Here is a 57164-nt window from a genome sequence, read left to right as displayed (position 1 = left end):
CAGGATCGCCGGCCGCCCGGCGCAGCCAAGCTCGGCGACCGTCGAGGCACCGGCGCGGGCGATGACGAGATGCGCCAGCGACAGCCTTGTCGCCATGTCGCCGAAGAAGGGCGAGAGCTCGGCGGGCACGCCGGCCTCGCGATAGGCGGTCTCGACCCGCGGCAGATCCTCCGCGCGCGTCTGCTGCGTCACCACCAGCCGCCCGCGCAGCCCTTCGGGCAGCAGCGCCACGGCAGCAGGCACGACATCGGCGAAGACCCGCGCGCCGAGGCTGCCGCCCAGCACCAGCAGCCGCACCACGCCCTCCGGCGTCGGCGCGGCGTAATCCTGCCCGGCGAGTGCGGCCAGCGCCGGGCGCACCGGGTTGCCCACCAGCTCCACCACGGCACCCGAGGGCACGCGCGCCGTCTCCGGCACCGAGAGCGCGAGCAGATCCACCCCGCGCGCCAGCATCCGGTTGGCCCGGCCCAGCACGGCGTTCTGCTCATGCAGCGCGGTGGCCGGGCGCGTCGCGGCGGGCATCATCCGCGCGGCGAGCAGCGGCGGCACCGAAGGATAGCCGCCGAAGCCGATCACCGCCGCGGCGTCGAGCCGCCCCAGCAGCCGCCGCGCCGTGATGGTGCCGGAGGCCAGGGCGATCGCGCCCGAGATCGCCTGCTTCACCCCGCGCCCGGCGAGGCCGGCGCCGCGCAGCACGAAGCGCTCGGCATTGGCGAAGGCCGGGCTCTCGAAGGCGGCGGAACGCGCATCGGTCATCAGCGCGATCCGTTCGCCGCGCGCGATCAGCTCCGCCGCCAGGGCCTCGGCGGGGAAGAGATGCCCGCCGGTGCCGCCGGCGGCGATGACGATGGGGCGCACGCTCGGGCCTCTCATCGCGCTTCCTCGGCACGCGAGAGCCGTCGGCGCGTAAGCGCGAGCAGCATCCCCATGCCGAGCGCGATGGCCAGCACGGAACTGCCGCCATAGCTGACGAAGGGCAGCGTCATGCCCTTGGTCGGGATGAGGGCCAGCGTGGAGGCCATGTTGACGAAGGCCTGCACGCCGAACTGGGTCAGCAGTCCGGTGGCGGCAAGCACCGTGAACAGGTCGTTCTCACCCATCAGGCGCACCATGCCGCGCAGCACGATGAAGGCGAACAGCGCGAGGATCACCAGGCAGACGACAAGGCCGAATTCCTCGCCGGCCACGGCGAAGACGAAATCGGCATGGGCATCCGGCAGCACGTTCTTGATGCGCCCCTCACCGGGGCCGCGACCGAGCAGCCCGCCATGACCGAAGGCTTCCATCGCCGTGCAGATCTGGAAGTTCTCCCGGTCGTTGCAGACCGGGTTGAAGAATGCCGCGACGCGGTCCTGCACATGCGGGCGCGTGATGTAGATCACGGCGGCAGCGCCGACGCCCAGCGCGCCTGCGGCGCCGATCACGAACAGGTTGATGCCGGCGGTGAAGATCTGCGCGAACAGCACGACGGAGACGACGAACAGCATCCCGATGTCCGGCTGGAACTTCAGCAGGCCGGCGATCACCGCGAATATGGCGATGGCGAGCACCGTCGCACCATGCCGGCGCGCGATCTTGCCCTCGGCGATGAGCCACGCCGCGACCACGGCGAAGCAGGGCTTGAGGAATTCCGAAGGCTGGAGCGAGCCGATGCCCGGCACGCTCAGCCAGCGTCGCGCACCCTTGATCTCCACGCCCACCAGCAGCGTCGCCGCCACCAGGGTCACCGCGCCGATCAGGCCGAGCCAGGCGAGGAGACGCACCTGCTTCGCACTGAGCATCGAGACGACGACCATGATCATCGCCGCCATCGCCAGATAGGCGATCTGCTTGATGAAGAACATGTTGCGCGAGGAGGCGCCGATGCGCTCCGCCACGGCCGGCGAGGCCGCGAGCATCATGATGTAGCCGAAGCCGATCAGCGTCAGCAGCGCGCCGAGCGTCCAGCGGTCGATGGTCCACCACCAGCGGCCCAGCGTGGAATTGTCGGCGCGTGAGACGGCGATCATGCGGCCCTCCCGACATCGCAAAGCGCCTGGACGAGCGCCCGGAAGCGATCGCCGCGCGCGTCGAACCCGCTGAACTGGTCGAAGGAGGCACAGGCCGGCGAGAGCAGCACCACCGGCGCCTCGCCCCCGGCGGCGGCTTCCGCCACGGCGTTCTCCAGCGTGCCGACCACGGCATGGGGCACGCCAGCGGCGGCGAGTGTCGCGGCCAGGATCGGCGCGTCGCGGCCGATCAGCAGCGCGCGGGCGATGCGCGGGAAGAAGGGGGCGAGGGGCTCGATGCCGCCTTCCTTGGCCATGCCGCCCGCGATCCAGACCACGCGGTCATAGCTGGCCAGCGCGCGCGCCGTGCTGTCGGCGTTGGTGGCCTTGCTGTCATTGACGAAGGCCACGCCCCGGAGGCTGCCGACATGCTCCTGGCGGTGCGGCAGGCCGGCGAAATCGGCGATGCCGGCGGCGATCTCGGCCCGGCTCAGCCCGCAGGCGAGGGCGATCGCCGTGGCGGCGGCGGCGTTCTGGGCATTGTGGCTGCCGGGCAGGGCGCGCGCGCTGCGCAGATCGGCGATCTCGCCCGCTGCGTCGCGCAGGCTGCGCCCCTCCGCCCAGATGCCACCCGGCACCGGCTTCAGGCCCGAAATCGGCACCAGCTTCGCCGTGATGGCGCCGGCCATGCCTGTGGACAAATCATCGTCCTGACCCAGCACCGCGACGTCACCCGACACCTGCCGCGCGAAGATATTCGTCTTCGCAGCAGCATAGCCGGCCATGCTTCCATGGCGGTCGAGGTGATCGGGGCTCAGGTTCAACATCACCCCGATGTTGAAGCCGACCGTCGCGATTCGCTCCAAGCTGTAGGACGACATTTCGAGGGTGTAGGACCCCTCGACCCCCAACATGTTGAGACCCAGCGCCGCCGGCCCGAGGTTGCCGCCGACCTCCGAGACGCGCCCCGCGCGGGTCAGCAGATGGTGCGTCAGCGCCGTGGTGGTGGACTTCCCGTTGGTGCCGGTGATGCCGATGAAGCGCGCGGCACTGCCCGCCGCGCGCACGGCGCGGAACAGGAATTCCACGTCGCAGAGGATCGGCACGCCGGCCTCCTGGGCGCGCGCGGCGATCGGGTGCGGCGCGGGGTAGGTGTGGGGGATGCCCGGGGAGAGCAGCAGGGCGTCGAAGCGGAAATCGCCGGCCCGGAGGTCGCGCAGCGCCAGCCCGGCCTGTTCGGCCGCCGCGCGCTGGGCCGCGCCATCATCCCAGCTCGTGACCTCCGCCCCCCAGGCGGCCAGGCGCTGCGCGGCCGGCAGCCCGGCGCGGCCGAGGCCCACCACGGCGATGCGCTGGCCCGAGAAGGGGGTGAAGGCGTTCACCGGATCTTCAACGTGCTGAGGCCGATCAGCGCCAGCACCATCGCGATGATCCAGAAGCGGATCACGATGGTGGGCTCGGCCCAGCCCTTCTTCTCGAAGTGATGGTGCAGCGGCGCCATCAGGAACACGCGCTGCCCCGTGCGCTTGAACCAGAAGACCTGGATGATGACGGAGAGCGTCTCCACCACGAAGAGCCCGCCGACGATGGCGAGCACGATCTCATGCTTCGTCGCCACCGCCACCGCGCCCAGCGCGCCGCCCAGCGCGAGCGAGCCCGTGTCGCCCATGAACACCGCCGCCGGCGGGGCGTTGAACCACAGGAAGCCCAGCGAGGCACCGATCAGCGCCGAGCAGAAGACCGCCAACTCGCCCGCGCCGGGCACGGCGTGCAGTTGCAGGTAGTCCGCGAAGATTCGGTTGCCGACCAGGTAGGCGATCAGCGCGAAGACACCCGCGGCGATCATCACCGGCACGATGGCGAGGCCATCGAGACCATCGGTCAGGTTCACCGCGTTGGAGGAACCCATCATCACGAACATCGCCAGCAGCGGGAACAGGAAGCCGAAGGGGATCAGCACCTCCTTGAAGACCGGCAGCGCCAGCTTGTCGTCCAGCGCATCGGGCATCAGCCAGGTGATCCAGATCGCGGCGAGCAGGCCGATGCTGGCCTGCGCGATCAGCTTGTGCCGGCCGGACACACCCTTGGTGTTGCGCTTGGTCACCTTCAGCCAGTCATCGGCGAAGCCGAGCGCGCCATAGCCCAGCGTCACCAGCAGCACCGCCCAGACATAGCCGTTGCGCAGATCCGCCCAGAGCAGGGTCGAGACGCTGAGCGAGAGCAGGATCAGCACGCCCCCCATGGTCGGCGTGCCCTTCTTGGTCAGCAGGTGGCTCTGCGGGCCGTCCTCGCGGATCGGCTGGCCGCCATTCTGCGTGGCGCGCAGGTAGCGGATGATGGTCGGGCCAAGGAACAGCGCCACGAACAGCGCCGTCATGCAGGCGGCGCCGGCGCGGAAGGTGGTGTAGCGCACCAGGTTGAAGAGGAAGAATTCCTCCGCCAGCGGTGCGAGGAGATTGTAGATCATGAAAGGGAACTTCCGGAACGGCTGGCGGTCAGCGCCTGCACCACGGTCTTCATCCCCGTGGCCAGGCTGCCCTTGACGAGAACGGCATCGCCATCGCGCAGCGCGGCCACGACGAGGGGGGCGAGGGCGGCGGAATTCTCCGCCCAGGCGCCGATGCGCGCGGCCGGCAGGGCCTCCAGCGCATGGCGCATCAGCGGCCCGCAGGCGAAGACGAGGTCGGCGGATTGCGCGATGTGCGGCGCGAGGGCCGCATGTTCGTCGATGGCGAAATCGCCGAGTTCGCCCATCTGGCCGAGCACCGCCACGCGCCGGCGCGCCGGCAGCAGCCTGAGCAGCGCGAGGGCGGCCCGCATCGAGGGCGGCTGGCCGTTATAGGCCTCATCCAGCAGCAGCGCCGTGCCGCCATCGGCGGTGGCGATCTCTCGCCGGTCGCCGCGGCCGGGCAGGGCGCGGAACTGAGCGAGTTGCCCGGCCACGCGCGCGACATCCGCGCCCAACGCCTGCACCGCGGCCAGCGCGGCCAGCGCATTGCGCGCCATGTGCAGGCCGGGCGTGCCGAGCCGGAACGCGATCTCGCGCCCGGCGATGCGCGCGGTGATGTCGCTGCCCTCGGCATCGGCCTCGATGCGCGTGGCCGCCACATCGCCGCCCGCGCCGAAGGTCAGCACGCGCGCCGCGCCCGCGGCCGCCCGCAGGATCGGCAGGAAGGGGCTCTCCGCCGGCAGCACGGCCACGCCGCCGGGCAGCAGCCCGGTGAGGATGTCGGCCTTCTCGCGCGCGATGGCCTCCAGGCTGCCCATATGCCCGATATGCGCGGCCTCGATGGCGGTGATGATCGCCACATGCGGCGCGGCCATGCGCGCCAGCGGCGCGATCTCGCCCGGATGATTCATGCCGATCTCGATCACGGCATGGGTCGCCTCGCGCGGCATGCGCGCGAGCGTCAGCGGCACGCCCCAATGATTGTTGTAGCTCGCCACCGCCGCATGGGTCGGCCCGAGGGCGCCGAGCAGGGCGCGCAGCATCTCCTTCGTCGTCGTCTTGCCGACGCTGCCCGTCACCCCCACCACCCGCGCCGCGCTGCGGGCCCGCCCGGCCACGCCGAGCGCGCCGAGCCCGGCCAGCGTATCGCCCACCCGCAGCAGCGGCCCCGCCGGCAGGTCGCGATCCACCAGGGCGCAGGCCGCCCCGGCGGCGAGCGCGGCGGCGACGAAATCATGCCCGTCGCGCTGGTCGCGCAAGGCCACGAACAGGTCGCCCGGCGCCACCGAGCGGCTGTCGATCGACACGCCGGTGACCGCCACGCCATCCGGCACCGTCCCGCCCGTCGCGGCACGCAGCTCAGCCGAGGTCCAGAGCACGCTCACGCCAGGCTGTCCTCGCTCTGCGCGCCCTCGACCAGCGCGCGCACCACGGCGACGTCGTCGAAGGGCAGGGTCTCATTGCCGATGGTCTGGCCGCTCTCATGCCCCTTGCCGGCCACGGCCAGCACGTCGCCGGGGCCGAGGTCATCGAGCGCGGCGGCGATCGCGGCCTCGCGCACCCCGCCATCCCGCCCGGACTTGCCGCCCTGGGGGCAGCCGGCCAGCACGGCGGCGCGGATCGCGGCGGGGTTCTCGCTGCGCGGATTGTCGTCCGTCACCCACACAAGGTCGGCATGGCGCGCGGCGGCCGCGCCCATCAGCGGGCGCTTGCCCGGGTCGCGGTCGCCCCCCGCGCCGAACAGCACCACCAGCCGCGCCCCCGGCGCGACATGCGGGCGCAGGGCCAGCAGCAGGCGTTCCAGCGCATCGGGCGTATGCGCGTAGTCGACATAGACGGCCGCGCCATTGGGCAGCACCGCCGCGCGCTCCATCCGCCCGCGCACGCCGGCCAGCTGCGGCAGGGCGGCGAGCACGCGCGCCTCGGGCAGGCCGGTGACGATGCCGAGTGCCGCGGCCATCAGCACATTATCCGCCTGGAAGCGGCCGGGCAGGCGCAGGCGGATCTGCTGGCGCGCACCGAAGAGCATCACCTCCAGCTCCTGGCCCTCGGCGCGCGGCGTCTGGGCGATCAGGCGCACCTCCTCGCCGGCCTCGCCCACGCTGACCAGGCGCAGGCCGCGGCTGGCGATGCCGCGCAGCGCCTCCAGCGTGGCGGCCTCCATGTCCGCATTGACCACGGCGGTGCCGCCGGGCGGCAGCAGCGTGTCGAAGAGCCGCAGCTTGGCGGCGCGATAGGCCTCGAGGCTGCCATGGTAGTCGAGGTGGTCGCGGGTGAGGTTGGTGAAGCCCGCCGCCGTCAGGCGCAGACCCTCCAGCCGCCGCTGGTCGAGCCCGTGGGAGGAGGCCTCCAGCGCCACGGCGGTGATCCCGCCCCGCGCCAGGGCGGCAAGCTGCGCATGCAGCGCGACCGGATCGGGCGTGGTCAGCGAGGCGCCGGGCGGGAAGCCTTCCGCCACCAGGCCCAGCGTGCCGAGCGAGGCGGCGCGAACCCCGGCCAGCGACCACATCTGGCGCAGGAAATCGACCGTGCTGGTCTTGCCGTTGGTGCCCGTGACCGCCACGGCGACGGCGGGCTGCGCGCCATGGAAGGCGGCGGCGAGGCGGGCGAGGGTGGCTCGCGGATCGGCGGCCTCGATCAGCGGCACGCGCTTCGTGCCTTCGGGCCAGACGGTGCTCTGGGGGGCGAGGACGGCGACCGCGCCCTTGCCCACGGCCTCCGTGATGAAGGCGCGGCCATCGGCGCGCGTGCCGGGCAGGGCGGCGAAAAGGAAGCCGGGGCGCACGGCCCGGCTGTCGGCGGTCAGGCCGGTGACGAGCCCCGCACCACCCGCATCCGCGGGCGGGGGCAGGTCGGGCAGGGCGTGGAGAAGGTCGGCCAGGCGCTGCATCGGGGGCTGCTCATCGCGGGGCAAGGCTCGCCTCCCGCTGCGCGGCGGGCGAGAGCGCCTGCGCGGGGCGGGCCGGCGTGGGCGCCTGCGTTCCGGGGGCGGGTGCTGCGGTCGGCACGCCGCGCGCAGGCGGGGTGGCGGGCGGGCGCGCCGGGCGGGAAGGCTGCATCGGGATGGCGATGGAAGCCTGGATCTCGGCCATCCGCTCGGTCTCGGGCGCCATGCCGAGGATGGGGGCGACATGGCGCACCACCATCCCCGCCGCCGGCGCGGCCACCCATCCGGCCGTGGCGTAGCCCTGGCTGCGGGCATTCGGCTTGGGCTCGTCCACCATCACATACATCGCGTAGCGCGGCGCGTTCATCGGGAAGGCGCCGACGAAGGCGGCGATGCGCTTGTTCTCCAGGTAGCCGCCGCGCGGGCCGGTCTTCTGCGCCGTGCCGGTCTTGCCGCCGACGAAATAGCCCGGCACGTCCGCCCCGCGCCCGGAGCCGTCGGTGACGACGAGGCGCATCATCCGGCGCATGGTGGCGGAGGTCTGCTCGCTGATCACGCGCGTGCCTTCCACCGTCTCGCCCGGCGCGCGGGCGAGCAGCGTGGGATCGCGCAGGATGCCGCCATTGACCAGCGCCGCCACGCCATTGGCCACATGCAGCGGCGTGACCGAGATGCCGTGGCCGAAGCCGACCGTCAGCGTGTTGATCTCGCGCCAATCCTGCGCGCGGGGGATCAGCGGCAGGGCGGTCTCGGGCAGTTCGATGGCCAGCCGCGAGCCCATGTTCAGGCGCACCATGAATTCGCGGTGCCGCTGCGGCCCGACCGCCGCGGCCATGTGCGCCGAGGCGATGTTGGAGGAATGCGCCAGGATCTCGGGCATCGCCAGCCAGCGGTTGCGGCCGCGGAAATCATTGATCGTGAAACGGCCGATGCGGATGGGCCGCGAGGCGTCGTAGCCGCTCCAGATATTCGCCGTGCCGAGTTCCAGCGCCATCGCCGCGGTGAACAGCTTGAAGGTCGAGCCGGGTTCGTAGACGCCCACCGTGGCGCGGTTGAAGCGCGGGTTGTTGCCCTGCTCCTCGCGCGACAGGGGGCGGTCGTCGCGGCGGACGGGTTCGGCGAGGTCGAAATCGGGCAGGCTCACCATGCCCACCACCTCGCCGGTCTGCACATCCATCAGGATGCCCGCGCCGCCGATGCCGTTGAACTCGGCGATGGCGCGCGTCACCGCATCGCGCAGCGCGAGTTGCACGCGCACATCGATGGCGATGCGCAGCGCATCGCCGCGGCGCAGGCGCAGGCGCTCATCGTAGTAGCGCTCGAGCCCCGCCGTGCCGTTGCCGTCGACATCGACGCCGCCCAGCAGATGCGCCGCCGCGCGGCCCTGCGGATAGACCCGCCGCTCGGCCTGCTGGAAATAGAGGCCCGGAATGCCGAGCGAATTCACCGCCTGCTGCTCGCGCGGGGTCAGCGCGCGGGCGATGTAGGCGAATTGCCGCTCGCCGGTCAGGCGCGCCGTCACGCGCTCGATGTCCAGTTGCGGCAGCACGCCATGCAGGCGCCGCGCGGCACCGGCCGGGTCCTGGATCTCGGAGGGATTCGCGAACAGCGCGGTGACCGGCAGGGTGACGGCCAGCACCTCCCCGTTGCGGTCCACGATCGGCCCGCGCGCCGGCAGGTGCTCGGCAGCCGGGCCGGTGCTGCGCGTCATGGCTGCCAGGCGGCGCGGCTCGGCCGGGGAGATCAGCGTGGCATGGGCAAGGCGCAGCGCGACGGCGCCGAAGAGCACGCCGAAGCCGGCGGCGGCGATGACCAGCCGCGTGCGGGTGCGCGCCAGCACGGCGCGGCGCGCCACTTCGGGCTGGGTGACGCGCATGACCTGACCGGGCGGGGCGGAGAAGCCCAGCGGCCGACCGGCCGGCGCGGCGTCCGGGGCGGGCGGGTCGAGGCTCATCGGCCCGACCCGGCAGGTGTTGCGGCCTGGGCCGCCGAGAAGGGCACGGGCGGGGCCAGCATCGGCCGGCCGAGGCTGCTCGTGGACATGCCAAGGGCGGAGGTGACCTGGGCAGAGGCCACGTTGGCCGGGGGGCTCGGCGCGCGCGCGGTCATGACCGGCGGCTCTGCGGCCGGGGCGGGGCGGCTTCGCACCGGCTGCGGCGGCGGCGCCGGGGCAGGCTGCGGCGCGGGCGGGGCGGTGCGCGCGACGGCGGGTTCGGGCCGCGGCGCGTCACGCAGCGGGGCCGGGCGGGCCGGCATGGCGGGCAACGGATTGGCCGGGCGCCCGGCGCGCTGCTCGGCCACCGCGGCGGCGAGGGCCTGCGGCGCCGGTGCCTCGGGCGCGCGCGGGTCGGGCGGGGTGCGCGCGGCCGTGGCGGCAGGGGCCGTGCTGCCCGGGGCGGTGCGACCGGCGGCGCTGGCCGGGGGCGTGGCCGGGGCGGGCACCTGAGCGGCGGCCAGCATGGTGGGCGCCGCGCCACGGGGCGGGTCCAGCGGTGCCAGGATGTTGGGTGCGCCGGCGAAGGCCACGGCGGCGGGCAGGCGGCGTTCCATCTCGGCCAGCCTGGTGAAGTGCTGCGGCTGCATCGGCTCCAGCGGCAGGTGGCGGGTGGCGACCTGGCGCAGGCGGTCGGGCTCGTTCAGCAGCGCCCATTCGGCGCGCAGGATGGCGGTGCGGTCGCGCGCCTGCTCGGTCTGGCGACGGATCTCGCGCAGCTCGCGGTCATAGGTCGAGACCTGGTGCTTCACCTGGTAGAGCCAGGCGCCGGCGATGGCGGCGCCGAGGAAGCAGATGGTGGGGAAGGGGCGGATCATGCGGCCGCTCCCATCTGCGCGCCGGGGTCGAGGCGCATCATCGCGCGCAGCCGGGCGGAGCGGGCGCGGGGGTTGGCGGCGGTCTCGGCCTCGCCCGGGCGCAGCGCGCGGGTGGTCAGCAGCGCGAAATCGGGCGTGGCGCGCGGCATCAGCGAGGCCGGGTCGTGGCGCGAGGCCGCGCCGGCGCGCCCGCTGGCCGCCGCCATGTGGCGCTTCACGATCCGGTCCTCCAGCGAGTGGAAGGACACGACCACGAGCCGACCGCCCGGGGCGAGCAGCGCCTGCGCGGCGGCAAGGCCGCGCTCGATCTCGCCCAGCTCGTCGTTCACCGCGATGCGCAGGCCCTGGAAGCTGCGCGTCGCGCCATCGATGCCCGAAGGGTCGCGCGGCACGGCCGAGCGGATGATGGAGGCGAGCCGCCCGGTGGTGGTGATGGGAGCCACGGCGCGCTCGCGCAGGATGGCGCGGGCGACACGGCGGGCGTGCCGTTCCTCGCCGAAATCGGCCAGGATCCGGGCCAGCTCGCCCTCCGGCAGCGTGTTCACGAGATCGGCGGCGGAGGGGCCTTCGCGGCCCATGCGCATGTCGAGCGGGCCCTCGGTACGGAAGGAGAAGCCGCGCTCCGCCTGGTCGATCTGGAAGGAGGAGACGCCGAGATCCATCACCACGCCGTCGAGCGCGCTGACCCCGTGCTGGCCGAGCACTTCGAGCATGTCGCCGAAACAGGCCTGGAGCAGGTGCAGACGGCCGGGATGGGCTGCCGCGAGTGCGGCGCCCCGCGCGATCGCATCCGGGTCGCGGTCGAGCGCCCAGAGCGTGCAATCGGCCGCGGCCAGGATGGCGGCCGCATAGCCGCCACCGCCGAAGGTGGCGTCGAGGTAGACCGCACCGGGGCGTGGCTGCAGCGTCGCCAGCACTTCCTCCAGCATGACGGGGATGTGACCGCTCATGCCACGCCGCTCGGATTCGGCACCACCGGCAGCGTCAGGCCGCGTTCGCGCACGCTCTTGCGCACGGCGGCGCGCTGCGCGTCCCAGGCGGTGCGGGCCCAGATCTCGAAGCGGTCGCCCTTGCCGACCAGGGCGAGTTCGGTGCCGGGGGCGAAGCCGGCCTCGCGCATCATCTCGGGCGGCAGGATGACGCGGCTCTCGGCGTCGGGGCGGATGAGGTGGGTCTCGGCGATGATGGCGCTTTCCATCTCGTCGCGCTCCTCGGAGAGCAGCGGCATGCGGGCGATGGCGGCGCGGAGCTGGTCGAAGGCGGCGCGGGACTGCGCCTCGATGCAGGGGCGCTGGTAGGACAGGCGGAAGGCGATCTGCTCGGCGGCGCCGCGGCCTTCGGGGCGGAAATCGGCCGGAATCAGGATGCGGTTCTTGCTGTCGACCTTCCCGGGAATTGTGCCGACGAACTCGCTCATCCCTGCCGCCGACGCCCCCTGCCACCTGTTCGTCGTTGCCCGGGATCAGCGGTCGACGAGGCCCCCCGACCCCGCCGACCAGCCCGACCACCCCGTGCCCGGACCCGATGAAAGCTCCCCTGAGCTGGGTCCCGGCTGGGATGAAATGGGAATACCTGGGCTGGAGTGGGAAATCAAGGGGAATCCTGCGGGAGAACAAGCAGGGGGTGGTTTTGAACGTTAATCTTTACAACAGGATAGGACTCCCTCTTTAGACGCCCGCTCGCCCGTTTCGCCAGTGCGAAGTGGGGCTGAAGCCCCGCAAAACCGGCTCGGCTACGCCGGCAGCACGCCCTTTCGGGCCGCAAACGCGGCCCCGCGCACAGCCGAACCCATTCGCCGGCACCACGGCGCGTCGGCGCGCAAGGCAAGCGCGCGGAGCGCGCGCCCGCCGCCTGAGGGCAAAAAGATATCGGGTGGCCTGTAAGCCGGGTTCTGTCCCAGCCCGAAGGCTGTGTGCGACCATTCCTCTGGAGCCTGTGTCGCCACAGGCTTCTCGCGGCCAACCCGGGCGGCGGGGCGGGAATGCCCCTGCGTCCGCCTGCCTTGCGGCAGGTTTCGCCGGCCGCCCCTATTCGGCCTTGCTCCCGGTGGGGTTTGCCCTGCCGCCCCTGTCGCCAGGGGCGCGGTGGGCTCTTACCCCACCGTTTCACCCTTGCCGCGGGAGGGGTCGCCCCCTGCCATGGCGGTTTGTTTTCTGTGGCACTTTCCCTGGGCTCTCGCCCGCCGGCCGTTAGCCGGCACCGTACTCCCGTGGAGCCCGGACTTTCCTCCAGCGCGATGTTGCCACCCCGCCAGCGGTCGCCCAGCCACCCGATACCGCACCCCTCTTCGGCCGATCGGGCGCGTGGGTCAACTCAGCCCAGGCAGGCGAAGGCCACGGCGCCCAACCGCGCGAGGGTTTCCTCATCCGCCACGCCATCCACCCGCCCCGGCCGCCAGCGCCGCTGGAAGGCGGTCAGCAGCACGGGCAGCGGCAGATCGGTGCGGTAGCCGATGGCCCCCAGCAGCCCCAGCGCATCGCCCGCCGCGCGTGGCGCGTCCCCGGGCGGGTAGAGCCCGACGCCATTGGCGGCGAGTCCCGGCCAGTCGAACAACTCGCCCGGATCCTCCTTGCGGTCGGGGGCGATGTCCGAATGCGCCACCACGTCGCGCGGCGCGATGCCATGGCGGGCGATGAGGCCCAGGCAGAGGTCGCACACGGCCGCCATCTGCAGCGCGGGGAAGGGGCGGTAGCCCCATTCATGGCCCGGATTGACGATCTCGATGCCGATGCTGCGCCCGTTCAGCAGGGTGTTGCCGCGCCAGGAAGACACACCGGCATGCCAGGCGCGCCGCGCCTCCGGCACCAGGCGGAACACCGCCCCGTCCTCTTCCACCACATAATGGGCGGAGACGCGCGCGGCCGGGTCGCGCAGCCGGGCGATGGCGGCCTCGCCCGATTGCATCCCCGTATAGTGCAGCACGAGCGTGTCGATCGGCATGCCCGGCGGGCGCTCATCGTGGTTGGGGCTCGGGGCCTCGATGATCCGCACCGTCCTAGAGCCCGCGCTGGCGCTTGATCTTGTCCCAGGCGGCGTTGATTTCCGCCACCTTGCGCGTCGCGCGATCGACGAATTCCGCCGGCACGCCGCGCGCGGCCAGGCCATCGGGGTGGTTGTCGCGCATCAGCTTGCGCCAGGCGAGGCGCACTTCCTCATCCGACGCGCTGGGCATCACGCCGAGCACGGCATAGGCGTCGTTCTGCTCCACCTGGCGTTGCGCGGCACTGCCCTGCTGGCCACCGCCCTTCGCACGTTCCCAGGCCGCGGAATCGAGGCCGAAGCGCAGATGGATGCCCTGCAGCACCGGCAATTCGCCGCGCGTGATCGGGCCATCGGCGCGCGCGATGTAGAACAGCGCGGCCAGCACGTCCTCCAGCATCGCGCGGTTGTCGGCGAAGGCCTCGCCCAGGCGCGCGGCGAAGGGCTCCCACCCCTCCGCGTCCTTGCGGGCCTCGTCGAACATCTGCGCCACTTCCTTGAGGTTCTCGGGCGGGATGCGGAACATCGCCTTGAAGGCGTCGATCTCCTCGCGCTTCACGATGCCGTCGGATTTCGCGAGCTTGGCCGAGAGCACGATGACCGAGATGGCGAACAGCGTCTCGCGGTTGCCGAGCAGGGCGGCCATGTCGGCGGCACCCGGGCCGATACGGCCCGGCATGGCGCCGGAATCTGCCGCATGGCCGAGTGCGGCGCCCACCACCGCGCCGAGCGGCCCGCCGGTGAGGAAGCCCCCCACCCCGCCCAAAATCTTGCCCCAGACGCTCAAGAGGGATCCTGCTCCGCTGACCGGGCGCTGATACCACGCCCGGGCCGGGCGCTACAGAGTCGCCCGGAGAGGGCGCCAAAGCGTCGCCCGGAGAGGGCGCTAAGCGGTCGCCCGGAGAGGGCGCTAGAGAGTGGCCGCGGCCCGCGCCGCCTGGTCGTAGAAGCCCGAGAGCGTGCGCAGCAGCTGCGCGAGGTCGGAGAGCTGCGCCTCCGCCGGCCCGGCATCGCGCAGCGGCCGGGCCAGCAGCTGCTCGCGCACCGCGGCATAGCGGGCGCAGAGCGCCGCCCCTTCCTCGGTGGCGGAAACCAGCTTCTCCTTGCCCGCGCGCCCGGTGCTGACCAGCCCGGCCTCCTCCAGCTTGCGGATGGCGTAGGTGGCGATGTGCGAATCCTCGATGTCGAGCACCAGCAGGATATCGGCGAGCCGCTTCGGCCGGTCGCGATGGCGCACCGTGTGCAGGATGAGGATCTCGGTGGGCGAGAGGCCCGGCCGCCCGGCGGCGGCCATGCAGCGGCCCATCCAGCGCGCGAAGCCGTGCCCGGCGAGGATCAGGCCGAACTCGACCTCCGACAGGCCCGGCGAGGCGCCGGCGGCGAGATGGGCGGAGGAGACGACGGGTTGGCTCATGTGGCGACGTTGACAATTTACCGATAAATTGTCAATGAAACCACGCAACGCGGAGGGCACCACCATGGGCGGCTGGCAATTCTGGATCGATCGCGGCGGCACCTTCACCGACATCGTCGCCCGCGACCCGGCCGGTCGGCTCTCCACCCACAAGCTGCTCTCCGAGAATCCCGAGCGCTACCGCGACGCCGCCGTGGCGGGCATCCGCGCCTGCCTCGGCCTCGCCCCGGATGCCCCGATCCCGCCCGGCACGATCGAGGCGGTGAAGATGGGCACCACGGTCGCCACCAACGCGCTGCTCGAGCGCAAGGGCGAGCGCGTGCTGATGCTGGTCAATCGCGGCTTCGCCGACATGGCGCGGATCGGCAACCAGGCGCGCCCGCGGCTGTTCGACCTGCAGGTGAAGCTGCCCGAATTGCTGCATGAGCGCGTGGTCGAGATCGGCGGGCGCGTGGCCGTGGACGGCACGGAGATCGAGCCCCTGGACGAGGCCGCCGCGCGCGCCGCGCTCGCCGAGGCGCATCAGGTCGGCATCCGCGCGGTCGCCATCGTGCTGATGCATGCCTGGGCGCATCCGGCGCAGGAGATCCGCCTCGGTGAACTCGCGCGGGCCGCCGGCTTCACGCAGGTCTCGCTGAGCCATCAGGCGAGCCCGCTGCCGCGCATCGTCCCGCGTGGCGACACCACCGTGGTCGACGCCTATCTCTCGCCGATCCTCTCCCGCTACGTGCGGCAGGTGGCCGCCGAACTGCCCGGCGTGCGGCTCTACTTCATGCAGTCCAGCGGCGGCCTGGCGGAAGCGAGCAGCTTCCAGGGCAAGGATGCCATCCTCTCCGGCCCCGCGGGCGGCATCGTCGGCGCCGCGCGCACCGCCGGCATGGCGGGACTCGAGAAGATCATCGGCTTCGACATGGGCGGCACCTCCACCGATGTCGCGCTCTATGCCGGGGAGTTCGAGCGCGCCTTCGAGACGCAGGTGGCGGGCATCCGCATGCGCGCGCCGATGATGGCGATCAACACGGTGGCCGCCGGCGGTGGTTCCATCCTGTTCTTCGATGGCGCGCGCTTCCGCGTCGGGCCCGAGAGTGCCGGCGCGGTGCCCGGCCCCGCCTGCTATCGCCGCGGCGGGCCGCTGACCGTGACGGATGCGAATGTCATGGTCGGCAAGATCCAGCCGGCGCAATTCCCGGCCATCTTCGGCCCCCATGGCGACCAGCCGCTCGATGCCGAGGTCGTGCGCGAGAAGTTCGCCGAGCTCGCCGCGCGCATCGAAGCGGCGACCGGGCTGAAGCAGGATCCGCGCGCGGTGGCCGAGGGCTTCCTGCGCGTGGCCGTCGCCAACATGGCGAACGCCATCAAGCAGGTCTCGATCCAGAAGGGCCATGATGTCACGCGCCACGCCCTGCAATGCTTCGGCGGCGCGGGCGGGCAGCATGCCTGCCTCGTGGCCGATGAGCTGGGCATGGAGACGGTGTTCATCCACCCCTTCGCCGGCGTGCTCAGCGCCTATGGCATGGGCCTCGCCGACCAGAGCGTGATCCGCGAGGCGGCGATCGAGGCGCCGCTGACGCAAGAGAGCATCGCCACGCTCGCGCAGAAGCTCGACGCGCTGGTCGAGGCCGGGCAGGCCGAGCTGCGCCGCCAGGGGGCGCAGGGTGATTTGCTCGCCGCGCGGCGGCTGCATCTGCGCTATGCCGGCACGGACAGCTTCCTGCCCGTGCCCTTCAGCGATTTCGCCACGGCGCTGGAAGCCTTCACCGCTGCGCACCGCGCCCGCTTCGGCTTCGCCACCCCCGAGCGCCAGGTGATCGTCGAGGCTTGCGTCGCCGAAGTCACCGCGCCGGGCGAGCGCGTGGAGGAAGCGGCGCTGGCGGCGCGCGCGCCGGGCGAGGCCATCCCGCGCCTCGCCGAGGTGGCGCTCTTCACCGGCGGCGCCGAGCACACGGCCCCGGTGCTGGACCGCGCGGCGCTGCGCGCGGGCGACCGCATCGCCGGCCCCGCCTTGGTGCGCGAGGCCATCGCCACCACGGTGATCGAGCCCGGCTGGACCGCCGAGGTCACGGCGCGCAACCACATGATCCTGCGCCGCACCACCCCGCGCGAGGCCGCGCGCGTGGCAAGCGGGACCCGCGTCGATCCCGTGATGCTCGAGCTGTTCAACAACCTCTTCATGTCCATCGCCGAGCAGACGGGCGCGGTGCTGCAGAACACCTCGCTCTCCGTGAACATCAAGGAGCGGCTGGATTTCTCCTGCGCGATCTTCGATGCGGCGGGGCGGCTTGTGGCGAACGCGCCGCATGTGCCCGTGCATCTGGGCGCGATGGGGGAGAGCGTGCGCACCGTGATCCGCTCGCGCGGGGCCACGCTCAAGCCCGGCGACGTGGTGGCGCTGAACAACCCCTACAACGGCGGCACGCATCTGCCCGACGTCACCGTCATCACCCCGGTCTTCGATGCGGCGGGGCGCGAGATCCTGTTCTTCGTGGGCAGTCGCGGGCACCACGCCGATATCGGCGGCCTCACCCCCGGCTCCACGCCGCCCGGCTCCGCCACGCTGGAGGAAGAGGGCGTGGTGATCGACGACTTCCTGCTCGTCGATGGCGGCGTGTTCCGCGAAGCCGAGTTCCGCGCGCTGCTCGCGGGCGCGCGCTATCCCGCGCGCAGCCCGGATGTGAACGTCGCCGACATCAAGGCGCAGGTCGCGGCGAATGAGAAAGGCGTGCAGGAATTGCAGCGCGCCGTGCGCGAACAGGGGCTCGACACCGTGCGCGCCTATATGCGCCACGTGATGGACAATGCCGAGGAGAGCGTGCGCCGCGTGCTCGACCGGCTCGGCGATGGCAGTTTCGAGACCACGATCGATGACGGCACGCCGCTGCGCGTCGCGGTGCGGGTGGACCGCGCGAATCGCCGCGCGGTGATCGACTTCACCGGCACGGGGCCCCAGCGCCCGGACAATTTCAACGCCCCCGCCGCGGTCTGCCGGGCCGTGGTGCTCTACTGCTTCCGCTGCCTGGTGGGGGAGGCGATTCCGCTCAACGATGGCTGCCTCGTGCCGCTCGAGATCATCGTGCCCGAGGGCACCTTCCTGAGCCCCCGCCCCGGTGCGGCGGTGGTCGCCGGCAATACCGAGGTCAGCCAGATGACCTGCAATGCCCTGCTCGCCGCGCTGAATGCCTGTGCCTCCGCGCAGGCGACGATGAACAACCTGCTTTTCGGCGACGCGGTTTACCAATACTACGAGACCGTCTGCGGCGGCACCGGCGCCGGCCCCGGCTTCGCGGGGACCTCGGCGGTGCAGACGCACATGACCAACACGCGCATGACGGACCCCGAGATCCTGGAACTCCGCTACCCTGTCCGGCTTGAGGAATTCTCGATCCGTCGCGGATCGGGGGGCGCGGGGCAATGGGCGGGCGGCGATGGCAGCCGCCGGCGCATCCGCTTCCTCCGCCCGATGGAGGCCGTGATCGTCGCCTCGCGCCGCACCGTCGCCCCGCATGGCATGGCCGGTGGTGCGCCAGGTGCTGCGGGGCGGCAATGGGTGGAACGCGCCGATGGCACGATCACGCCGCTGAAGGGCCAGGACCGCGCGGCGCTCGCACCCGGTGACGTGCTGGCGCTGGAGACGCCCGGCGGCGGCGGCTGGGGGCAGCCATCCGTGGCATGAGGCGTCTCCTGGCCGGGCTTGGCCTGCTCGTCCTGCTGCTCGGGGCGGGGGCCTGGCTCGGGCCGCGATTCATCGATTGGGAGCCCTGGCGCGGCCGGCTGGAAAGCTTCGCCAGCGATCGGCTCGGCCGGTCCGTGACGCTCGAGGGCGCGATCGAGCTCACCCTGCTGCCGCGCCCGCTGCTGCAGGCCACAGGCGTCGCCATCGGCGAGGCCGGGGCCGAATACGCCTTCACCGCCCGCAGCCTGCGCGTCGAGCTTGACCTGCCGAGCTTCCTCGGCGGGCGCTGGGAGCCGCGCGAGGTCACCCTCGTCGGCCCCGAGATGGCGCTGCCCTGGCCGCCCGGCCCGCTGCTCGCGCTGCGCCCGCCCTCCTGGATCACCGAGCTCGATGCGCGGATCGAGGATGGGCGGCTGCGCATCGGCGATACGCTGCTGGAAGGGGTCGCCGCGCGGCTGTCCTCGGGCGGCATCGCCCAGGCGCTGGCGATCGAGGGCGGCTTCACCTGGGCCGGCCGGCCGGCGCGCTTCACGGCCACTCTCGGCCGGCCGGGCTGGGATGGCATCGCCACCCTCGAACTCGCGCTGGTGCTGCCGCAGGCCGAGGGGCGCCTGCGCGGCGTGCTCACCCCCGGCCAGGGCTTCGACGGCACGATGGAGGTGCGCGGCCCCGACCTCGCCGCCCTGCTGCCGAGCCCGCCCGGCGCCTTCCGCGCCGCCGGGCGCCTGACCGCCACGGCGGAGCTGATCGCCGCCGACGACCTGACCATCGAGATGGCCGGCGCGCCGGCCCGCGGTGCGGTGGCGCTGCGCCTCGCGCCCTCGCCGCGGCTCGACATCGCGCTGATCGCCAGCCGGCTCGACCTCGATGGCTGGGCGCTCGCGCTGCGCGGCGGGCCGGCGCGGCCCTGGCCCGTGGCCATCGACCTCTCGGCCGAGGCCGCCAGCTTCCGCGGCCAGACGCTGCGCCGGCTGCGTGGCGCGGCCTTCCTGGAAGAAGGCCGGCTCACCCTCTCGGACGTGTCGGTGCTGCTGCCGGGCGAGACGCGGCTGGATTTCGGCGGCGCGACGGTGGGCGGGCGGCTGGAATTGCAGGCGCGCTTCGCCGGTGCGGATCTGCGCGGCACCGCGCTCGCCCTCGGCCTCCCGGTGGAGGAGGTGGACCCCGGCCTGCTCCGGCGCGGTGAGGGCCGCTTCCGCCTGGTGCTGGAAGAGGCCCAGGCCGCCATTCCCGAGCTCGCCGTGACGCTGGAGGGGCTGCGCCTGTCGGGGGCGGCGGTGCTGCGGCACGGCCCGCGCCCAGCACTTGGGCTCGGGCTGACCGTCGACCATCTGGACCTCGCGCGCTGGCTGCCCCAGGGGCTGGACCCGGCGGCGGCGGCGCGCGCCCTGGCGGGCATCGATCTCAATCTGCGCCTCGCCGCGGACCGCGCCGTGCTCGGCCCCGCGGTGCTGGAGCGGGCATCGGTGGATGCGGCGCTGGAGGGCGGGCGGCTGACGCTGCGGCGCCTGGCGGGGCGGCTGGCGGAGGCTGATGTCTCGGCCTCCTTCGTGCTGATGACCGCGCCCCAGCTGCGCCTGCAGGACCTGACGCTGGAGGCCTCCGGCCCCGCGGCGCGCGGCCTGCTGGCGCTGATCCCGGGCGATTGGCCGGACCGTTCGGCGCTGGCCGCCATGCCCCTCGGGCTGCGCCTGACCGGGGGCGGCACGCCCGAGGCGCTGGCGCTGCGTGGCGGGGCGGAGATCGGCGAATTGCGGCTGGAGGCCCAGGCGCAGCTCGACCTGCCGGCCCGGCGCGGCACGGGCGGGCTGACGCTGCGCCACCCCGGCGCGCCGCGCCTGCTGGCGGAGGGCTTCGGCAGTGCGGCCGGCGCCTGGCTGGGCGATGGTTCCTTCTCCCTGGTCGCCACGCTGGCCGGCGGGCCGCAGGCGCTGACGGCGGAGAGCTTCGAACTGGTGGCCGGCGCGCTGCGCGCGCGCGGCGCGATGACGCTGGCGCAGGGCGCGCGGCCGCGGCTGACGGGCCGGCTGCAGGCCGAGCGCCTGCCCTTGCCCCTGCCGGGCCTGCGCAGCGCCGAGCCCCTCGGCTTCGCGGCGCTCGGCCTGCTGGACGCGGAACTCGCCCTCGAGGCCACGCGCGTGGAGATCGCCGGCGCGGTGGCGGAGGAGGTCTCGGCGACGCTGCGGCTCAGCGAAGGGCGGGGGCGGCTCGAGGATCTGCGCGCGCGCCTCGCCGGGGGCAGCTTCGCGGGTGTGCTCGGGGCCGAGCTTGCCGGCGCGGCGCCGCCGCGCCTGACGCTGGAGGGCCGGCTGGCCGATGCCACCCTGGCCGCACCGCTGCTGGGCCTGCCCTATGACCTGACGGCGGGGCGGGGCGAGGTGAACCTCGCGCTTGCCGCCAGCGGGCATTCGCCGGCGGCGCTGCTGGGTGCCCTGTCCGGGGAGGTGAAGGTGGCCCTGCGCGATGGCGTGCTGCGCGGCTTCGACCTCGCGGCCGCCACCACCGCCAGCACCGGCGCCGATGCCCTGGCCGCCGAGGCCGCGATGCGCCGCGCCCTGATGGGGGGCGCCACCGCCTTCGAGCGGCTGGACCTCTCCGCCAGGCTCGCCGCCGGGCGGATGCGCCTGGTCGAGGCACGCCTGACCACCGAGGCGGGGGCCACCGGCAACCTCGAGGGCGAGGCCGATCTCGCCCGCGGCGCGCTTGACCTGCGGTTGGTGGCGCGCCCGCCCTTGCCCGAGGCGCCGGATCTCGGCCTGCGCGTCACCGGCCCGGCCGATGCGCCGCGCGCGCTGCCCGAGACCGCCGCCTGGGCGCGCTGGCGGGCGGAGCGCGGTTAGCTTCCGTTCAACCGCGCCATCACCTGGGCGCTGCGTTCCTCCGGCCAGGCATAGAAGATGAAGATGTAGGGATCTGAGGCCGCGAAGACCGCCGGGTCGGGGCTCGCCACCTGCATCGTCGCGCGGTCGAAGGCCGAGAGCGGGTGGAAGCGCCCGCCATGCCAGAAGCGGACCTCATAGCCCAGCGCGTCGAGGAAGGCCGGCACGGCATGGGTGCTGCCCGGGCGGTGGCGTTCCTCCACCTCCAGCGTCAGCACCGGGCGGCAGCGCGTGAGCGTCGCCCGCGCGCCGCGCAGGACCTCGTATTCGTGGCCCTCGGCATCGACCTTCACATGGGTGAGGTCCGCGAGGCCAAGCGAGTCGATGGTGGCGACCGTGACCTCATGCCGCTGGTGCCCGACACTGGCGAAGGCGGAGAAATCCTTGGACAGGCTGGCCCATTGCTCCTGCGCCACGCCGCCCAGCACGGGCACCGAGAGGGTGAGCCGCCCCGGCGCGGCGCCCAGCGCCCGGGGATCGAGCAGAATGTGCGGCGGCAGCGCCCCATGCGCGGCGATCACGGCTTGTTGAAGCCGCGCAAAGGCGCTGGGCAGGGGTTCGAAGGCCAGAATCCGCGCCCCGGGCAGGCGGGCCAGCGGCAGGGTCAGCAGCCCGTCATGCGCGCCAACGTCAAGGATTGTGCCGCTTTCGTGGAGCGCGGTGTGGAAGCTCAGCTCATCCATGGGTTGTCCTTCACCGGGCGGGATCGTCAGCGGGGCGTCAGCTTCGGCGGGCAGAGAGGGGCCGCAACGCCACTGCATGGCGCCGAGGCGCGTCATGCCACCAAGCAGGGAACAGGCCTATGCCGTCTGACAATGAGGAAGACCTCTATCGCTTCACGATCGAGGGCGGTGTCATCACCGCCGTCTTCGAGGTCGATCCGGACGGGGGGCTGGATGACGACCCCATTCGCCCCAGCCAGGTCTTCACCCTGCTGCCCAGCGGCGAGATCACGGAGGTGAAGCAGAAGCCGGGCTATGCCGAGCACCGCACCTACGCCGAGAATCCCGACGGCACCTGGTCGGTCGTCGCGGAGAGCTATGTCGACGATTCCGGCACCATCCTGCCCGACGATCCGGCCGAGGACGATGAGGTGGACGAGGCCGATGATTCGGATGGCGACGGATCGGTCGATGACGATGTCGAGGGCAGCGACGACGATGATTCCGTCGATGCCGGTGAGGGCGATGATGATGTCCGCGGCGGCGGCGGCGACGACGATGTGCGCGGCGGCGGCGGCGATGACGCGCTGGAAGGCGATGAGGGTGCGGACAGCCTCGATGGCGGGGATGGTGCCGACAGCCTGGGCGGCGGCCTGGACGATGACGACCTGAAGGGCGGCGGCGGGGATGACGACCTCGACGGTGACGAAGGCGACGATTTGCTGGAAGGCGATGAGGGTGCGGACAGCCTCGATGGCGGGGATGGTGCGGACAGCCTGGGCGGTGGCCTCGACGATGACGACCTGAAGGGCGGCGGCGGGGATGACGACCTCGACGGCGACGAAGGCGATGACGTGCTGGAAGGCGATGAGGGTGCGGACAGCCTTGATGGCGGCGTGGGCGATGACAGCCTGGGCGGTGGCCTTGACGATGACGACCTGAAGGGCGGCGGTGGCAATGACGACCTCGACGGCGATGATGGCCATGACTCGCTGGAAGGCGATGAGGGTGCGGACAGCCTCGATGGTGGCGCGGGCGATGACAGCCTGGGCGGTGGCCTTGACGATGACGACCTGAAGGGTGGTGGGGGCAGTGACGACCTCGACGGCGATGCGGGCGATGATTCGCTTGCTGGCGATGAGGGTGCGGACAGCCTCGATGGCGGCGTGGGTGATGACAGCCTCGATGGTGGGCTGGACGATGACAGTCTCTTCGGCGGCACCGGCAATGACGACCTGAAGGGCGGCGCCGGCGCCGATACGCTGCGGGGCCATCATGACGACGACACGCTTGCGGGTGGCGACGATCACGATCGGCTCAGCGGCGATGCCGGCGATGACAGCCTGGCGGGCGAACTCGGCGACGACGTGCTGCGCGGCGGCGACGGCGCCGACACGGCGTCCGGCGGCGAGGGCAACGACTATGTCGATGGCGGCACCGGTGACGACGATGTGGATGGCGAGGCCGGCGACGACCGTGTCTATGGCGGCGCCGGCGATGATTCGGTGAAGGGCGGTTCGGGGCGCGATCGCGTCGATGCCGGGCTCGGCGACGACACGGTGGGCGGCGATGCCGATGCGGAGCGCGACGTGCTCATCGGTGGCGCGGGTACCGACCTGCTCGACTATGGCGCGGACCTGCTCGGCGTTTCGGGCAGCCTCGCCGCCGGGCGCTTCCGCGGCGACGGTATCGGCACCGACTATGTCTCCGGCTTCGAGAACGTGGCCGGTGGGGCGGGCCATGATCGCCTCGGCGGCGATGCAGGCGCCAATGCGCTTTCCGGCGGTGCCGGCAATGACCGGCTCGACGGCCTGGCCGGCGCCGATACGCTCGACGGTGGTGAGGGGCAGGATCGGCTCGCCGGCGACGCCGATGCCGATCTGCTCCATGGCGGTGCGGGCAATGACGTGCTGCTCGGCGGCGAGGGCGCGGATACGCTGGACGGTGGCGAAGGGCGGGACAGGCTGTTTGGCGGCCTCGGCGCGGATGCCTTCCGCTTCGGCAGCGTGGCCGAGGCAGCGGGCGACCGGGTGGAGGACTTCGCCACCGGCATCGATGTCATCGACCTCTCGGCGATGGACGCCGACAGCACGAGCGTGGGCGATCAGGCCTTCACCCGGGTGCTCGCCTTCTCCGGCGCAGCCGGCGAACTGGTGCACCGCAGCGGCGTGCTCTCGGGCGACGTCGATGGCGACGGGCTGGCGGATTTCGCGCTGACGGTGCGCGGGACGGCCACGCTCACCGCGGGCGACGTGGTGCTCTGAAACGACAAGAGGCGGCGCCTAGAGCAATATGCGTTCAGGTGGGTCGCGGCGCTGCCGCGACGCTGAACACATTTCTTGCTCTAGATTCAATGATTTCTAGAGCACGAGCTGCGTTCATCAGAACGCAGCGTGCTCTAGGCGCCGCCTCTCCGGGCGTATCATGAAGGGCGCTGCCGGATGGCGGCGCCCTTTTGCGTGTTCAGCGCGGCGGCACTTCCGAGATGCGCAGCTGCGCCGGCACGCGCGAGCCGCGATTGTAGTGGCCGACCCAGATGTCGTACTGGCCCGATAGCGGGTTGCGGAAGATCAGGCCCGGATTGACGCCCTGGAAGTCGTCATTGCAGGCCCACTGTCCGTTGGGCAGGTTCACCACCAGCGTCGTGTCCGTGTTCGACACCACCGAGAGATAGAGCGGCAGCCCCTGGCCGGCGCGGTAGTTCAGCCGCACATCCGGCGCGTCCGCGATGGTGCCGACGCATTGCGACCCACCCAGCCGCTCGGCCGGGATGGTGCCGCCGGCGGTGACGTTCACAGCATAGGGATCGGGCGCGAAATTCGCGCTGAGGTTGACCGTGCCGAAGGAGGGCGGGCGGTTGTAGTTCTGCGCGACGACGGGCCCGATGGTGATGGCCATGGCGGCCAGCGCGCCGGCGACGAGACGTGACTTCATGCGTTCCTCCGTGTCCGGCCTGGCCGGGTGAGCGGGTTGCGGCATCCCCGATCCGGGACCGCAAGGGCTTGTGGCGCGTTGCGGCTCAATGGATCGTGCATGGCCCCGGCGAAAGGCTAGTGCGCGCGCGCGGCGTCGGGCAAGCAGGCGCTTGCGCGAATTGTTGCGTTTGGTTGCGCGGGGAGCATCGGCGCTGTTCATCGAACGGGTCGTGGGGATCGGCTGGGGCCGGCTGCTGCTGGGCGTGCTGGCGGCCGCGCTGGCGGCGACGGCCGCCTTCCCGGCTTCCATGCTGCTGCTCGCCGGGCTGACGGAGGGGGCGTGGGATGCGCTCGGCCCCCGCGCGGATCTGCTGCCCGGCATGGCCGCCCTGCTGCCTTTCGGCGTCATCCTGACCCTGGCCGGCGGGCTGCCGGTGCATCTGGCGCTGGCCGCGCTGCGCTGGCAGGGCTGGCGCGCCTATGCGGCGGGCGGCGCGCTGGGCGGGGGCGGGCTGTTGTTCGGCCTGGCCGGCGGGCCGCATTGGCAGGAGCCGCTCTACCTGCTCGGCGCGATCCTGGGCCTCGCCGGCGCGCTCGCTTTCCGCGCCGTCTGGCGGCCGGCTGCATCCGATCGCGCCGCCGCGCCGTAACCCCCCTGGCGCCGCGCTGCCGCGGGGCCGGACGAGAGGATGGATAGGATGCGCGGATGGATGATGGCGATGGTGCTGGCCCTTCCCGGGCTCGCGGTGGCGCAGGATGTCTCTGGCTGGGCGCCCCTGGAGCGCCGCTTCGAGAGCACGGGCGGCGGCGGGTGGATCATCGACGGCTATGACCCGGTGCTGCGCGGCGGGGTTTGCTCGACCGACTTCTCGGTGACCTCGCCCCAGGGCCAGACCTTCTTCAACGAGGCCGAGTTCGATGCGGTGCCGGTGCCGGGCGGCGTGCTTTGCCATGCGGGGCGCTGGCGCGCCAAGGATGGCTCGGGCAGCGGCACCACGCCGCTGCAGGTCTTCATCCGGGCGGATGGGGTGCGGTTCCGCTCGCCCTGATCGCCGCGTTCATCGCCCGCACGCCCGCGGCCGGGCCTTCCGGGTGGTTCCACACGGCCCCCACCACGGCGAGGAAATCCGCGCCCGCGCGCACCAGCGGCGGGCAATTCGCGGCCGTGATGCCGCCGATGGCGACGCAGGGGATCTCGAACATCTCGGACCACCATTCGAGCAGATCGATCTCCGCCACATGCTGCGTCTGCTTCGTCCCGGTGGGGAAGAAGGCGCCGAAGGCGACGTAGTCCGCCCCCGCCTCGCCCGCTTCCATCGCCAGGTGGCGGGAGGCATGGCAGGTGACGCCGATCATCGCCTCGGGGCCGAGCAGCTTGCGCGCCGCCACCGGGTCGCCATCGCCCTGGCCGAGATGCACGCCATCGCAGCCCGCGCGCTTCGCCAGATCCATGCGGTCATTCATCAGGAAGGCCACGTCATGGCGATGCGCGATGGGCATCAGCACCTCGGCCGCGCGCAGGATCTCCGCATCCGGCACATCCTTCAGCCGCAACTGCAGCGCCGCGACGTCACCCGCCCCGAGCGCACGCGCCAACTGATCCGCGAAGCCGGGCAGGTCGGGCAGGGCAGGGGGGGTGATGAGGTAGAGGCGGCATTCGGTCATGCACACCCTTTTGCGTGAAGAGGCCGGTTTGGGAAGGCCCCTCGCAGATTCACCCTGGCCTAATCGCCGGATGCGATTACTTCAGAAGGGTAAAAGGGATTTCCGCGCATGATTGCTTCGGGTTCATCTAATCCCCCCCTTGGCCCCCATCGCATCGTCATTGTCGGTGGTGGCGCGGGCGGGCTCGAACTCGCCACGCGCCTCGGCGATCGCTACGGCGGCGGCACGCGCGCGAGCGTCACGCTGGTGGAGCGTGCGCGCACGCATCTGTGGAAGCCGCTGCTGCATGCGGTTGCCGCGGGCAGCCTCGACCGGGCGCAGCATGAGCTGAACTACCTGGCCCAGGCGCATTGGCACAGCTTCACCTACCGCTTCGGCGAGATGGTGGGCCTCGACCGGGAGGCGAAGGAGGTCATCCTCGCCGCCATGCTGGATGAGGAAGGGCGGGAGATCACGCCCGCCACGCGCGTGCCCTATGACACGCTGGTGATGGCGGTGGGCAGCGTCACCAATGATTTCGGCACGCCCGGTGCCGCGCAGCACGCGATCCCGCTGGAGACGCCCGAGCAGGCCAGCCGCTTCAACCGCCGCCTGGTCAATGCGTGTCTCCGCGCCAATGCCCAGCCGGAGCCGGTGCGCCCGGGCCAGCTTCATGTCGCGATCATCGGCGCCGGCGCGACCGGCACCGAGCTCGCCGCCGAGTTGCACCGCACGGTGCGCGCCGTGGTGGCCTATGGGCTGGATCGCATCGACCCCGAGCGCGACATCCGCATCGTGCTGATCGAGGCCGCGCCGCGCATCCTGCCCGCTTTGCCTGAGCGCATCTCCAACGCCACCATGGCGCTGCTGGAGAAGATGGGCGTGGAGGTGAAGGTGGCCGCGCGCGTGGCCGAAGTGCGCGCGGATGGCGTGATCTTCGCCGATGGCACGCATCTGCCGGCGGAACTGGTGGTCTGGGCCGCGGGCGTGAAGGGCCCGGCCTTCCTCAAGGATCTGGGCGGGTTGGAGAACAGCCGGCTCAACCAGCTCGTCGTCGGCCCGACGCTGCAGACCACGCGCGACCCGGCGGTCTTCGCGATCGGCGATTGCGCGAGCTGCACGCCGCCCGGCCATGACAAGCCGCTGCCGCCGCGCGCCCAGGCGGCGCACCAGATGGCCAGCCACATCTTCAACCAGATCGAGAAGGTGATCGACGGCAAGCCCGTGGAACCCTTCGTCTATCGCGATTTCGGCTCGCTGGTCTCGCTCGGCAAGTATTCGACCGTGGGCAGCCTGATGGGCTTCCTGGTGGGCAAATCCATGTTCATCGAGGGCTATTTCGCCCGCATGATGTATCGCTCGCTCTACAAGATGCACCAGACGGCGCTGCATGGCGGCGCGCCCACGCTCTGGCGCAGCGTGGGCAGCCTCTTCTCCCAGCGCGCCGAGCCGGGGGTGAAGCTGCACTGAGCAGGCTCAGCCCGCGCCGCTGCCCGCCGCGCCTACTTCGCCGCGATCCGCTTCCAGAACAGCGAGGTGGAATCGAGGCCCGAGCGATCCGCCGCCAGGGCGTAGTCCGGGATCACGCCCGCCAGCTGGTAGCCCAGGCCGCGATAGAGATGCTCGGCCGGGCTGCCCGTGACGGTGTCGAGCGTGAGCAGGCTGCGCCCTTCCTCGGCCGCGATCGCCTCAAGTGCGAGCATCAGCGCCCGCGCTGCGCCGCGCCGGCGCGCCTGGGGGTGCACCAGCACCTTCGACACATCGGCCCGATGCGCCTGGTTCGGCGGTGTCGCGAGGTCGAGCTGCGCGGTGCCGATGATCGCCCCCCCCACGCGCGCCACCAGCACGCGCCGCTCGCCGCGCGCAAGCGCCGGCAGCACCTTGGCGCGCCACCAGGCGGCGGCCTCTTCCTCGGGGAAGGGCTGCAGGAAATTCACGCTCGCTCCGCCCGCAACGCAGGCGGCGAGCAGGCCGGCCAGCGCGGGCAGCTCGGCCTCGGCGGTGGCGGCGGTGAGTTCCTCGATGGGCATGGCGGCTCCTGGCTCTGGCGGCGCCGATCATGGCGGGCGGGCCGGCCGCGCGGAAGCCACCACGGTTGCGCCCGGCCGGGCGGATGCGCCACACAGGGCGCCCACGCGCACAGGAGGCCCCTCATGGCCGAGACCCGGACCCTCGACATCGTCTCCGACGCCATCTGCCCCTGGTGCTGGATCGGCAAGCGGCATCTGGCCGATGCGCTGGCGGAACTGGCGCAGGATGGGCTGGCCTTCGCCATCCGCTGGCGCCCCTTCCAGCTCAACCCGGACATGCCGGTGGAAGGCGTGGTGCGGGCGGAATACCGCGCCCGGAAATTCGGCAGCGTCGAGCGCGGCGCGGAGCTCGACCGCAACGTGGCCGAGGCCGGGCGTGCCGCGGGCCTGACCTTCCGCCACGATCGGATGATGCGCACGCCCAACACCATCGCCGCCCATCGCGTGATCCGCATGGCCGAGGATCACGGCGTCCAGGATGCGGTGGTGGAGGCGCTGTTCCATGGCTATTTCCACGACGGGCAGGATATCGGCGACACCGCGACGCTCGATGCCCTCGCCGCCACCGCGGGGCTTGCGGGCGTGGCCGCGATGCTGGCGGGCAGCGAGCATCTGGCCGAGGTGCTGGCCGAGGACCGCGCGGCCCGGCAGGGGGGCATTTCGGGCGTGCCCTCCTTCCTGATGGACAGGCACCTGCTGTTCAGCGGCGCCATGCCGGGGCCGCGCATGGCGGATGCCTTCCGCCGCGCCCATGCGATCCTTTCCGAGCGCGAGAAGGCGGCCTAACCTCAGCCTCGTCCAGAGGAGCATGGCGCATGGAGTGGGTTCTTCTCGGCGGCGTCGTCCTGCTGCTCGGCTGGCTGGTCGTCATCTACAACCGGCTGGTTGCGCTGCGGCAGACCACCAACCAGTCCTGGGCGGATATCGAGGTGCAGCTCAAGCAGCGCCACGATTTGATCCCGAACCTCGTCGAGACGGTGAAGGGCTATGCGGCGCATGAGCGCACCACGCTCGATGCCGTGATCCAGGCGCGCAACGCGGCCGTGGCGGCGCGCGGGCCGGAACAGGCCTCGGCCGCGGAAGGCCAGCTCGGCGCCGCGCTCGGCCGGCTCTTCGCCCTGTCCGAGGCCTATCCGGACCTCAAGGCCAACACGAATTTCCTGGCCTTGCAGAATGAGCTGGCGACGGTGGAGAACACGCTGGCCGCGGCGCGGCGCTTCTTCAACAACGCGGTCAGCGAGTACAACGCGGCCATCCAGTCGATCCCGGCGGTGTTCTTCGCGGGCAGCGTCGGCTTCGGCCCGCGCGGCTTCTTCGAGCTGACCGAGGCCGAGCGCGCGATGACCCAGGCCGCGCCGAGCGTGAAGTTCTGACGCCCGCCCACCGTCCGAGGGCCAGGAAATGCTCCCGACCTTCGGCCTGAGGACGCATATCTGGAACACCGGGCTGCGCAGCATCCTGCTGCTGGCGGGCTTTCCGGTGCTGCTGCTGCTCATCACCTGGGCCGTCACCCTGCTGCTGGTGGCCGGCGGGGCGGCGGATGCCTGGGATGGGCTGCGGCAGAGCCTGGCGCTGCTGCCCGCCGCCTTCCCGGTGGCCCTGGCGATCACAGCCGTGTGGTTCGCCATCGCGTGGCTCGCCAACCAGCGCCTCATCGACGCCATGGCCGGGGCGAAGCCGGTGACGCGCGAGCAGGAGAGGCTGCTCTACGACCTGACCGAGGCGCTGGCCATCAGCCGCGGCATGCGCACCCCGCGCCTTGCCGTCATCGAGACCGAGGCAATGAACGCCTATGCCTCGGGCCTGACACGCGACAAGGGGGCCATCACCGTCACGCGCGGGCTGCTGAACGCACTGCCGCCGGCCGAGTTGCGCGCCGTGCTGGCGCATGAGCTGACCCACATCCGCAATGGCGACGCGCGGCTTGCCGTCATCGCGGCGATCTTCGCGGGCGTGATCTCACTGGTGGGTGAGGTGCTGATGCGCGGCATCGTGCGCGGGGGCGCGCGGCGGTCTTCCTCCTCCAGCCGCGGCAAGGGCGGCGCGGGAGTGCTGGTGCTGGTGGCGCTGGCGGTGGCCGCGCTCGCCTGGGTGCTCTCCATCGCGCTGCGCATGGCGCTGTCGCGCAACCGGGAATACCTGGCCGATGCGGGGGCGGTGGAACTGACCGCCGATCCCGACGCCATGGTCTCGGCCCTGCGCCGGATCGCCGGGCAGACGGAGATGCAGGGCCTTTCCTCCCAGCTCCGGGCGATGCTGCTGCATGACGGGGCGAACAGCCTCGGCCCCGACTGGTTCGCCACCCATCCGCCGCTGGAGGCGCGCGTGCAGGCCCTGGTGCGCAATGCCGGGGCGCGCGACGTCCTGCCGGCGGCGCTCAGCCGCGCAGCAGCGCCTTCATCCGCCGCACTGCCGAATCCGGTGTCGTCACCACCGGCAAGCCCGTGGCAGCCGCCACCGCCTTCGCCGCCCGCGCCAGGCTGAACTGGCCGAGCAGGATCACGTCGCAGCCGGCGAGCGCCATCGCGGCCTCGGCCGCCAATTGGTCATGCCGCGCCGGATCCCCGGCATCGAGCGCGGCCAGCGCGCCCTCTGCCAGGCAGGGACGCAGTTGCACCCCGGGCGGGAACTCGGCCGGCATCGAGGCCAGCGTGCCGGGGAAGGTGGCGAGCAGCCCGATCCGCCGGCCGATCGCCAGGGCCTCGTCGATCGCCGCCTCATTGGGCTTGAGCACGGGCAGCGGCGCGAGGTCGCGTGCCGCGGCCTCGATGCAGGGGCCGAAGGCGGAGCAGGAGAAAAGCAGCCCCGCCGCCCCGGTGCCGGCGGCGTAGCGCGCCAGGGTCAGGAAGCGCTCGCCCATGGCGGGGGTCAGCGCGCCGTCGCGCGCCAGATCGGCCGAGAGGCTGTCATCCAGCAGGTTCATCAGCCGTGCCTCGGGCCAGAGCGCGGCGAAGGCGGCCTCGATCGGCGGCGGCGAATGCCGCAGCGCATGGATCAGCGCAATGCGCACGCCGCTCAGTTCCCGACGCAGCGCAGCAGCGGCGAGGGGAAGTCGGCGCAGTTGGGGAAGACGATCTCGTTCGGGCCGCGCCGCTCGACACGCAGCGCGTTGGGCCCGCCGGCGCAGCCGAAGCCGATATCCGCCGGCAGGCGCGAGCCCAGCGGCCCGCTCTGCGCCGGCACGCCGACCAGGCGGAACTCCAGCACATTGTCGGTGGCCTGCACCGTCTCGATCAGCCGCTGCCGGTAGGCGACATCGAAGACCGAGGCGCGCAGCACCACGTCGCGGGCGAAGATCACGCTCGGCTGGCCGGTGCAGCGCGCGCCGCTGGTCTCGCCGGGCGGGAAGATCCCGCCGGTCCAGGAGCCGAAGACCCAGGCGTGCGGCGGCTCACCGCCCGGCTGTGCCGCGACGGAGCCGCCCAGGCCGAGGGCGAGAGCCATCACCACCACCAGTCTGCGCATGCGCTACCCTCCACCGCCATTCGCAAATCCTTACCCCCAACCCATGCCCCGGGCCAACCCGGCGCCCTCATGCCACCGCTGCGCGCGGGATTCAGGCCGCCGCTGGGCGCGGGATTCATGCTGCCGCTGGGCGCGGGGCCGGGGCCGGGTCCCTCACCGGCAGGTGGATCAGCGCCGCGAAGGCGGCGGCCGCGATGCCGATGCTCCACATCAGGTCGTAGGAGCCGGTCCAGTCGAAGATCAGCCCGCCGAGGAAGGCGCCGGTGAAGCCGCCGATCTGGTGGCCGAGGAACACCAGGCCGAACAGCGTGGCCAGCCAGCGCGTGCCGAAATTGCGCGCCACCAGCGCCACCGTCGGCGGCACGGTGGACAGCCACAGCAGCCCCATTACCGCCGAGAACAGCAGCACGCTCTCGGTCGTCTTGGGGGCGAGCATGAAGACGCTCATCAGCACGCCGCGCGCGGCGTAGATCGCCACCAGCAGCTCGCGCCGCTTCCAGCGCTGCGACAATTCCCCCGCGGCGAGCGAGCCCGCCACGTTGAACAGCCCGATCAGCCCGATCGCCCCCGCGCCCACAGAGACCGGCAGGCCGCAGCTGTGCACGAAGCCCGGCAGGTGCACCGCGAGGAAGGAGACATGCAGCCCGCAGACGAAGAAGCCGAAGAAGAGGAACCAGAAGCTCGGCGTGCGGAAGGCGCGGCGCAGCGCCTCGCGCGCCGTCTCGTCGCTGCTGCCGCCGGCCTTGGGGACGGGCCGGCCATCCAGCGGCAGGGCGAGGGGGATCATCAGCAGCGCCACCGCCGCCATGATCAGCAGCGTCGGCTGCCAGGTGAGGCCGGCGATGCCGAAACCCACAACCGGCACCACCAGGAACTGCCCGAAGGAGGAGCCCGCCGTGCCCAGCCCCACGGCCCGTCCGCGCTGGCTTTCAGGCAACATGCGGGTCAGCGAGGCGACGATCACCGGCATCCCCGCCGAGGTCACCGCGAGGCCCATCACCACGCCAGCGAAGAAGGTGAAGATGCCCAGGTCCTGCGTCAGCGCCATCCCGAGGATGCCCAGGGCATAGAGCGCGGCACCGCCCATCACCACCACCCGCCCGCCGAGCCGGTCCGCCACCTGGCCCGCGAAGGGGGAGAAGGCGCCGTTCAGCAGCACCTGCAGCGCGATGGCGAAGGCGAAGCCCGAGGCGGTCCAGCCATGGGCCGCGCCCATCGGCGCCAGGAACAGCCCGAAGGATTGGCGCAGCCCCATCGCAAGCGCCGCGCAGAGCACCGCGCAGGCGACCAGTATGCCTGCCTGTCGCTGGGTCAGCATGGCCCGTGTCTCCTGCAGCAAGCGATCCGGTCGGATGGCATCATCCCGCCGGCCGTCCTGCTCGACAACCTGTTGGAGCCGCGGCACGGGATCCGATCGCGGATTTGCCATGCGATCGGACAGTGCCGTGGGCGCGCGCGCGCCCTGCGGGTCTTCATGTGCGCAGCACCGGGCCGCGGGCCGCCAGCAGGTTCCGCAGTCCCTCCGTGCTCGATGCCAGCGATTCCGCCGAAACGGCGTCCAGGCGTGCGCCCTTGCCGATCTCCCAGAAGTGGAAGTCCAGCTCCTGCAGCAGGTGGATCATCTCGGCCGGCGGCACGCCGTGCCCGTTGAGCATCTGGGGCGCGAATTCGAACATGAGCCGCACTTCCGGTGAGCGCTCCAGCAGGCGCCACATGCCGCGCAAGGCGCGCGCCTCGGCGCCCTCGATGTCGAGCTTCATGACATGAACGCGAAAGGCCGGGTCGTCGAACAGCTCATCGAGGGCGACCACGGGGCAGGGCTGGATCTCCTGACCGTCAGCGGGACCTTCCGCCCCCAGGGCCAGGTGCCCGCCCCCACCCCAATCCCAGGAGAAGCGCAGCGCGGCAACGCCCGCCGTCTCCCCCACCGCAGCCTGATGCACCTGGGCGTGGCCGGTGAAGCCGTTCACGGCAAGCGAGCGCGCGACCAGACCGGCGTAGCGGCTGTTGGGTTCGAAGCCATGCACCTGGCCGGTCGGCCCGACGGCACGCGCAGCGAGCAGGGTGTAGACGCCAAGGTTGGCACCGAGGTCGAGCACCGTGTCGCCGGGGCGGATCATCCGCTGGAACAAGTCGGTCGAGTTCCTCTCCCACTGGCCCCGCATCAGCAGGTGCGGCGCGACATCGGTGCTGCGCGTATCGACAAAGATCGACAGGCCCTCGAGCTGGGTGAGGGCGGTGTAGTCGCCAAGGAACACGTTGTCCGCGAGGCAGGGGGGCGTGCCGGCCCTGCCCCACGCCTGTGGCAAGTCCCCGAGCATCGCCAGGGCGGCGCCGCGCAGCCGACTCAGCATCGAGCGGGGTCGCCCCGGCGCTTGCCCGGGGGGCCGGATCGGTCGGGGCTCACGCGCGCTTTCGGATGACGAGGCCGAAGGAGGTCAGCACATGCACGCCGTGCCGCCATTTCGGGCGCGGCTTGCTGCCGGGGGCGGAGAAGATCTCCTCATCCTCGGGCGAAAGGCCGGGGTGGAAGTTCAGCGTCTCGACGCCGTGCCCTTCGGCGCGCAGCTGCTGCGCCAGGGTTTCGATGTCCCGGCGGCGAAACGCCACAAGCTCGGCGTTGTTCACCGTGTTCTGGTTGCTCGCGATGTTCAGCACCAGCGTGTGCACCGCGAGCCCGCCCGGCTTGAGGCAGGCGAGCGTGCCCTTCAGCGCGGCGATCCCCCGCTCGCGCGGGCTCAGCTTCTCGATGAAGGCGGTGGACCAGACCGCGTCGAACATCCCCTCCAGCGCCGGGGGCAGGGCCTCGAGATCCAGCATCTCCCAGCGGACCAGCCGCTCGAAATCGTCGAGGTTCACGATCTCCGGGTGGAAGAGCTGGCTGGAGCGCAACATGCGCCGGCGGTCGAAATTGGCCTCCGGTTCGAAGCGGTCGGCCACCATCACCTCGACCCCGCGGGAGGCGAAGAGCGCGGGCAGGCGCTGGCGCTCCACATTGAGGCCGAGGATCCGCCGCCCCGGCCCGATCAGCCCCGCCGTCGCCAGCACCGAGACGACCCAGACCATCTCCCATTGCCGGCGGGACTCATCGGCCTTGAGGCGCATCTCGCGCACGATCTCGGCATAGACCGGCTCGCGGAACTGCGCCTGGGTGGGCATCTGGCTGACCGGGTTGTCGAGGTCCGGCGGGGTGAAGGCGAAGGGAATCGCCGGGTCCGCCGGCGGCCGCATCAGGAACAGCGGCATGCGGTAATGCGGCCGGCCGAAGCTCAGCCGGTCGAAGAAGTCCTGGAACTCCCACGTGTTGGCGAAAGCCAGGCGCAGATGCTCGAGCTCGGCGAAATGCTTGTGGGCTTGGACCTCCTCGGCGCTGAAGGGGTCACGCCCGATCAGCAGCCGGAAGGCCCAGGTGATCGCTTCCTCGGTGACGGGGGGCGGTGTCTCCCCGGCTGCGGCCATCAGAGCGAAGCCGCCGCCGCCAGCACCTCGGCCGCATGCGCCTCGGGCTTCACCTTGCGCCAGATCTTCACGATCCGCCCATCGGCGCCGACCAGGAAGCTGCTGCGCTCCATGCCCATGTAGGTCTTGCCGTACATCGACTTCTCGACCCAGGTCCCATAGGCCTCGGCCACCTTGTGGTCCTCATCCGAGGCCAGCGGGAAGGTGAGGTTGTACTTGGCGGCGAACTTCTCGATCGGCTTCATCGGGTCGGGCGAGACGCCGATGACGGTGAGCTTGAGCTTGCCGAGCTGGGGCAGGGCCTCCTGGATGCCGCAGGCCTGCTTGGTGCAGCCGGGCGTATCCGCCTTGGGGTAGAAATACAGCAGGAAGGGCTTTCCCTTCAGGCCGTCGAGGCTGACCGTGTGGCCGCCGGAGGCCGGCATGGTGAAGGCGGGGGCCGGCGAGCCGGGCTCGAGGGGGGCACTGGACATGGGGCGGGCGATCTCCGGCTAGAGCTGGTCGAGCGGACCGACCCGGGCGATGAAGCTGGCACGCACCCGGGCGGCGGCCGCGTTCATCTGAGCGCGCAGCGCCGCCTGGTCAACCGCGGGGCCGGGCAGCAGCGGCGCCACCGCCGCCAGCATCGCGCCCGCCACCTGCGGCGGCAGGGCCTCTTCCTGCCAGCGGCCCACGGTCAGGCGCAGATGCGCGAGGATGCCGCGCCACAGCCGCTCGGCGCTGATCAGCGCGGCCGCTTCCTCCGCCCCCAGCAGCCGGGCCTTGGCCAGGGCGGCCAGGGCGTGCCGGGTGGTGGGCGTCAGCAGGCCGGGCAGGCGATGCGCATGGGCCACCTGCAGCGCCTGGGCGATGAATTCCACCTCCACCAGCCCGCCCGGCATCAGCTTCACGTCCCAGGGACCCTCGGCGGGCAGGTCGCGCAGCATGCGCTGGCGCATCGCCGCCGCATCGGACAACACCTTGGCGGCGTTGGCGGGGCGGGTCTGCGCGGCGCGGATCGCGGCCTCCGTCGCGCGCTTCAGCCCGGCCGAAGTGCCGGCGACGAAGCGCGCGCGCATCATCGCCATGCGTTCCCAGGTCCAGGCCTCTTCCGCGTGATAGCGCGCGAAGGCGCCGAGCGAGACCGCGACCGGGCCCTTCGAGCCCGAGGGGCGCAGACGCATGTCCACGTCGTAGAGCCGCCTCTCGGCGCCCGGCGCGGTCAGCGCGCCGACCATCTGGTTGGCGAGGCGGGCGAAATACTGGCTGGCGGGCAGGGGCTTGGGCCCGCCCTTGCTTTCCGTGGCGCCCGGCGCGTGGTCGTAGATCAGGATCAGGTCGAGATCCGAGGCCGGCAGCATGTCCCGCGCGCCGAGCTTGCCGAGCGCGATCAACCCCATCGCGCCCCCCGCGACCTTGCCGTGGCGCTCGGCGAAGTCCTGCGCAAGGCGCGGCAGCAGCGCGGCGATGGCGGCGTCCGCCAGGTCGCTGCGCGCCAGCCCGGCGGTATCCGCATCGATGGTGCCATCGAGCGCGGCGGCGTCGATCTCGAATTTGCGCTCCACCACCAGCCGGCGCGTGGCCTCCAGCGCTTCCTCGAAGAAGCGGGCCTCCTTCGCCAGGGCGAGCATCGGCGCGGGCAGGGACGCCATGCGCTCCGTCGCCGGGGCCGCCGTGCCGCCGGCGAGCAGCCCATCGAGTGCTGCGGCGTTGCGCGCGAAATGGTCGGCCAGCTGCGGCGCGGCGGAGAGCACGAAGGCGAGCCGATCGATCAGCGCCGGGTTGCGCGCCAGCGTGCTCAGCGCCTGCACGCCGGCCTGCATCCGCCCCAGCGCCGCATCGAAGCGCAGCAGCGCGGCATCGGGCTGCTGCTGCCGGCCGAAGGCGGCAAGCAGGGCGGGCATGAGCTGGGTGAGCAATTCGCGGGCGCGTTCGCTGCGCGTGGCGCGCGTGCGGCCATGGTGCCAGCCGCGCACGGTATGGGCGATGGCGGAGGGGTTGGCGAAGCCCAGCCGGCGCAGGGTCTCGAGCGTGCCGGGGTCGTCCTCCACCCCGGTGAAGACCAGATTGCCCGCCACCTCCTGCCCGGCGGAGAGATCGGGCGCGGCCTCGAACAGCCCGGCATAGCGCCGCTCGACCCGGGTGAAGGTGGCGATCAGCGCGGCGGTGAAATCCTCCACCCCCCCATGGCCGAGGAAGGAGCCGATGCGCGCCAGCTCCTCCGCCGTCTCGGGCAGGCGGTGGGTCTGGCGATCCGCCACCATCTGCAGGCGGTGCTCCACCTGCCGCAGGAAGACGTAGGAATCCGCGAGGTCGGCGGCGGCGCGGCGCTCGATCTTGCCGGCGGCGGCCAGGGCGGCGAGCGCGCCCAGCGTGGTCGGGTCGCGCAGCCCGGGGTCGCGCCCGCCCCAGATCAGCTGCAGCACCTGGGTGGTGAACTCGATCTCGCGGATGCCGCCCCGGCCCAGCTTCACGTCATGGCCGAGCACCTGCACCTGGGCATTGGCGCCCTTGTGGCCCTTATGCGCGTGGATCTGGCGCTTGATCGAGTGGATATCGGCCACGGCGGCGAAATCGAGGTGCCGACGCCAGATGAAGGGGCGGATCTCGCGCAGGAAATTCTCGCCCAAGGCCCGGTCACCGGCCACCGGGCGCGCCTTGATCATCGCCGCGCGTTCCCAGTTCTGGCCCATGCTTTCGTAATAGACGATCGCCGCCGGCAGGCTCACCGCCAGCGGCGTTGCCCCCGGATCCGGGCGCAGGCGCAGATCCGTGCGGAAGACGTAGCCATCCTCGGTGCGTTCCTCCAACAGCCGCACCAGCTCGCGCGCCAGCCTGACATATATGGCGCCGGCCCGGTCGGCGTCGTAAGCTGCCGCCTCGGGGTCGTAGAGCACCATGAGGTCGATATCGGACGAGTAGTTGAGTTCACGCCCGCCGAGCTTGCCCATCCCGAGGATGACAAGGCCCGAACCCTTGCCGGTTGCCCTCGGGTCGCGCTTCGCCGCCCCCCCGGCCAGTTTCAGGTCGCCCCGTGCCTCCGCTTCGCGCAGCAGATGCGCGCTGGCATAGTCGGTGCAGGCATCCGCGAGGTCGGAGAGCGCGCCCGTGACACGATCGAGCGGCCAGACGCCGGCGAGGTCCGCCACCGCCGCGATCAGCGCCGCCTGCCGCTTGGCCTGGCGCAGCAGCGCCGCCACGCCCGCGCGCGTCGCCGTGGGGTCCGCCCGGCTGAGCGGATCGAGCGCCAGGGCGAAGGCCGCGTCGGGCCCGCGCTCCGCCAGGCGGAGCAGCGTGGCGCTTTCCCGCAGCGCCAGGTCCGAGAGATAGGGGCTGTGCCCGCCCAGCGCGCCGAGCAGCGCCTCCCCCACCGGGCTGGCCGCGAAGGCGCGTTCGGCCGCGCCGCGCTCGGCGAAGCGGCCCGCAAGGCGCTGCACCGCCTCGGCATCGAAGGGCCGGGGCAGGCGGGAGGGATCGCGGAGGGGCACGGCGGGCGCCGGCGCGCGGGGCTTCGGCATGACGCGGCAGGGAAGCGGTGAGGCAGGCCCTCGGTCAAGTGGGGCGGGAGCTGCACCGCTGGGCGCAGGCGCTGATGGCGCTGCTGCTGCTGGGGCTTCTCGGCCTTGGCGCCCTGGCCTGGAAGCTTGCCGAGGCGCCGATCGAGCTGGAATTCCTCGCCCGCGCGATCGAGCGGCAGGCCAATACCGAAGCGGCGCCGGGGCGGCTCTCCATCGGCCGCGCCAGCCTCGCCTGGCAGGGCTGGCGGGAGGGGCACCTCACCCCGGTCGAGATCCGCCTCTCCGCCGTCACGCTGCACGGCGAGGCGGGGGCGATGCAGGCCGAACTGCCCGACGCCGCGATCTCGCTTTCGCTGCCCTGGCTTCTGCGCGGCGAATTCGCCCCGCGCCTGCTGGAACTCCAACGCCCCCTGCTCAGCCTCGACCGCGATGGCGAGGGGCGCGTGGCCGTGCAGATCGAGACCGCAACGCCCGCCCCGCCGGGCCTGACGCCGCTGCAGGACCTGCTGGACGAGCTGATGCGCGCGCCCAACGACGACACGCCGCTGGGCGCGCTCGCCCGGCTGCGCATCCAGGATGGGCAGCTCCGGGTGCAGGACGCGGCGCTGGGCATGACCTGGGTTCTGGCCGAGGTGACGCTGGAGTTGCGGCGCCTGCCGGCCGGAGGGGTGGCGGTGCAGGGGCGGGGCCAGTTGCGCCTCGGCGACCAGCGCCTGCCCGTCGCCATCGCCGGCCAGATGGCCGGCGCGCCGGCGGAGACGCGGCTGCGCCTGTCGCTGGCCGAACTGCAGCCTGCCGCGCTGGCGGCCGTCGTGCCGGCACTGGCCCCGCTCTCCGCCCTGGATGCGCCGAGCCGGCTCGATCTCGACCTGCGGCTGGATGCGGCCGGCGTGGCCGTGGCGGCGGAGGCCACGCTTGCCTTCGGCGCGGGGCAGCTCGGCCTGGGCGCGGGGCGCATGCTGCCGATGGCCGGGGGCGAGGTGGTGGCCACCTTCACCCCGACGACCCTGCGCGTGGGCCGCTTCGCCCTTCGTCTTGCCGGGCCCGAGGCGCCGCGCCTGACCGGCACAGCCGAAGCGGAGCGTGGCGAGGCCGGCTGGCAGGGCAGCCTTGACCTCGCACTCGACAGGCTGCCCCTCGCCGACCTCGCGCGGCATTGGCCGGAGGGGCTGGTGGAGGGCGCGCGGGCCTGGATCACCGGGAATGTCACGGCTGGAATCGCACGCAACGGCCAGTGGCGCCTGCGCCTGGAGGCGGGGCCGGATTTCTCGGGCGCGCGCGTCACCGACCTCACCGGCACGCTGGAGGTGGAGGCGGCGGAGGTCCATTGGCTGCGCCCCATCCCGCCGGCCGAAGGGGCGCGGGGCACGGTCAGCTTCTCCCTGCCCGAGATCACGCTGCAGATCGGCGGCGGCCGCCAGGGCGGCGTACAGGTGCGCGAGGGCACGGCGCGCTTCCTGCTGCGCGAGACGCCCGAGGCGCTCGACCTTGCCCTGACGCTGCAGGGCGGCGTGCCGGAAGTGCTGGCGGTGGTGCAGCACCCGCGCCTGCGGCTGTTCGAGCGCCGGCCCCTGCCGCTCACCAACCCGCAGGGGCAGGTGGAGGGGCAGCTCAGCATCGGCCTGCCGCTGCTGGCCGACCTGCCGGTGGAACAGCTGCGGATCCGTGCCCAGGCCCGGCTGCGTGAGGTCCGGTTGGCCGATGTGGTGATGGGCCGCCCGCTCAGCCGCGGGCAGTTCGACCTCAGCGTGGACAATGACGGGCTGCGCGCCACCGGCACCGCGACGCTGGCCGAGATATCGGGCCGGGTGGGCGTGGAGATGGACTTCCGCGCCGGCCCGCCGGGCCAGGTGGTGATGCGCGAGAGCCTCTCGGCCCGCACCGATGCGCGCACCCTGGCCGCGCTTGGCCTGGCGAGCGAGGAGGTGCTGCGCGGCGCCCTCGGGCTTGAGATACGCAGCGAGCGGCGGCGCAGCGGCGTGGGCCGGGTGAACATCCGCGCCGATCTGCGTGAGGGCGCCATGACGCTGGCGCCGGTCGGCTGGCACAAGCCGGCCGGGCAGAATGCCGGCGCCGAGCTGGTGCTGCGCCTGAACCGCGACCGGCTGGAGGCGCTGGAGAGCTTCCGCGTCGAGGCGCCGAGCCTGCTGCTGCGCGGCAATGCCGCCTTCGCCCCCGGCGCGCGGCTGACGCGCGTGACGGTGAATGAGGGCGCCATCGATGCCAGCCGCTTCGCCGGCGAAGCCCGCCCCCCGGCACGGCCAGGCGAGCCCTGGGGCATCGCGCTGCGCGGCGCGGTGCTCGACCTGCGCCGCACCCTGTCGGAAGAAGCGGCGCCGGCGCAGGCGGCCGAGGACGATCCTGGGCCGCCCCTGGCGCTGGAGGCACGGTTCGATCGCGTGCTGCTCGGCCCGCAGCGGGAGATCTCCGCGGTGGCGGCGGATCTGCGGCTGGACGCGCAAGGGGTCGCGCGGTCCGGGCGCATCACCGGCCGGGCCGGCCCGCGCGGGCCCTTCGAGGCCGTGATCGCGCCCGCCGGGGCCGGGCGCAGCCTGCGGGTGAGCGCCGAGGATGCCGGCGCGCTGCTCGGCCAGTTCGACGTGCTGCGCAACCTCGAGGGCGGGCGGCTGAGCGTGGCGGCCACCTTCGCCCATAACCGGCCCGGCGCGCCGCTCACCGGCCAGGCGGAGCTGAGCGATTTCGCGGTGCGCGGCGCGCCGGCCTTCGCCAAGCTGTTGCAGGCGATGACGCTCTACGGGCTGGTGGATGCGCTCTCGGGGCCGGGCCTGTCCTTCAACCAGCTCATCGCGCCCTTCACCCTGACGCCCGATGTGCTGACACTGGCGGAAGCGCGCGCCTTCTCGCCCTCCTTGGGCCTGACGGCGAAGGGCACGCTGAACCGGCGCACCCGGCGCATGGCGATCGAGGGCACGATCGTGCCGGCCTATTTCTTCAATTCGCTGCTCGGCAATCTGCCGCTGATCGGGCGGATCTTCTCGCCCGAGGCCGGCGGCGGCCTGTTCGCCGCCACCTTCCGCCTGAACGGGCCGGCCGATGACCCGCAGGTGAGCGTGAACCCGCTGGCCGCGCTCACGCCCGGCTTCCTGCGCGGCATCTTCGGCCTGGGGCAGGGCGCGGCGGCCCCGCCCTGAGGCCCATCAGGCGGGGCGGACCAGCAGATGCCGCTTGCGCCCGAGCGAGAGCTTCGCCGCGCCGTCGCGCAGGTCGGCCGCCGTCACCGTCGCGGCCTCGTCGGCCACGGCCACGTCGTTGAGCCGTACCCCGTTCTGCTTGATGAGGCGGCGCGCTTCGCCCTTGCTGGCGACGAACTTCGCCTCGGCCAGCAGGTCGACGATGCCGGCGGGCAGGGTGGCCGCGATGCTCGGCAGGGTCGCCGCCGCCTCGCCCTGTTCGAAGGCGCGGCGGGCCGTCTCGGCCGAAGCCTCAGCGGCCGCACGGCCATGCAGCAGGGCGCAGGCCTCGGTGGCGAGGATCTTCTTGGCCTCGTTGATCTCGGCCCCCTGCAAGGCCGCGAGGCGCCTCACCTCTTCCATCGGCAATTCGGTGAACAGGCCGAGGAAGCGGCCCACATCGGCGTCCTCGGTGTTGCGCCAGAACTGCCAGTAGTCATAGGGGCTGACGCGCTCGGCATTCAGCCAGACCGCGCCCGATGCGGTCTTGCCCATCTTGGCCCCCGAGGCGGTGGTGATCAGCGGCGTGGTCAGCCCGAAGGCCTCCTTCCCATCCACCCGGCGCACGAGGTCCGTGCCCATGATGATGTTGCCCCATTGGTCGGAGCCGCCCATCTGCAACGCCACGCCCGCGCGCCGGTTCAATTCGAGGAAGTCGTAGGCCTGCAGCAGCATGTAGTTGAATTCGAGGAAGCTGAGATTCTGCTCGCGATCCAGGCGCAGCTTCACGCTGTCCATGGTCAGCATGCGGTTCACGCTGAAATGCCGGCCGATGTCGCGCAGGAAGGGCACGTAGTGCAGCGCGTCCAGCCATTCCGCGTTGTCGAGCATGATGGCGTCGGAGGGGCCCGTGCCGAAGGTCAGGAAGCTGTCGAAGACGCGGCGGATGCCGGCCTTGTTCACCTCGATCTGCGCATCGGTCAGCAGCGGGCGGGCTTCGTCGCGGAAGGAGGGGTCGCCCACCTTGGTGGTGCCGCCGCCCATCAGCACCACGGGGCGGTGGCCGGTGCGCTGCAGCAGGCGCAGCAGCATGATCTGCACCAGCGAGCCGACATGCAGGCTGTCCGCCGTTGCATCGAAGCCGATATAGCCGGAGAGCGGGCCGGCGCGCAGCCGCGCGGCGAAGGCGTCGGGCTCGGTCACCTGGTGGATGAAGCCGCGCGCGCGGGCCTCGTTCAGAAAGTCGCGTGTCTGGGTCATGCTCGGGGATCAGGGTCTTCCGGTGGGCGCGGTTGCGTAGCACGCTGGGCAAATGCTGCGAACCATCGGCCTGATGAGTGGAACCTCGCTGGACGGCGTCGATGCCGCCTGGGTGGAGACGGATGGCGAGCGCATCCTGCGCTACGGCCCGAGCCTGACCCTGCCCTATGAGCCCGCGCTGCGGCGGGATCTGCGCATCCTGCTGGACCGCGCGCCGAGCCTGGCGGAGGACGATCCCTTCCTGGCCGATTGCGTGGCGCGCCTGACCACGCGGCATATCGAGGCGGTGCGGGCGATCGGTTGGCAGGCCGACCTGGTGGGCTTCCACGGCCAGACCATCCTGCACCGCCCGGCGCGGCCGCCGGCGCAGGATCTGTTCCATGCGGCGGCGGGCGGCGTGGCGCGCGCCAATAGCGGCTTCACCTGGCAGGTGGGCGATGCGGCGCGTCTGGCGCGCGAGACGGGGCTCTCCGTCGCCTATGATTTCCGCAGCGCCGATGTCGCGGCAGGCGGGCAGGGGGCGCCGCTGGTGCCGGTGGTGCATGCCGCGATGGCGCGCGACCTGCCCAAGCCGCTCGCCGTGCTGAATCTGGGTGGGGTGGGCAATGTCACCTGGATCGGGGCGGATGGCAGCCTGCTCGCCTTCGATACCGGGCCGGCGAATGGCCCGCTGGATGATTGGGCGCGCAATGCCACGGGCGAGCCCTATGACCGCGACGGCAAGCTCGCCCTGGCGGGGCAAGCGGATGGCGGGGTGCTGGCGCGGCTGCTGGGCGAGCCCTGGCTGGCGGCGCCGCCGCCGAAATCGCTTGACCGGCTGGATTTCGACCGGGCGCTGCGGGAGGCCGGGGCGGCGCGGCTCAACCCGGCCGCTGGCGCGGCGACGCTGGTGGCCTTCTGTGCGGTCTGCGTGGCCGCGGCGGCGCGGCACTTTCCCGAGCCGCCCGTGCAATGGCTGGTCGGCGGCGGCGGGCGGCGCAACCCGGCGCTGATGCGCGCCCTGTCAGCCGCGCTCAGCGAGCCGGTGCGGCCGGTCGAGGTGGTGGGCTGGAACGGGGATGCGCTGGAGGCGCAGGCCTTCGGCGTGCTGGCGGCCCGCGTCTGGGCAGGATTGCCGCTGACCTTCCCGGGCACGACGGGCGTGGCGGCGCCGCTGCGGGGCGGGCGGATGGTGGGGCCGCTGCTGTAGCAGCGCCGCCCACATGTCCCTGTCCGGCGCCCGAACGGGCGCCCGCGCGCAGAGAGGGTCTCCGACCCGCGCACCAGAGCGTCGGCGCGAAAGGCAAGGGCGCGGATGCGCCCGCCCGCCGTCTGAGGGCAAACAAAAACCTCGCGGCGGACGTTCAGTCCGCCGCGAGCGCCATGCGGCTGCGGTTGAGCACGCCCATGACGTGGTCCTCGGCCGCATCGGCCACGGCCTCGGCCTGGGGGGGCGTGAAGATGTGGCTGGCGCCGGGCATCACGCGGTAGTCGATAGCGATGCCCTTCTGGGTGTTCAGCTTGTCCACCAGCTTGCGCACGCTGTTCTCGGGCACGAGCTCGTCATCCGCGCCGTGCAGCATCAGGCCGTTGCAGGGGCAGGGGGCAAGGAAGCCGAAATCATAATGGCTGGCCGGGGCGCTGATGCTGACGAAGCCGCCCATCTCCGGCCGGCGCATCAGCAGCTGCATGCCGACATAGGCGCCGAAGGAATAGCCCGCGACCCAGAGCGAGGAGGCCGCCGGGTTGACCGCCTGGAGGAAATCGAGCGCCGCCGCGGCGTCCGAGATCTCGCCGATGCCGCCATCATAGCGGCCCTGGCTGCGGCCGACGCCGCGGAAATTGAAGCGCAGCGTGGAGAAGCCCATCGCCTGGAAGCGCTGGTAGAGCACATGCACCACGCGGTTGTTCATGGTGCCGCCATGCAGCGGATGCGGGTGCAGGATCAGCGCCACCGGCGCGTGCTGCTGCTTGGCATGGTGGTAGCGACCTTCGAGGCGGCCATCCGGCCCGGCGAACATGACTTCAGGCATCGCGGTCTCGATCCAGTCTCGGTTGCGGGCATGGCGCCTCGGGGCGAGCCCCGACGCAGGCACCACGCACCTTGGGCCAAGGCCCGCGCGCGGCAGCGCGGCCTCGACCCTGTTTGGGGAACCACGGGCGCCGGGCTCGGCGCGCCTTGGGACGCAGCAGTCTTTTCCGCCGCCCTGGCCCGCGTTGACGGGAAAGGACGGCAACAATAACCTTCCAGCGGTGGCAGGCGCTTGCCGCCCGCCGAAATCGGCTCATGTGTCAGATGGGTGCGGGGTGGTCCGCGCCCAAGGTCACTCCGGGGCGGGCTCCCGAGCCCCCTGAGCACTGGCTATATAGGGGATCGGGTGGCAGGTTTCATATCGGATTCATGGCATGGCCCGTATGTTCCTGCGTCTGAACTGGCATGGCGAGGTGATTCCTCCCCCCGGATGTGCTCAGACTACGCGCAGAGGCGGGTTCATGTTCCGTGAATGCACGCAGGGCGGGAGGGCGCCATGAGACTTTCCACCAGAGGGCGCTACGCCGTCATGGCGATGGTGGAGCTCGCCGCGCGCGAACGCTCCGATTCCGAGGGCGTCAGCCGCCTCCAGGTCAGCCTGGCCGAGATCGCGCAGGCGCAGATGCTCTCCCTGGCCTATCTCGAGCAGCTTTTCGGCCCGCTCCGCCGCGCCGGGCTGGTGGCCTCCACCCGCGGGCCGGGGGGCGGCTATCGCCTCGGCCGTTCGCCGCGCGAGATCTCGATCGCCGAGATCGTCGAGGCGGTGGACGAGCCCATCCAGGCCACGCGCTGCGAGGAGGGCGGGCCCGGCTGCCTCGCCGGGCAGCGCTGCCTGACGCATGACCTCTGGGCCGAGCTCGGGGACCAGATCCGGCTGTTCCTGGCGGCGATGACCCTGGCCGATGTGATCCAGGGCCGCGTGCTGGGCCGCGCCCAGGCGCCGCGCACCGCCGACCCCGGCTTCCGCACCGCCGAGGCCGCGCAGTAGCGGCCATGCCCCTCTACCTCGATGCCAACGCCACCGAGCCGCTGCGGCCGGAGGCCAGGGCGGCTGTGCTCGCGGCCATGGCATTGCCGGGCAACCCGAGTTCCGTCCACGCCGCCGGGCGCGCCGCGCGGCGCGTGCTGGAATCGGCGCGGGAGGTGCTGGCTGCGCGCTTCGGCGCCAACCCCCAGGATGTGGTGCTGACCTCGGGCGGGACGGAGGCGAATGCGCTGGCCATCGGCGCCCTCGGCCAGGGGCGCCGCCTGCTGCGCGGGGCCACGGAGCACCCGGCCGTGGTCGCGGCGACGCCGGGCGCCGCGGTGCTGCCGGTGCGCCGCGACGGCACGCTCGACCTCGAGGCCCTGGCGGCCGCGCTGGCGGCGGGCGGCCCGGCGCTGGTCTGCGTCATGGCGGCCAACAACGAGACCGGCGTGCTGCACCCGCTGGCGGAGATCGCCGCCCTGTGCCGCGCGCAGGGCGCGGCGCTGCATGTCGATGCCGTGCAGGCGGCAGGGCGGTTGGTGCTGTCGCTGCGCGAGCTCGGCGCGGACAGCCTGGCGATTTCGGGCCACAAGCTCGGCGGGCCGAAGGGGGCAGGGGCCTTGCTGCTCCGCGCCAGCCTCGCACCCGCGCCGCTGATCGCCGGCGGGGGGCAGGAGCGCGGCTGGCGCGGCGGCACCGAGCCGCTGCCCGCCATCGCCGGCATGGCCGCCGCCGCCGAGGCCGCGACGCCCGAGGCCGCGCAGCGCCTGGCGACGCTCCGCGATGCCATCGAGGCCGGGGCGCGGGGGGCGGTGATCGCCGGCGCCGGCGCGCCGCGCCTGCCCAATACCAGCCTGCTCATCCTGCCCGGGGTGAAGGCCGAGACGCAGGTCATCGCGCTCGACCTTGCGGGCGTGCAGGTCTCGGCGGGCGCGGCCTGTTCCTCGGGCCGGGTGGCGGCAAGCCCGGTGCTGACTGCGATGGGGCTTGGGGCCGATGCGGCCTGCGGCATCCGTGTCTCGCTGCCCTGGGACGCGGCCGAGGAGACGCCGGCGCGCTTCCTCGCCGCCTGGACAGCCATGCGCGACCGGCTCTCGCCTCTCGCGGCCTGAACCCCCACATTGGGGGCGCCATGAGCCTGCCGAACCGCCCCATCTACCTCGACAACCACGCCACCACGCCGGTCGATCCCCGCGTGCTGGCGGCGATGCGCCCTTGGTGGGAGGCGAATTTCGCCAATCCCGGCAGCGTCGAGCACCAGATGGGCCGCGCCGCCGAGGCCGCGGTGGAGGAAGCGCGCGCCCATGTCGCCGCGCTGATCGGCGCCGATTCCACCGAGGTCATCTTCACCTCCGGTGCCACCGAATCGAACAACCTCGCCATCAAGGGGGCCGCGCGCTTCGCCGCCGTCCAGGGGACCGAGCGCCGGCAGGTGGTCACGCTCGCCACCGAGCATAAATGCGTGCTCGAGAGTGTGCGCGACCTGGAGGCCGAGGGCTTCGCGCCGGTGATCCTGCCGGTGCGTGCCGATGGGCTGCTCGAGCTCGACCTGCTGGAGGCCACGCTCGCGGCCGCGCCCACGCTGCTCGTCTCCGTCATGGCGGTGAACAACGAGATCGGCGTGGTGCAGGACCTGGCTGCGATCGGGGCGATCGTGAAGCGCCACGGCGCGCTGTTCCACTCCGATGCGGCGCAGGCGGCGGGGCGCATCGGCCTCGACGTGCAGGCGATCCGCGCGGATCTGCTCTCCCTCTCGGGCCACAAGATCTACGGGCCCAAGGGCATCGGCGCGCTCTACATCCGCCGGCGGCCGCGGGTGCGCCTCGCGCCCCTCTTCTCGGGCGGGGGGCAGGAGCGCGGCCTGCGCGCCGGCACGCTGCCTGCGCCCCTGATCGTGGGCATCGGCGAGGCCGCGCGGATCGCCGCAACCGAGGGCGCGCTGGATGCCGCGCGCATCGCGGGCCAGCGCGCGCGCTTCCTGGCCAGCCTCTCGGCCGCCGTGCCGGGGCTGGTGCTGCATGCGGAGTCGCCGGCGCGGGTTTCGGGCAATCTCTCGCTCGGCTTTCCGGGGGGCGTCACCGCGCAGGCGATCATGGCGGGCGCGCCGGAGATCTGCGTCTCCACCGGCTCGGCCTGTTCCTCGGCCGAGATCGAGCCCAGCCACGTGCTCCGCGCGCTCGGCCTGCCGGATTCCCTGGCACGCGCCACCTTGCGCATCGGGATCGGCCGCTTTACCTCCCCCGCCGATGTGGACCTCGCCGCGGCCGCGCTCGCGCGGGCTTGGCGGGCCGCGCTTTCCTCGACAACAGATGCCTCGCCCCTGGCGGCAGGCGTGGCGGAGTAGGGTTTCCGATGCCGAAGATGACCTTCATCGAGCGTGACGGCACGCATAAGGAAGTGGACGCGCCGCTCGGCCTCTCGGTGCTGGAGATCGCGCACAAGCATGGCGTGGACATCGAAGGCGCGTGCGAGGGTTCGCTCGCCTGCTCGACCTGCCATGTGATCGTGGATAGCGACTGGTACGGCAGGCTCGCCACCGCGACCGAGGATGAGGAAGACATGCTCGACCTCGCCTTCGACCTGCAGGAGACCTCGCGGCTCGGCTGCCAGATCATCATGACCGACAAGCTGGACGGGCTGGTGGTGAAGCTGCCCTCCGGCACGCGCAACGCCGGCGGGTGAACGCCTACGGCGCCGAGGGCGGGCTGTATCGCCGGCTGCGCGCGGCCGGCGCGCCAGCCTGGCGCGCCTATACCTGGCACCCCTTCGTGCAGGGGCTGGCGGATGGCACGCTGCCGGCGGCCGCCTTCCGGCGCTATCTGGTGCAGGACTACCTGTTCCTGGTGCAGTTCGCCCGGGCCTTCGCGCTCGCCGCCTACAAGGCGGAGAGTTTTTCCGCCTTCCGCGCGAAGATCGAGGCGATCTCCGGCCTGCTGCATGAGACGACCATGCACCTCGCCTATTGCGCCGAATGGGGCCTGCCCGAGGCCGCCATCCTGGCCGAGCCCGAGGCGCCCGAGACGGTGGCCTATACGCGCTGGGTGCTCGATCGCGGCATCGCGGGGGATATCCTCGACCTCGAAGTGGCGCTTGCGCCCTGCACGGTCGGCTATGGCGAGATCGCGCTGCTGATCGAGGCCAGCCCGACGCGCAACCGCGCCAGCAACCCCTATGAGAGCTGGATCGCCATGTATGCCTCCGCCGAATACCAGGCGCTGGCGGCGGGGGCGGCCGCGCGGCTCGATGCGCTGGGCGAGAGCCATGGCGGGGGGGCGCGCCTGCCCGCGCTCGCCGCCGATTTCGCCAAGGCGGCGCAGCTCGAGGCGGATTTCTGGGCCATGGGGCTGCGTGCCGCATGAGGGTGCTGGTCGCCATGTCGGGGGGCGTCGATTCCTCCGTTGTCGCCGGGCTGCTCAAGGCCGAAGGGCATGAGGTGATCGGCGCCACGCTGCAGCTCTACGACCACGGCGCCGCCGTGCAGAAGAAGGGCGCCTGCTGCGCCGGGCAGGACATCCACGATGCTCGCCGCGTGGCCGATACGCTCGACATCCCGCATTATGTGCTGGATCGCGAGCAGCGTTTCCGCGACGCCGTGATCGCCGATTTCGCCGATACCTATGCGCGCGGCGAGACGCCGATCCCCTGCGTGCGCTGCAATCAGAGCGTGAAGTTCCAGGACCTGCTCGGCCTTGCCCGCGATCTCGGCTGCGAGGCCCTGGCCACCGGCCATTACGTGCGCCGTGTCGAGGGACCGGACGGGCCGGAGCTGCACCGCGCCGCCGATCCCGCGCGCGACCAGTCCTATTTCCTGTTTGCCACCACGCGCGACCAGCTCGCCTTCTGCCGCTTCCCGTTGGGGGACTACCCCGACAAGGCCGCGGTGCGCGCCGTGGCGGCACGCCTCGGCCTTGCGGTGGCGGACAAGCCCGACAGCCAGGACATCTGCTTCGTCCCCGCCGGGCGCTACGACCAGGTGGTGGCGAAGCTGCGCCCCGAGACGGCCGAGCCGGGGGAGATCGTGGACCTCGCTGGCCGCGTGCTGGGCCAGCACCAGGGCATCGGGCGCTACACGGTGGGGCAGGGCCGGGGCCTGGGCATTGGCGGCGCGGAGGAACGTCTCTACGTCGCCGCCCTCGATGCCCCGCGCCGACGCATCGTGGTCGGCCCGCGCGCGGCGCTGCCGCAGACGCACGTTGTGGCGGGCGAGGTGAACTGGCTGATCGATCCGCCCGAGGTCCCCTTCGCGGCGCAGGTGAAGCTGCGCGGGCGTGAGGCGCCGCGCGCGGCCACGCTGCGCTTCGACGCGGCTGCGGGCCTGCTGCATGTAGAGCTTGAGGAGCCCAACATCGCCGCCCCAGGCCAGGCTTGCGTGGTCTATCGGGGTGATCGCGTGCTGGGCGGTGGCTTCCTGCGCCGTGCAGGCGTTGACAGCGAAGGGGCCGCGGCCTAGTAGCGCGACCCCGGGGCGGCGTAGCTCAGCTGGTTAGAGCACGGCACTCATAATGCCGGGGTCAGCGGTTCAAGTCCGCTCGCCGCTACCATCCCCTCCTACCGCCAATGATCACGCATTCGTGAATCCGAGACCTGCGGCATTCTTGGTGCTGACGGTCAGCCCTTGACTGTCTGGATCGTTCCTCGTCGTGATATCGGTTGATTGGGGAGCATCGTCCGGGGGGTGTCATGGCGAATTTTTTCGGAACTGTTGGGAACGACACCTATGCCGGCACCGGCGGTGCGGACAACATCGACGGCGCGCCGAACGGAAGCCCCAATCTGGATACCGGTGCGGATACCCTCGCGGGCAATGGCGGCGATGACCTGATCTATGGCCGCGGCGGTGCCGATTCGCTTTCCGGCGGCGCGGGCTATGACCAAATTTTCGGCGGAAGCGGCCATGATGTGCTGCTCGACAGCGGCAATGGCGCCTATCTGCTGGGCGAGGACGGCAATGACACGATCAGCGCCGCGAATTCCGGCGCCTTCGTCAGCAATTACCTTTATGCCTTCGGCGGCGACGGTGCCGACAGTATCGTCGCGACCGGCAATGGGCTGGATGGATTCTACGGTGCCAACCTCTACGGCGACGCCGGCAACGACACGATCAGCGGTTCCGAGGCAGCAGATGCCCTGATTGGTGGCGTCGGTGACGACCGGCTGTCTGGCAATGGCGGAAATGATGCCATCCAGGGCGACGATGGCAGCGATACGCTGAATGGTGGCGCGGGCGACGACAATATAACTGGCGGGCTCGGCGCCGACCGGCTGAATGGCGACGCGGGTGACGATACCCTGTTCGGCGATGGTGCCGATTTCTTCGATGGCGGGGCGGGCACGGACACGGCCAGGCTCGACCTGAGCGGCGCGGCCCAGGCCGCGACTCTCTCGCTCGCGGTCCCGGCTGCCGTGTCGCTGCTGCCCGGTGGCGGGTCGCTGGTGAACATCGAAGCATTCGTCATCACTGGCACGGGTCTGGCGGACAGCATCGTCGGCGGCGGGGCCCATGACCAGATCATTGGTGGCGCTGGCGATGACACGCTCGATGGCGGTGGGAGCGATGATTACGTGTATGGCGGCAGCGGCAACGACCTGCTGCGCGATTCCGGCAATGGCGGCTCGCTTTACGGCGATGCCGGCGACGACACGATCAACGCGACCAATGCGGGTGCCCTGGTCAATTACGTCTATGCCTATGGTGGCGAGGGCGCCGACAGTATCGTCGCGACCGGCGCGGGCCTGACGGGTGGCTACGGCGCCAACCTCTATGGCGAGTCCGGCAACGACACGATCAGCGGCTCCGAGGCCGGCGACAATCTGTATGGCGGCAACAATGACGACAGCCTGTCGGGCAATGGTGGCGATGACGCGCTGGAGGGCGGGAACGGGAACGATACGCTTCGGGGCGGCGCGGGGGACGATACTCTCTATGGCCAGGCAGGCACTGACACGCTGAATGGCGACGCGGGTGACGATACCCTGTTCGGCGATGGTGCCGATTTCTTCGATGGCGGGGCGGGCACGGACACGGCCAGGCTCGACCTGAGCGGCGCGGCCCAGGCCGCGACTCTCTCGCTCGCGGTTCCGGCTGCCGTGTCGCTGCTGCCCGGTGGCGGGTCGCTGGTGAACATCGAAGCTTTCTACATCACCGGTACGGGTCTGGCGGACAGCATCGTCGGCGGCGGGGCCTATGACCAGATCTTTGGTGGCGCTGGCGATGACACGCTCGATGGCGGTGGGAGCGATGATTACGTGTCGGGCGGCAGCGGCAACGACCTGCTGCGCGATTCCGGCAATGGCGGCTCGCTTTTCGGGGATTCCGGCGACGACACGATCAACGCGACCAATGCAGGCGCCCTGGTCAATTACGTCTATGCCTATGGTGGCGAGGGCGCCGACAGTATCGTCGCGACCGGCGCGGGCCTGACGGGTGGCTCCGGCGCCAACCTCTATGGCGAGTCCGGCAACGACACGATCAGCGGTTCCGAGGCCGGCGACAATCTGTATGGCGGCAACAATGACGACAGCCTGTCGGGCAATGGCGGCGATGACTACATCCAGGGCGATGCGGGCAACGACACGCTGGATGGTGGCGCCGGCAATGACATCCTCTGGGGCGGCATCGGCGATGACCGCTATGTGGTGAATGCGCTCGGCGATGTGCTCGGCGGCGAGGATGGCGGGCGGGACACCGTCGCTTCCTCCGTTACCTGGACGCTCGCCACCGGCTTCGAGGCGCTGGAATTGCTGGGGGCTGGGGCGATCCAGGGCACCGGCAATGCAGTCGCCAATGCCATCACCGGCAATGGCGCCGCAAATCGGCTCAGCGGCCTTGCCGGCGCGGATACGCTCGATGGCGGCGCGGGGGCGGATACGCTGACCGGCGGCGGCGATGATGACCTCTTCCTGGTCGATGATGCGGCCGATGTTGTGGTCGAGGCTGCTGCCGGCGGGCGGGACACTGTGTACTCTACCGCTGCCAGCTTCACCCTGGGCGCAGGGCAGGAGGTTGAGGTCCTGGAGCTGCGCGGGGCGGGTAATGGTGCCCTGGCCGGCAATGAGTTCGCCCAGATCCTCATCGGCAATGGCGGCAACAATGCCCTCGACGGTGGTGCAGGGGCCGATACGCTCCAGGGCAATCAGGGCGACGACACACTCGATGGTGGGACGGGCAATGACAGCCTGTCCGGCGGCCTCGGCAATGACCGCTACGTCGTGGATTCGCTTGCCGATGTGTTGAGCGAATCCGGGGGCGACGGGCGGGATACGGTGGCCTCAAGCATCGATTGGACGCTTGCCGCCGGCTTCGAAGCCCTGCACCTGCTGGGCGCGGCGAATGAAGGCACCGGCAATGACGATGCCAACGAGATCATCGGCAATGCCAGCGCGAATCGGCTCAGCGGCCTGGCGGGCGCGGATACGCTGGATGGCGGCGCGGGTGCCGATACGCTGCTGGGCGGTGCGGATGACGACCTTCTGGTGGTGAATGACGCGGCCGATGCGGTGATCGAATCCGTGGGTGGAGGACGCGATACGGTGTCCTCCAGCGCCCTCAGCTTCGCTCTGGCTGCGGGGCAGGAGGTGGAGGTCCTCGAACTCCGCGGTGCCGGACACCAAGGGCTCAGGGGCAACGAGTTCGCGCAGACCCTGATCGGCAATGACGGGAACAACGCGTTCGATGGCGATGCCGGGAGCGATACCCTGCGGAGCGGCCTGGGCGCGGATACGCTGGATGGTGGGTCTGGCACCGATTTTCTCGTCGGCGGCGCGGGTGATGACTACTACATCGTCGATGACGCGGCGGATCTGGTGAGCGAAGACGCTGGCGGCGGTCGGGACACCGTGTCCTCCAGCGCCGCCAGTTTCATCCTGGCAGCCGGCCAGGAGGTGGAGGTGCTTGCCCTCCGGGGTACCGGGGACGACGCCTTGGCGGGCAACGAGTTCGATCAGACCATCTCCGGCAATGACGGGCGAAATGCGCTGGACGGCGGTGCCGGGAATGATGGCGTCCAGGGCCTCGGTGGTGCGGATACGCTCGATGGCGGTGCTGGCGCCGATACGCTCGACGGCGGCGCTGGTAATGACCTGCTGAAGGTCGATGACGCGGCCGATGTGGTGATCGAGGCCATGGCCGGCGGGCAGGACCGGGTGCAATCCACCGCCGCCAGTTTTGCCCTTGGCGTGGGGCAGGAGGTGGAGGTGCTCGAGGCCATTGGCGCGGGCAACCAGGCGCTGACCGGCAATGAATTCTTCCAGACCCTGCTCGGCAATGGTGGGGACAACGCGCTCGATGGCGGGGCCGGCGGCGATACGCTGCAGGGCTTCGGCGGTGCCGACACGCTGCAGGGCGGCACCGGCCACGACCTGCTGGAAGGCGGCGATGGCAACGACCTGCTGCAGGATTCCGGCAATGGCGCCTGGATCTACGGCGATGCCGGCGACGACACGATCATCGCCGCCAATACCGGCGCGCAGGTCTTCGACATCCTCCATGTGCGGGGCGGGGCAGGCGCGGACAGCATCGTTGCCACCGGCAATGGCCTGAACGACAGCATAGGCGGCAATTTCGAGGGCGACGAAGGCAACGACACGATCCTCGGCTCCGAGGCCGGTGACACGCTGCAGGGCGAGCAGGACGACGATCTCCTGCGCGGCCAGGGCGGCGAGGATGCTCTGGACGGCGGTGCCGGCAATGACGTGCTCGAGGGCGGCGCCGACAACGATGTCCTGCAGGGCGGCGACGGCGCGGACACGCTCGATGGCGGGACCGGCGCGGATCTGATGGTCGGCGGCGCCGGCAATGACCGCTACGTTGTCGATTCTCTCGACGACTTGCTCAATGAATCCGTGAGCGGCATCGACACCGTCGGCAGCTTCGTTACCTGGACGCTGGCCGATGGCCTTGAAGCGCTGGAACTGCTGGGCAATGCCGCGATCCATGGCACCGGCAATGCTGCCGACAACGCCCTGACCGGCAATGGCGCGGCCAACCGGCTCGACGGAATGAACGGGGCGGATACGCTCAACGGGGGCGATGGCGCGGATACGCTGGTGGGTGGCGCGGGCAACGATCTCTACATCGTCGATGCCGGCGATGTGCTTGTGGAGTCGCCCGGTGGCGGGGCGGATACGGTGCAATCGGCCGTTTCCTTCACCCTTGCGGCTGAGATCGAGGTATTGCGCCTGACCGCCTCGGCGCGCGGCACCGGCAATGGGGGGGCGAACACTCTCCTCGGCAGCGCGCTGGCCGATACGCTCCAGGGCCTTGCGGGCGCCGACACGCTGGAAGGTGATGCGAACGCGGACCTGCTGCAGGGCGGGAGTGAGAATGACCGCCTGCTGGGCGGCGAGGGCGCAGACACGCTCGATGGCGGCACCGGCGCGGACCGGCTGTTCGGCGGGTTCGGCAATGATGTCTACATCGTCGATGCCGTGGACGATGTGGTGAACGAAACCGGTGGCGATGGCCGCGACACGGTGCGCACCAGCGTCAGCTTCACCCTTGCCAATGGCTTCGAGGTTCTGGTGATGCTGGCGGGCGCCGTGAACGGCACGGGCAGCGAGGGTGGCAACACCATCGAGGGCAATGCTGCCGCCAACCTCCTTTCAGGCCTTGGCGGCGCGGATGTGCTGAATGGTGGCGAGGGCGCCGATACGCTGCTGGGCGGCGTTGGTGCCGATACCCTCGATGGCGGTACCGGTGCGGCGGACAGCCTGGTCGGCGGGGCGAATGACGACATCTACTTCATCCGCGATGCACTCGACGTGGTGGTGGAAGCCGTCGGCGAAGGCACGCGTGACGAGGTACGGGCCACCCTCTCCCAGACCCTGGCGGCGGAGGTCGAGATCCTGCGCCTGCTCGGCAGCGCCAACCTGACCGGCACGGGCAATGGGGGGGCGAACCTCCTGTTGGGCAATACCGGCGACAATCTCTTCATCGGTCTTGCCGGCAACGACACGCTGAACGGCGCGGGTGGCGCGGACACGCTGCAGGGCGGCGAGGGCAACGACGTGCTGAACGGCCAGACGGGCGCGGACCTGCTGGAAGGCGGTGCGGGCAATGACAAGCTCTCGGGCGGCGGTGGCGGCGACACGCTGATCGGCGGCACGGGTGCGGACCGCCTGACAGGTGCAGCGGGTGTTGCGGACAGCTTTCGCTGGGCGGATGTGGCGGAGGGCGTCGGCGACCAGGTGCTCGGCTTCGAGCATCTGGTGGATCGGCTGGTCTTCGCCGCCGCCGGCTTCGGCGAGCTCACCGCCGGGGCGTTGGGAGCGGCCCATTTCGATGCCAACACGACTGGCGTGGCGAGTTCGGCCGCCGGCACCGCGCAATTCGTCTATGAGACGGATACGGGGCGCCTGTGGTTCGATGCCGATGGCGGCGGTGGCGCGGCCGCGGTGATGATGATCCAGTTCGCCGGGCGGCCGGAGATCACGGCGGCGGATATCGAGATCATCGCCTGAGCCACCGCAGGGTCGGCAACTCCGGTACGGCGGGCGGGACGCGCAGGGCGAAGGCGATCGGCACGGTGTCGATCGTCCTGACAGTCGTGAAGGTCGCGCCGTCACTCCTGCTGCGCAACCCGGCGGGGCTGCGGGATTTCACAGATACCATCGTCGGGCAGGGCTCACGCCTTTACCGACGCGCCGTCCTTGCGAATGACCTTCTCGAGCGTCAGGTCCGACACCGCCTTCCGAAGCCACGCATTCTCCCGCTGGTCCGGGGCAGTGCTCCGGACCCTTCAGCCGCTTCACCTGGTCCAGCTTCAGACCGCCGAACTCCGTCCGCCAGCGGTAGTAGGTCGGTTCCGTCACCCCGATCGCCGGCACCGCTTCGGCCACCGTCTTCCCTTGGCCGATCAGCACCTCCGCCTGCCGGAGCTTCGCCACGATCTCCTCAGGCGTGTGCGCCTTCTTCGGACCCTCCCCAACCCCCTGCCGCTGCCGCCGGACTACATCACCGACGGAGCGCTTCTAGGTGTTTGATCCCAGGGTTTGATGGTGCAGTCTTTTCCCAGGCATGGAAGGACGCGCTATGGGCCAGGTTCTTCA

44 protein-coding genes, 1 tRNA gene, 1 other RNA gene and 1 pseudogene (1 of these 47 running past the window's edge) are annotated in these 57164 nt (G+C 71.8%); 19 read left to right on the top strand and 28 right to left on the bottom strand.

Going from position 1 to position 57164, the window contains the following annotated elements; translation table 11 throughout:
• The 14 genes from murG to AC2D9U_RS17035 form a co-directional block, all read right to left on the bottom strand.
• Positions 1–873 carry the 5' portion of an undecaprenyldiphospho-muramoylpentapeptide beta-N-acetylglucosaminyltransferase gene (murG, locus tag AC2D9U_RS17100; protein ID WP_484751288.1) on the bottom strand. 288 nt of this gene lie to the left of the window's left edge, so only the first 873 of its 1161 coding nucleotides appear in the window; the start codon lies at positions 871–873; its stop codon lies off the left edge, out of view.
• A complete protein-coding gene (locus AC2D9U_RS17095) occupies positions 870–2009 on the bottom strand; it encodes an FtsW/RodA/SpoVE family cell cycle protein (RefSeq protein WP_484751286.1) in 1140 nt (379 codons plus the stop codon). The genes murG and AC2D9U_RS17095 overlap by 4 nt, the downstream gene beginning before the upstream one ends.
• Positions 2006–3370, bottom strand: a complete 1365-nt coding sequence (gene murD, locus AC2D9U_RS17090) for a UDP-N-acetylmuramoyl-L-alanine--D-glutamate ligase (protein WP_484751284.1) — start codon at positions 3368–3370, stop codon at positions 2006–2008. The genes AC2D9U_RS17095 and murD overlap by 4 nt, the downstream gene beginning before the upstream one ends.
• Positions 3367–4455 carry a phospho-N-acetylmuramoyl-pentapeptide-transferase gene (mraY, locus tag AC2D9U_RS17085; protein ID WP_484751283.1) on the bottom strand — a complete coding sequence of 363 codons (1089 nt, stop codon included), beginning with the start codon at positions 4453–4455 and terminating at the stop codon, positions 3367–3369. Before mraY ends, murD begins: the two co-directional genes overlap by 4 nt.
• The gene (locus tag AC2D9U_RS17080) at positions 4452–5822 is read right to left on the bottom strand and encodes a UDP-N-acetylmuramoyl-tripeptide--D-alanyl-D-alanine ligase (RefSeq protein ID WP_484751281.1); all 1371 of its coding nucleotides are present in this window, start codon (positions 5820–5822) and stop codon (positions 4452–4454) included. Before AC2D9U_RS17080 ends, mraY begins: the two co-directional genes overlap by 4 nt.
• On the bottom strand, positions 5819–7327 hold the full coding sequence (locus AC2D9U_RS17075; protein ID WP_484751280.1) for a UDP-N-acetylmuramoyl-L-alanyl-D-glutamate--2,6-diaminopimelate ligase: 1509 nt from the start codon (positions 7325–7327) through the stop codon (positions 5819–5821). The genes AC2D9U_RS17080 and AC2D9U_RS17075 overlap by 4 nt, the downstream gene beginning before the upstream one ends.
• Positions 7328–7337: 10 nt before the next feature.
• On the bottom strand, positions 7338–9278 hold the full coding sequence (locus AC2D9U_RS17070; RefSeq protein WP_484751278.1) for a peptidoglycan D,D-transpeptidase FtsI family protein: 1941 nt from the start codon (positions 9276–9278) through the stop codon (positions 7338–7340).
• Positions 9275–10135 (bottom strand): cell division protein FtsL, encoded by an 861-nt coding sequence (gene ftsL, locus AC2D9U_RS17065; RefSeq protein ID WP_484751276.1) that lies wholly within the window; start codon positions 10133–10135, stop codon positions 9275–9277. Before ftsL ends, AC2D9U_RS17070 begins: the two co-directional genes overlap by 4 nt.
• Positions 10132–11085 carry a 16S rRNA (cytosine(1402)-N(4))-methyltransferase RsmH gene (gene rsmH / locus AC2D9U_RS17060; RefSeq protein ID WP_484751273.1) on the bottom strand — a complete coding sequence of 318 codons (954 nt, stop codon included), beginning with the start codon at positions 11083–11085 and terminating at the stop codon, positions 10132–10134. The genes ftsL and rsmH overlap by 4 nt, the downstream gene beginning before the upstream one ends.
• Positions 11082–11552, bottom strand: a complete 471-nt coding sequence (locus AC2D9U_RS17055; protein ID WP_484751271.1) for a division/cell wall cluster transcriptional repressor MraZ — start codon at positions 11550–11552, stop codon at positions 11082–11084. The genes rsmH and AC2D9U_RS17055 overlap by 4 nt, the downstream gene beginning before the upstream one ends.
• Before the next feature lie 447 nt (positions 11553–11999).
• Positions 12000–12408: RNase P RNA component class A (gene rnpB / locus AC2D9U_RS17050), an RNA gene on the bottom strand.
• Between the two features lie 40 nt (positions 12409–12448).
• Positions 12449–13075, bottom strand: a complete 627-nt coding sequence (locus AC2D9U_RS17045; RefSeq protein WP_484751270.1) for an N-acetylmuramoyl-L-alanine amidase — start codon at positions 13073–13075, stop codon at positions 12449–12451.
• 55 nt (positions 13076–13130) lie between these two features.
• Positions 13131–13901 (bottom strand): TerB family tellurite resistance protein, encoded by a 771-nt coding sequence (locus AC2D9U_RS17040; RefSeq protein WP_484751268.1) that lies wholly within the window; start codon positions 13899–13901, stop codon positions 13131–13133.
• 123 nt (positions 13902–14024) lie between these two features.
• Positions 14025–14528: a winged helix DNA-binding protein gene (locus AC2D9U_RS17035; RefSeq protein ID WP_484751266.1), complete on the bottom strand. Its 504-nt coding sequence runs from the start codon at positions 14526–14528 to the stop codon at positions 14025–14027.
• Positions 14529–14562: 34 nt separating this feature from the next.
• Between AC2D9U_RS17035 and AC2D9U_RS17030 the strand changes: the two genes are divergently transcribed.
• Both AC2D9U_RS17030 and AC2D9U_RS17025 read left to right on the top strand, forming a co-directional pair.
• On the top strand, positions 14563–18198 hold the full coding sequence (locus AC2D9U_RS17030; protein ID WP_484751264.1) for a hydantoinase B/oxoprolinase family protein: 3636 nt from the start codon (positions 14563–14565) through the stop codon (positions 18196–18198).
• The gene (locus tag AC2D9U_RS17025) at positions 18195–21038 is read left to right on the top strand and encodes an AsmA family protein (RefSeq protein WP_484751262.1); all 2844 of its coding nucleotides are present in this window, start codon (positions 18195–18197) and stop codon (positions 21036–21038) included. The genes AC2D9U_RS17030 and AC2D9U_RS17025 overlap by 4 nt, the downstream gene beginning before the upstream one ends.
• On the opposite strand, the gene AC2D9U_RS17020 is transcribed toward AC2D9U_RS17025, so the two are convergent.
• Positions 21035–21760: an FkbM family methyltransferase gene (locus tag AC2D9U_RS17020; RefSeq protein ID WP_484751260.1), complete on the bottom strand. Its 726-nt coding sequence runs from the start codon at positions 21758–21760 to the stop codon at positions 21035–21037. The genes AC2D9U_RS17025 and AC2D9U_RS17020 overlap by 4 nt on opposite strands.
• 119 nt (positions 21761–21879) lie before the next feature.
• Here AC2D9U_RS17020 and AC2D9U_RS17015 point away from each other — a divergent pair, with 119 nt between their 5' ends.
• On the top strand, positions 21880–24003 hold the full coding sequence (locus AC2D9U_RS17015) for a calcium-binding protein (protein WP_484751259.1): 2124 nt from the start codon (positions 21880–21882) through the stop codon (positions 24001–24003).
• A 199-nt stretch (positions 24004–24202) separates the two neighbouring features.
• Here AC2D9U_RS17015 and AC2D9U_RS17010 read toward each other — a convergent pair whose 3' ends face one another.
• On the bottom strand, positions 24203–24673 hold the full coding sequence (locus tag AC2D9U_RS17010) for a hypothetical protein (RefSeq protein ID WP_484751257.1): 471 nt from the start codon (positions 24671–24673) through the stop codon (positions 24203–24205).
• Positions 24674–24833: 160 nt separating this feature from the next.
• Here AC2D9U_RS17010 and AC2D9U_RS17005 point away from each other — a divergent pair, with 160 nt between their 5' ends.
• Together AC2D9U_RS17005 and AC2D9U_RS17000 are read left to right on the top strand one after the other, a co-directional pair.
• On the top strand, positions 24834–25304 hold the full coding sequence (locus AC2D9U_RS17005; RefSeq protein WP_484751256.1) for a hypothetical protein: 471 nt from the start codon (positions 24834–24836) through the stop codon (positions 25302–25304).
• Between the two features lie 48 nt (positions 25305–25352).
• On the top strand, positions 25353–25703 hold the full coding sequence (locus tag AC2D9U_RS17000; protein WP_484751254.1) for a hypothetical protein: 351 nt from the start codon (positions 25353–25355) through the stop codon (positions 25701–25703).
• Here AC2D9U_RS17000 and thiE read toward each other — a convergent pair.
• Positions 25666–26319, bottom strand: coding sequence for a thiamine phosphate synthase (gene thiE, locus AC2D9U_RS16995; protein WP_484751252.1), 654 nt, complete (start codon positions 26317–26319; stop codon positions 25666–25668). The genes AC2D9U_RS17000 and thiE overlap by 38 nt on opposite strands.
• A gap of 108 nt (positions 26320–26427) precedes the next feature.
• On the opposite strand from thiE, the gene AC2D9U_RS16990 reads away from it, so the two are divergent.
• The gene (locus AC2D9U_RS16990) at positions 26428–27768 is read left to right on the top strand and encodes an NAD(P)/FAD-dependent oxidoreductase (protein ID WP_484751250.1); all 1341 of its coding nucleotides are present in this window, start codon (positions 26428–26430) and stop codon (positions 27766–27768) included.
• 32 nt (positions 27769–27800) lie between these two features.
• Here the strand turns inward: AC2D9U_RS16990 and AC2D9U_RS16985 are convergent, their stop codons facing one another.
• Positions 27801–28328 (bottom strand): GNAT family N-acetyltransferase, encoded by a 528-nt coding sequence (locus AC2D9U_RS16985; RefSeq protein WP_484751249.1) that lies wholly within the window; start codon positions 28326–28328, stop codon positions 27801–27803.
• A 123-nt stretch (positions 28329–28451) separates the two neighbouring features.
• Here AC2D9U_RS16985 and AC2D9U_RS16980 point away from each other — a divergent pair, with 123 nt between their 5' ends.
• The 3 genes from AC2D9U_RS16980 to AC2D9U_RS16970 are packed head-to-tail and all read left to right on the top strand — an operon-like array spanning position 28452 to position 30812.
• A complete protein-coding gene (locus AC2D9U_RS16980) occupies positions 28452–29114 on the top strand; it encodes a DsbA family oxidoreductase (protein ID WP_484751247.1) in 663 nt (220 codons plus the stop codon).
• Between the two features lie 29 nt (positions 29115–29143).
• Positions 29144–29701: a LemA family protein gene (locus tag AC2D9U_RS16975; RefSeq protein WP_484751245.1), complete on the top strand. Its 558-nt coding sequence runs from the start codon at positions 29144–29146 to the stop codon at positions 29699–29701.
• A gap of 28 nt (positions 29702–29729) precedes the next feature.
• The gene (locus AC2D9U_RS16970; RefSeq protein ID WP_484751243.1) at positions 29730–30812 is read left to right on the top strand and encodes a M48 family metalloprotease; all 1083 of its coding nucleotides are present in this window, start codon (positions 29730–29732) and stop codon (positions 30810–30812) included.
• Here the strand turns inward: AC2D9U_RS16970 and AC2D9U_RS16965 are convergent.
• The 7 genes from AC2D9U_RS16965 to AC2D9U_RS16935 all read right to left on the bottom strand — a co-directional run bounded on the left by AC2D9U_RS16965 (position 30706) and on the right by AC2D9U_RS16935 (position 38749).
• On the bottom strand, positions 30706–31338 hold the full coding sequence (locus AC2D9U_RS16965) for an aspartate/glutamate racemase family protein (RefSeq protein WP_484751241.1): 633 nt from the start codon (positions 31336–31338) through the stop codon (positions 30706–30708). The genes AC2D9U_RS16970 and AC2D9U_RS16965 overlap by 107 nt on opposite strands.
• 5 nt (positions 31339–31343) lie before the next feature.
• Entirely contained in the window at positions 31344–31793 is a 450-nt protein-coding gene (locus tag AC2D9U_RS16960) for a hypothetical protein (protein WP_484751239.1), read from the bottom strand.
• Between the two features lie 115 nt (positions 31794–31908).
• On the bottom strand, positions 31909–33111 hold the full coding sequence (locus AC2D9U_RS16955) for an MFS transporter (RefSeq protein WP_484751237.1): 1203 nt from the start codon (positions 33109–33111) through the stop codon (positions 31909–31911).
• A gap of 154 nt (positions 33112–33265) precedes the next feature.
• Entirely contained in the window at positions 33266–34147 is an 882-nt protein-coding gene (locus AC2D9U_RS16950; protein ID WP_484751235.1) for an FkbM family methyltransferase, read from the bottom strand.
• A gap of 49 nt (positions 34148–34196) precedes the next feature.
• Positions 34197–35252, bottom strand: a complete 1056-nt coding sequence (locus tag AC2D9U_RS16945) for a class I SAM-dependent methyltransferase (RefSeq protein ID WP_484751233.1) — start codon at positions 35250–35252, stop codon at positions 34197–34199.
• Positions 35252–35725, bottom strand: coding sequence for a thioredoxin-dependent thiol peroxidase (gene bcp, locus AC2D9U_RS16940; RefSeq protein ID WP_484751231.1), 474 nt, complete (start codon positions 35723–35725; stop codon positions 35252–35254). Before bcp ends, AC2D9U_RS16945 begins: the two co-directional genes overlap by 1 nt.
• Before the next feature lie 18 nt (positions 35726–35743).
• On the bottom strand, positions 35744–38749 hold the full coding sequence (locus AC2D9U_RS16935) for a bifunctional [glutamine synthetase] adenylyltransferase/[glutamine synthetase]-adenylyl-L-tyrosine phosphorylase (RefSeq protein ID WP_484751229.1): 3006 nt from the start codon (positions 38747–38749) through the stop codon (positions 35744–35746).
• 17 nt (positions 38750–38766) lie between these two features.
• On the opposite strand from AC2D9U_RS16935, the gene AC2D9U_RS16930 reads away from it, so the two are divergent.
• Positions 38767–41901, top strand: coding sequence for a DUF3971 domain-containing protein (locus AC2D9U_RS16930; RefSeq protein WP_484751227.1), 3135 nt, complete (start codon positions 38767–38769; stop codon positions 41899–41901).
• A gap of 6 nt (positions 41902–41907) precedes the next feature.
• On the opposite strand, the gene tyrS is transcribed toward AC2D9U_RS16930, so the two are convergent.
• The gene (tyrS, locus tag AC2D9U_RS16925) at positions 41908–43140 is read right to left on the bottom strand and encodes a tyrosine--tRNA ligase (RefSeq protein ID WP_484751225.1); all 1233 of its coding nucleotides are present in this window, start codon (positions 43138–43140) and stop codon (positions 41908–41910) included.
• Between the two features lie 55 nt (positions 43141–43195).
• Here tyrS and AC2D9U_RS16920 point away from each other — a divergent pair, with 55 nt between their 5' ends.
• On the top strand, positions 43196–44329 hold the full coding sequence (locus tag AC2D9U_RS16920) for an anhydro-N-acetylmuramic acid kinase (RefSeq protein ID WP_484751685.1): 1134 nt from the start codon (positions 43196–43198) through the stop codon (positions 44327–44329).
• 154 nt (positions 44330–44483) lie between these two features.
• On the opposite strand, the gene AC2D9U_RS16915 is transcribed toward AC2D9U_RS16920, so the two are convergent.
• Positions 44484–45152: an alpha/beta hydrolase gene (locus tag AC2D9U_RS16915; RefSeq protein ID WP_484751223.1), complete on the bottom strand. Its 669-nt coding sequence runs from the start codon at positions 45150–45152 to the stop codon at positions 44484–44486.
• Between the two features lie 495 nt (positions 45153–45647).
• Between AC2D9U_RS16915 and AC2D9U_RS16910 the strand changes: the two genes are divergently transcribed.
• The 8 genes from AC2D9U_RS16910 to AC2D9U_RS16875 all read left to right on the top strand — a co-directional run bounded on the left by AC2D9U_RS16910 (position 45648) and on the right by AC2D9U_RS16875 (position 56576).
• On the top strand, positions 45648–46139 hold the full coding sequence (locus tag AC2D9U_RS16910) for an Rrf2 family transcriptional regulator (RefSeq protein ID WP_484751221.1): 492 nt from the start codon (positions 45648–45650) through the stop codon (positions 46137–46139).
• A gap of 5 nt (positions 46140–46144) precedes the next feature.
• The gene (locus AC2D9U_RS16905) at positions 46145–47230 is read left to right on the top strand and encodes a cysteine desulfurase family protein (protein ID WP_484751219.1); all 1086 of its coding nucleotides are present in this window, start codon (positions 46145–46147) and stop codon (positions 47228–47230) included.
• A gap of 20 nt (positions 47231–47250) precedes the next feature.
• A complete protein-coding gene (locus AC2D9U_RS16900; RefSeq protein ID WP_484751217.1) occupies positions 47251–48462 on the top strand; it encodes a cysteine desulfurase family protein in 1212 nt (403 codons plus the stop codon).
• Between the two features lie 8 nt (positions 48463–48470).
• Entirely contained in the window at positions 48471–48800 is a 330-nt protein-coding gene (locus AC2D9U_RS16895; protein ID WP_484751216.1) for a ferredoxin family 2Fe-2S iron-sulfur cluster binding protein, read from the top strand.
• Positions 48797–49477, top strand: a complete 681-nt coding sequence (locus AC2D9U_RS16890) for a TenA family protein (RefSeq protein ID WP_484751214.1) — start codon at positions 48797–48799, stop codon at positions 49475–49477. The genes AC2D9U_RS16895 and AC2D9U_RS16890 overlap by 4 nt, the downstream gene beginning before the upstream one ends.
• The gene (gene mnmA, locus AC2D9U_RS16885; protein WP_484751213.1) at positions 49474–50568 is read left to right on the top strand and encodes a tRNA 2-thiouridine(34) synthase MnmA; all 1095 of its coding nucleotides are present in this window, start codon (positions 49474–49476) and stop codon (positions 50566–50568) included. Before AC2D9U_RS16890 ends, mnmA begins: the two co-directional genes overlap by 4 nt.
• Positions 50569–50582: 14 nt before the next feature.
• Positions 50583–50659: transfer RNA gene (locus AC2D9U_RS16880), tRNA-Met, on the top strand.
• Between the two features lie 139 nt (positions 50660–50798).
• On the top strand, positions 50799–56576 hold the full coding sequence (locus AC2D9U_RS16875) for a hypothetical protein (RefSeq protein ID WP_484751211.1): 5778 nt from the start codon (positions 50799–50801) through the stop codon (positions 56574–56576).
• 150 nt (positions 56577–56726) lie between these two features.
• Here AC2D9U_RS16875 and AC2D9U_RS16870 read toward each other — a convergent pair.
• Positions 56727–57005 (bottom strand): annotated as a pseudogene (locus AC2D9U_RS16870) (transposase); the annotation flags it as partial.
• Positions 57006–57164: the final 159 nt, after the last annotated feature.

Source organism: Roseomonas sp. TF40, from assembly GCF_057219975.1.
This window is presented reverse-complemented; position numbering and strand designations above follow the sequence as displayed.

Coding starts and splice junctions, on each gene's coding strand:
- AC2D9U_RS17095 (WP_484751286.1), bottom strand. CDS start 2,009: ATGATCGCCGTCTCACGCGCCGACAATTCCACGCTGGGCCGCTGGTGG.
- mraY (WP_484751283.1), bottom strand. CDS start 4,455: ATGATCTACAATCTCCTCGCACCGCTGGCGGAGGAATTCTTCCTCTTC.
- AC2D9U_RS17075 (WP_484751280.1), bottom strand. CDS start 7,327: ATGCAGCGCCTGGCCGACCTTCTCCACGCCCTGCCCGACCTGCCCCCG.
- AC2D9U_RS17070 (WP_484751278.1), bottom strand. CDS start 9,278: ATGAGCCTCGACCCGCCCGCCCCGGACGCCGCGCCGGCCGGTCGGCCG.
- ftsL (WP_484751276.1), bottom strand. CDS start 10,135: ATGATCCGCCCCTTCCCCACCATCTGCTTCCTCGGCGCCGCCATCGCC.
- rsmH (WP_484751273.1), bottom strand. CDS start 11,085: ATGAGCGGTCACATCCCCGTCATGCTGGAGGAAGTGCTGGCGACGCTG.
- AC2D9U_RS17055 (WP_484751271.1), bottom strand. CDS start 11,552: ATGAGCGAGTTCGTCGGCACAATTCCCGGGAAGGTCGACAGCAAGAAC.
- AC2D9U_RS17045 (WP_484751270.1), bottom strand. CDS start 13,075: ATGCCGATCGACACGCTCGTGCTGCACTATACGGGGATGCAATCGGGC.
- AC2D9U_RS17035 (WP_484751266.1), bottom strand. CDS start 14,528: ATGAGCCAACCCGTCGTCTCCTCCGCCCATCTCGCCGCCGGCGCCTCG.
- AC2D9U_RS17030 (WP_484751264.1), top strand. CDS start 14,563: ATGAAACCACGCAACGCGGAGGGCACCACCATGGGCGGCTGGCAATTC.
- AC2D9U_RS17025 (WP_484751262.1), top strand. CDS start 18,195: ATGAGGCGTCTCCTGGCCGGGCTTGGCCTGCTCGTCCTGCTGCTCGGG.
- AC2D9U_RS17020 (WP_484751260.1), bottom strand. CDS start 21,760: ATGGATGAGCTGAGCTTCCACACCGCGCTCCACGAAAGCGGCACAATC.
- AC2D9U_RS17015 (WP_484751259.1), top strand. CDS start 21,880: ATGCCGTCTGACAATGAGGAAGACCTCTATCGCTTCACGATCGAGGGC.
- AC2D9U_RS17010 (WP_484751257.1), bottom strand. CDS start 24,673: ATGAAGTCACGTCTCGTCGCCGGCGCGCTGGCCGCCATGGCCATCACC.
- AC2D9U_RS17000 (WP_484751254.1), top strand. CDS start 25,353: ATGCGCGGATGGATGATGGCGATGGTGCTGGCCCTTCCCGGGCTCGCG.
- thiE (WP_484751252.1), bottom strand. CDS start 26,319: ATGACCGAATGCCGCCTCTACCTCATCACCCCCCCTGCCCTGCCCGAC.
- AC2D9U_RS16990 (WP_484751250.1), top strand. CDS start 26,428: ATGATTGCTTCGGGTTCATCTAATCCCCCCCTTGGCCCCCATCGCATC.
- AC2D9U_RS16985 (WP_484751249.1), bottom strand. CDS start 28,328: ATGCCCATCGAGGAACTCACCGCCGCCACCGCCGAGGCCGAGCTGCCC.
- AC2D9U_RS16980 (WP_484751247.1), top strand. CDS start 28,452: ATGGCCGAGACCCGGACCCTCGACATCGTCTCCGACGCCATCTGCCCC.
- AC2D9U_RS16975 (WP_484751245.1), top strand. CDS start 29,144: ATGGAGTGGGTTCTTCTCGGCGGCGTCGTCCTGCTGCTCGGCTGGCTG.
- AC2D9U_RS16970 (WP_484751243.1), top strand. CDS start 29,730: ATGCTCCCGACCTTCGGCCTGAGGACGCATATCTGGAACACCGGGCTG.
- AC2D9U_RS16960 (WP_484751239.1), bottom strand. CDS start 31,793: ATGCGCAGACTGGTGGTGGTGATGGCTCTCGCCCTCGGCCTGGGCGGC.
- AC2D9U_RS16955 (WP_484751237.1), bottom strand. CDS start 33,111: ATGCTGACCCAGCGACAGGCAGGCATACTGGTCGCCTGCGCGGTGCTC.
- AC2D9U_RS16950 (WP_484751235.1), bottom strand. CDS start 34,147: ATGCTGAGTCGGCTGCGCGGCGCCGCCCTGGCGATGCTCGGGGACTTG.
- AC2D9U_RS16945 (WP_484751233.1), bottom strand. CDS start 35,252: ATGGCCGCAGCCGGGGAGACACCGCCCCCCGTCACCGAGGAAGCGATC.
- bcp (WP_484751231.1), bottom strand. CDS start 35,725: ATGTCCAGTGCCCCCCTCGAGCCCGGCTCGCCGGCCCCCGCCTTCACC.
- AC2D9U_RS16935 (WP_484751229.1), bottom strand. CDS start 38,749: ATGCCGAAGCCCCGCGCGCCGGCGCCCGCCGTGCCCCTCCGCGATCCC.
- tyrS (WP_484751225.1), bottom strand. CDS start 43,140: ATGACCCAGACACGCGACTTTCTGAACGAGGCCCGCGCGCGCGGCTTC.
- AC2D9U_RS16915 (WP_484751223.1), bottom strand. CDS start 45,152: ATGCCTGAAGTCATGTTCGCCGGGCCGGATGGCCGCCTCGAAGGTCGC.
- AC2D9U_RS16910 (WP_484751221.1), top strand. CDS start 45,648: ATGAGACTTTCCACCAGAGGGCGCTACGCCGTCATGGCGATGGTGGAG.
- AC2D9U_RS16905 (WP_484751219.1), top strand. CDS start 46,145: ATGCCCCTCTACCTCGATGCCAACGCCACCGAGCCGCTGCGGCCGGAG.
- AC2D9U_RS16900 (WP_484751217.1), top strand. CDS start 47,251: ATGAGCCTGCCGAACCGCCCCATCTACCTCGACAACCACGCCACCACG.
- AC2D9U_RS16895 (WP_484751216.1), top strand. CDS start 48,471: ATGCCGAAGATGACCTTCATCGAGCGTGACGGCACGCATAAGGAAGTG.
- mnmA (WP_484751213.1), top strand. CDS start 49,474: ATGAGGGTGCTGGTCGCCATGTCGGGGGGCGTCGATTCCTCCGTTGTC.
- AC2D9U_RS16875 (WP_484751211.1), top strand. CDS start 50,799: ATGGCGAATTTTTTCGGAACTGTTGGGAACGACACCTATGCCGGCACC.